The sequence below is a fragment of the Methanohalophilus sp. WG1-DM genome (genome assembly GCF_004104135.1).
Lineage (GTDB): Archaea > Halobacteriota > Methanosarcinia > Methanosarcinales > Methanosarcinaceae > Methanohalophilus > Methanohalophilus euhalobius.
Map to the genome: position 1 here is coordinate 1 of NZ_RRBA01000007.1, position 57,296 is coordinate 57,296.

General features: G+C 43.6%; 60 protein-coding genes, 2 tRNA genes and 1 CRISPR repeat array (1 of these 63 running past the window's edge). Of the genes, 21 read left to right on the plus strand and 41 right to left on the minus strand.

Annotation, left to right across the window (positions count from 1 at the left end; genetic code table 11):
• Positions 1–77: 77 nt before the first annotated feature.
• Entirely contained in the window at positions 78–629 is a 552-nt protein-coding gene (locus CI957_RS06040; RefSeq protein ID WP_128754462.1) for a hypothetical protein, read from the minus strand.
• Between the two features lie 230 nt (positions 630–859).
• On the opposite strand from CI957_RS06040, the gene CI957_RS06045 reads away from it, so the two are divergent.
• Entirely contained in the window at positions 860–2,038 is a 1,179-nt protein-coding gene (locus tag CI957_RS06045) for a bifunctional 5,6,7,8-tetrahydromethanopterin hydro-lyase/3-hexulose-6-phosphate synthase (protein ID WP_128754463.1), read from the plus strand.
• Between the two features lie 10 nt (positions 2,039–2,048).
• Positions 2,049–2,717 carry a triose-phosphate isomerase gene (gene tpiA, locus CI957_RS06050; RefSeq protein WP_096712331.1) on the plus strand — a complete coding sequence of 223 codons (669 nt, stop codon included), beginning with the start codon at positions 2,049–2,051 and terminating at the stop codon, positions 2,715–2,717.
• On the opposite strand, the gene CI957_RS06055 is transcribed toward tpiA, so the two are convergent.
• Genes CI957_RS06055 through CI957_RS06080 form a run of 6 tightly spaced genes read right to left on the minus strand, consistent with a single transcriptional unit; the run spans position 2,714 to position 7,849 of the window.
• Positions 2,714–3,037 carry a hypothetical protein gene (locus tag CI957_RS06055; protein WP_096712330.1) on the minus strand — a complete coding sequence of 108 codons (324 nt, stop codon included), beginning with the start codon at positions 3,035–3,037 and terminating at the stop codon, positions 2,714–2,716. The genes tpiA and CI957_RS06055 overlap by 4 nt on opposite strands.
• A 57-nt stretch (positions 3,038–3,094) precedes the next feature.
• Complete coding sequence (locus CI957_RS06060; protein ID WP_128754464.1) at positions 3,095–4,402, minus strand: prephenate dehydrogenase; 1,308 nt, start codon at positions 4,400–4,402, stop codon at positions 3,095–3,097.
• Entirely contained in the window at positions 4,399–5,205 is an 807-nt protein-coding gene (locus tag CI957_RS06065; protein WP_128754465.1) for a shikimate dehydrogenase, read from the minus strand. The genes CI957_RS06060 and CI957_RS06065 overlap by 4 nt, the downstream gene beginning before the upstream one ends.
• Positions 5,202–5,897 carry a type I 3-dehydroquinate dehydratase gene (gene aroD, locus CI957_RS06070; RefSeq protein WP_164909046.1) on the minus strand — a complete coding sequence of 232 codons (696 nt, stop codon included), beginning with the start codon at positions 5,895–5,897 and terminating at the stop codon, positions 5,202–5,204. The genes CI957_RS06065 and aroD overlap by 4 nt, the downstream gene beginning before the upstream one ends.
• Before the next feature lie 2 nt (positions 5,898–5,899).
• Entirely contained in the window at positions 5,900–7,042 is a 1,143-nt protein-coding gene (locus CI957_RS06075) for a 3-dehydroquinate synthase II (protein WP_128754467.1), read from the minus strand.
• A gap of 9 nt (positions 7,043–7,051) precedes the next feature.
• The gene (locus CI957_RS06080) at positions 7,052–7,849 is read right to left on the minus strand and encodes a 2-amino-3,7-dideoxy-D-threo-hept-6-ulosonate synthase (RefSeq protein WP_128754468.1); all 798 of its coding nucleotides are present in this window, start codon (positions 7,847–7,849) and stop codon (positions 7,052–7,054) included.
• Between the two features lie 157 nt (positions 7,850–8,006).
• Between CI957_RS06080 and CI957_RS06085 the strand changes: the two genes are divergently transcribed.
• The gene (locus tag CI957_RS06085) at positions 8,007–8,582 is read left to right on the plus strand and encodes a GMP synthase subunit A (protein WP_096712324.1); all 576 of its coding nucleotides are present in this window, start codon (positions 8,007–8,009) and stop codon (positions 8,580–8,582) included.
• Positions 8,583–8,598: 16 nt separating this feature from the next.
• Here CI957_RS06085 and CI957_RS06090 read toward each other — a convergent pair whose 3' ends face one another.
• Genes CI957_RS06090 through CI957_RS06100 form a run of 3 tightly spaced genes read right to left on the minus strand, consistent with a single transcriptional unit; the run spans position 8,599 to position 10,249 of the window.
• Positions 8,599–9,426, minus strand: a complete 828-nt coding sequence (locus CI957_RS06090) for a TIM barrel protein (RefSeq protein ID WP_128754469.1) — start codon at positions 9,424–9,426, stop codon at positions 8,599–8,601.
• 1 nt (position 9,427) lies between these two features.
• On the minus strand, positions 9,428–9,757 hold the full coding sequence (locus tag CI957_RS06095; RefSeq protein WP_105460415.1) for a hypothetical protein: 330 nt from the start codon (positions 9,755–9,757) through the stop codon (positions 9,428–9,430).
• Positions 9,758–9,781: 24 nt separating this feature from the next.
• Positions 9,782–10,249 carry a phosphopantetheine adenylyltransferase gene (locus CI957_RS06100; protein WP_128754470.1) on the minus strand — a complete coding sequence of 156 codons (468 nt, stop codon included), beginning with the start codon at positions 10,247–10,249 and terminating at the stop codon, positions 9,782–9,784.
• 92 nt (positions 10,250–10,341) lie between these two features.
• Between CI957_RS06100 and CI957_RS06105 the strand changes: the two genes are divergently transcribed.
• The 4 genes from CI957_RS06105 (at position 10,342) to CI957_RS06120 (ending at position 13,936) form a co-directional block, all read left to right on the plus strand.
• On the plus strand, positions 10,342–10,782 hold the full coding sequence (locus CI957_RS06105; protein WP_096712320.1) for a MarR family winged helix-turn-helix transcriptional regulator: 441 nt from the start codon (positions 10,342–10,344) through the stop codon (positions 10,780–10,782).
• Positions 10,779–12,137, plus strand: a complete 1,359-nt coding sequence (locus CI957_RS06110) for an MATE family efflux transporter (RefSeq protein WP_096712319.1) — start codon at positions 10,779–10,781, stop codon at positions 12,135–12,137. The genes CI957_RS06105 and CI957_RS06110 overlap by 4 nt, the downstream gene beginning before the upstream one ends.
• Before the next feature lie 104 nt (positions 12,138–12,241).
• Positions 12,242–13,219 (plus strand): DNA repair and recombination protein RadA, encoded by a 978-nt coding sequence (gene radA / locus CI957_RS06115; protein ID WP_096712318.1) that lies wholly within the window; start codon positions 12,242–12,244, stop codon positions 13,217–13,219.
• A gap of 36 nt (positions 13,220–13,255) precedes the next feature.
• Positions 13,256–13,936, plus strand: a complete 681-nt coding sequence (locus tag CI957_RS06120; RefSeq protein WP_096712317.1) for a phosphoglycolate phosphatase — start codon at positions 13,256–13,258, stop codon at positions 13,934–13,936.
• Between the two features lie 68 nt (positions 13,937–14,004).
• On the opposite strand, the gene CI957_RS06125 is transcribed toward CI957_RS06120, so the two are convergent.
• A complete protein-coding gene (locus CI957_RS06125; protein ID WP_096712316.1) occupies positions 14,005–14,262 on the minus strand; it encodes a PRC-barrel domain-containing protein in 258 nt (85 codons plus the stop codon).
• Positions 14,263–14,278: 16 nt separating this feature from the next.
• Positions 14,279–16,510 (minus strand): CDC48 family AAA ATPase, encoded by a 2,232-nt coding sequence (locus CI957_RS06130; RefSeq protein WP_128754471.1) that lies wholly within the window; start codon positions 16,508–16,510, stop codon positions 14,279–14,281.
• A gap of 176 nt (positions 16,511–16,686) precedes the next feature.
• Between CI957_RS06130 and CI957_RS06135 the strand changes: the two genes are divergently transcribed.
• Positions 16,687–16,890: a TRAM domain-containing protein gene (locus tag CI957_RS06135; protein WP_233564679.1), complete on the plus strand. Its 204-nt coding sequence runs from the start codon at positions 16,687–16,689 to the stop codon at positions 16,888–16,890.
• Positions 16,891–17,046: 156 nt separating this feature from the next.
• On the opposite strand, the gene CI957_RS06140 is transcribed toward CI957_RS06135, so the two are convergent.
• Complete coding sequence (locus tag CI957_RS06140) at positions 17,047–17,226, minus strand: MM0924 family protein (RefSeq protein WP_096712313.1); 180 nt, start codon at positions 17,224–17,226, stop codon at positions 17,047–17,049.
• Positions 17,227–17,506: 280 nt separating this feature from the next.
• On the opposite strand from CI957_RS06140, the gene CI957_RS06145 reads away from it, so the two are divergent.
• Complete coding sequence (locus CI957_RS06145) at positions 17,507–18,445, plus strand: phosphatase PAP2 family protein (RefSeq protein WP_164909047.1); 939 nt, start codon at positions 17,507–17,509, stop codon at positions 18,443–18,445.
• 5 nt (positions 18,446–18,450) lie between these two features.
• On the opposite strand, the gene CI957_RS06150 is transcribed toward CI957_RS06145, so the two are convergent.
• The 3 genes from CI957_RS06150 to nikR form a co-directional block, all read right to left on the minus strand.
• Positions 18,451–19,479 (minus strand): flippase-like domain-containing protein, encoded by a 1,029-nt coding sequence (locus tag CI957_RS06150; RefSeq protein ID WP_128754473.1) that lies wholly within the window; start codon positions 19,477–19,479, stop codon positions 18,451–18,453.
• A gap of 94 nt (positions 19,480–19,573) precedes the next feature.
• On the minus strand, positions 19,574–20,710 hold the full coding sequence (locus CI957_RS06155) for a UDP-N-acetylglucosamine--N-acetylmuramyl-(pentapeptide) pyrophosphoryl-undecaprenol N-acetylglucosamine transferase (protein WP_128754474.1): 1,137 nt from the start codon (positions 20,708–20,710) through the stop codon (positions 19,574–19,576).
• 50 nt (positions 20,711–20,760) lie between these two features.
• Positions 20,761–21,183, minus strand: coding sequence for a nickel-responsive transcriptional regulator NikR (nikR, locus tag CI957_RS06160; RefSeq protein WP_072358752.1), 423 nt, complete (start codon positions 21,181–21,183; stop codon positions 20,761–20,763).
• Positions 21,184–21,319: 136 nt separating this feature from the next.
• Here nikR and purC point away from each other — a divergent pair, with 136 nt between their 5' ends.
• Complete coding sequence (gene purC, locus CI957_RS06165) at positions 21,320–22,051, plus strand: phosphoribosylaminoimidazolesuccinocarboxamide synthase (RefSeq protein ID WP_128754506.1); 732 nt, start codon at positions 21,320–21,322, stop codon at positions 22,049–22,051.
• 158 nt (positions 22,052–22,209) lie between these two features.
• Here purC and CI957_RS06170 read toward each other — a convergent pair whose 3' ends face one another.
• From CI957_RS06170 to yciH, 3 genes are all read right to left on the minus strand, one after another.
• The gene (locus CI957_RS06170) at positions 22,210–23,427 is read right to left on the minus strand and encodes an Nre family DNA repair protein (protein ID WP_128754475.1); all 1,218 of its coding nucleotides are present in this window, start codon (positions 23,425–23,427) and stop codon (positions 22,210–22,212) included.
• Positions 23,424–23,783 (minus strand): transcriptional regulator, encoded by a 360-nt coding sequence (locus tag CI957_RS06175; protein ID WP_072358759.1) that lies wholly within the window; start codon positions 23,781–23,783, stop codon positions 23,424–23,426. The genes CI957_RS06170 and CI957_RS06175 overlap by 4 nt, the downstream gene beginning before the upstream one ends.
• A 177-nt stretch (positions 23,784–23,960) precedes the next feature.
• A complete protein-coding gene (gene yciH, locus CI957_RS06180; protein WP_013036737.1) occupies positions 23,961–24,269 on the minus strand; it encodes a stress response translation initiation inhibitor YciH in 309 nt (102 codons plus the stop codon).
• Positions 24,270–24,346: 77 nt separating this feature from the next.
• Here yciH and CI957_RS06185 point away from each other — a divergent pair, with 77 nt between their 5' ends.
• Together CI957_RS06185 and purL are read left to right on the plus strand one after the other, a co-directional pair.
• Positions 24,347–24,679 carry a DUF192 domain-containing protein gene (locus tag CI957_RS06185; protein WP_096712306.1) on the plus strand — a complete coding sequence of 111 codons (333 nt, stop codon included), beginning with the start codon at positions 24,347–24,349 and terminating at the stop codon, positions 24,677–24,679.
• 87 nt (positions 24,680–24,766) lie between these two features.
• The gene (gene purL / locus CI957_RS06190; RefSeq protein WP_128754476.1) at positions 24,767–26,911 is read left to right on the plus strand and encodes a phosphoribosylformylglycinamidine synthase subunit PurL; all 2,145 of its coding nucleotides are present in this window, start codon (positions 24,767–24,769) and stop codon (positions 26,909–26,911) included.
• A gap of 2 nt (positions 26,912–26,913) precedes the next feature.
• Here the strand turns inward: purL and CI957_RS06195 are convergent, their stop codons facing one another.
• Together CI957_RS06195 and CI957_RS10635 are read right to left on the minus strand one after the other, a co-directional pair.
• On the minus strand, positions 26,914–28,092 hold the full coding sequence (locus CI957_RS06195; protein WP_096712304.1) for an aminotransferase class V-fold PLP-dependent enzyme: 1,179 nt from the start codon (positions 28,090–28,092) through the stop codon (positions 26,914–26,916).
• 41 nt (positions 28,093–28,133) lie between these two features.
• The gene (locus tag CI957_RS10635) at positions 28,134–28,286 is read right to left on the minus strand and encodes a hypothetical protein (RefSeq protein WP_164909048.1); all 153 of its coding nucleotides are present in this window, start codon (positions 28,284–28,286) and stop codon (positions 28,134–28,136) included.
• Between the two features lie 284 nt (positions 28,287–28,570).
• Here CI957_RS10635 and CI957_RS06200 point away from each other — a divergent pair, with 284 nt between their 5' ends.
• Positions 28,571–29,851, plus strand: a complete 1,281-nt coding sequence (locus CI957_RS06200; RefSeq protein WP_128754477.1) for a YcaO-related McrA-glycine thioamidation protein — start codon at positions 28,571–28,573, stop codon at positions 29,849–29,851.
• Positions 29,848–30,495, plus strand: a complete 648-nt coding sequence (locus tag CI957_RS06205; protein WP_128754478.1) for a TfuA-related McrA-glycine thioamidation protein — start codon at positions 29,848–29,850, stop codon at positions 30,493–30,495. The genes CI957_RS06200 and CI957_RS06205 overlap by 4 nt, the downstream gene beginning before the upstream one ends.
• Before the next feature lie 3 nt (positions 30,496–30,498).
• Here the strand turns inward: CI957_RS06205 and CI957_RS06210 are convergent, their stop codons facing one another.
• From CI957_RS06210 to CI957_RS06295, 18 genes are all read right to left on the minus strand, one after another.
• On the minus strand, positions 30,499–30,918 hold the full coding sequence (locus CI957_RS06210) for a metal-dependent transcriptional regulator (protein ID WP_096712301.1): 420 nt from the start codon (positions 30,916–30,918) through the stop codon (positions 30,499–30,501).
• A 46-nt stretch (positions 30,919–30,964) separates the two neighbouring features.
• Positions 30,965–32,260 carry an MgtC/SapB family protein gene (locus CI957_RS06215; RefSeq protein ID WP_128754479.1) on the minus strand — a complete coding sequence of 432 codons (1,296 nt, stop codon included), beginning with the start codon at positions 32,258–32,260 and terminating at the stop codon, positions 30,965–30,967.
• Positions 32,261–32,297: 37 nt separating this feature from the next.
• Positions 32,298–32,582 (minus strand): ferritin family protein, encoded by a 285-nt coding sequence (locus tag CI957_RS06220; RefSeq protein ID WP_096712299.1) that lies wholly within the window; start codon positions 32,580–32,582, stop codon positions 32,298–32,300.
• A gap of 57 nt (positions 32,583–32,639) precedes the next feature.
• Entirely contained in the window at positions 32,640–33,296 is a 657-nt protein-coding gene (locus CI957_RS06225; RefSeq protein WP_128754480.1) for an MBL fold metallo-hydrolase, read from the minus strand.
• A gap of 2 nt (positions 33,297–33,298) precedes the next feature.
• Positions 33,299–33,871, minus strand: coding sequence for a DUF1847 domain-containing protein (locus tag CI957_RS06230; protein ID WP_128754481.1), 573 nt, complete (start codon positions 33,869–33,871; stop codon positions 33,299–33,301).
• Complete coding sequence (locus CI957_RS06235) at positions 33,868–34,731, minus strand: ATP-binding protein (RefSeq protein WP_128754482.1); 864 nt, start codon at positions 34,729–34,731, stop codon at positions 33,868–33,870. Before CI957_RS06235 ends, CI957_RS06230 begins: the two co-directional genes overlap by 4 nt.
• Positions 34,728–35,552 carry an ATP-binding protein gene (locus CI957_RS06240; protein ID WP_128754507.1) on the minus strand — a complete coding sequence of 275 codons (825 nt, stop codon included), beginning with the start codon at positions 35,550–35,552 and terminating at the stop codon, positions 34,728–34,730. Before CI957_RS06240 ends, CI957_RS06235 begins: the two co-directional genes overlap by 4 nt.
• Before the next feature lie 10 nt (positions 35,553–35,562).
• Entirely contained in the window at positions 35,563–35,925 is a 363-nt protein-coding gene (locus CI957_RS06245) for a NifB/NifX family molybdenum-iron cluster-binding protein (protein WP_128754483.1), read from the minus strand.
• On the minus strand, positions 35,922–36,314 hold the full coding sequence (locus CI957_RS06250; RefSeq protein WP_128754484.1) for a NifB/NifX family molybdenum-iron cluster-binding protein: 393 nt from the start codon (positions 36,312–36,314) through the stop codon (positions 35,922–35,924). The genes CI957_RS06245 and CI957_RS06250 overlap by 4 nt, the downstream gene beginning before the upstream one ends.
• A gap of 211 nt (positions 36,315–36,525) precedes the next feature.
• The gene (mtbA, locus tag CI957_RS06255) at positions 36,526–37,554 is read right to left on the minus strand and encodes a methylcobamide:CoM methyltransferase MtbA (protein WP_096712294.1); all 1,029 of its coding nucleotides are present in this window, start codon (positions 37,552–37,554) and stop codon (positions 36,526–36,528) included.
• Positions 37,555–37,694: 140 nt separating this feature from the next.
• Complete coding sequence (gene pylD / locus CI957_RS06260; RefSeq protein WP_128754485.1) at positions 37,695–38,474, minus strand: 3-methylornithyl-N6-L-lysine dehydrogenase PylD; 780 nt, start codon at positions 38,472–38,474, stop codon at positions 37,695–37,697.
• A gap of 13 nt (positions 38,475–38,487) precedes the next feature.
• Complete coding sequence (gene pylC, locus CI957_RS06265) at positions 38,488–39,570, minus strand: 3-methylornithine--L-lysine ligase PylC (protein WP_128754486.1); 1,083 nt, start codon at positions 39,568–39,570, stop codon at positions 38,488–38,490.
• Position 39,571: 1 nt separating this feature from the next.
• Positions 39,572–40,624, minus strand: a complete 1,053-nt coding sequence (gene pylB, locus CI957_RS06270; RefSeq protein WP_394342261.1) for a methylornithine synthase PylB — start codon at positions 40,622–40,624, stop codon at positions 39,572–39,574.
• Positions 40,625–40,629: 5 nt separating this feature from the next.
• On the minus strand, positions 40,630–41,844 hold the full coding sequence (gene pylSc / locus CI957_RS06275) for a pyrrolysine--tRNA(Pyl) ligase large subunit (RefSeq protein WP_128754488.1): 1,215 nt from the start codon (positions 41,842–41,844) through the stop codon (positions 40,630–40,632).
• A gap of 292 nt (positions 41,845–42,136) precedes the next feature.
• Positions 42,137–43,375 (minus strand): ABC transporter permease, encoded by a 1,239-nt coding sequence (locus CI957_RS06280; protein WP_128754489.1) that lies wholly within the window; start codon positions 43,373–43,375, stop codon positions 42,137–42,139.
• Positions 43,372–44,709, minus strand: a complete 1,338-nt coding sequence (locus CI957_RS06285; protein ID WP_123151370.1) for a COG1361 S-layer family protein — start codon at positions 44,707–44,709, stop codon at positions 43,372–43,374. Before CI957_RS06285 ends, CI957_RS06280 begins: the two co-directional genes overlap by 4 nt.
• An 18-nt stretch (positions 44,710–44,727) precedes the next feature.
• Positions 44,728–45,468, minus strand: a complete 741-nt coding sequence (locus CI957_RS06290; RefSeq protein WP_206631047.1) for an ABC transporter ATP-binding protein — start codon at positions 45,466–45,468, stop codon at positions 44,728–44,730.
• A gap of 813 nt (positions 45,469–46,281) precedes the next feature.
• A tRNA-Ala gene (locus CI957_RS06295) sits at positions 46,282–46,355 on the minus strand.
• A gap of 166 nt (positions 46,356–46,521) precedes the next feature.
• On the opposite strand from CI957_RS06295, the gene CI957_RS06300 reads away from it, so the two are divergent.
• The 4 genes from CI957_RS06300 to CI957_RS06320 all read left to right on the plus strand — a co-directional run bounded on the left by CI957_RS06300 (position 46,522) and on the right by CI957_RS06320 (position 48,886).
• Positions 46,522–46,598, plus strand: a tRNA-Ile gene (locus CI957_RS06300).
• A 160-nt stretch (positions 46,599–46,758) separates the two neighbouring features.
• On the plus strand, positions 46,759–47,136 hold the full coding sequence (locus CI957_RS06305) for a transcriptional regulator (protein WP_128754490.1): 378 nt from the start codon (positions 46,759–46,761) through the stop codon (positions 47,134–47,136).
• Positions 47,137–47,428: 292 nt separating this feature from the next.
• The gene (locus CI957_RS06315; RefSeq protein ID WP_128754491.1) at positions 47,429–48,670 is read left to right on the plus strand and encodes a 3-isopropylmalate dehydratase large subunit; all 1,242 of its coding nucleotides are present in this window, start codon (positions 47,429–47,431) and stop codon (positions 48,668–48,670) included.
• Between the two features lie 9 nt (positions 48,671–48,679).
• Positions 48,680–48,886: a hypothetical protein gene (locus tag CI957_RS06320; protein ID WP_128754492.1), complete on the plus strand. Its 207-nt coding sequence runs from the start codon at positions 48,680–48,682 to the stop codon at positions 48,884–48,886.
• A gap of 2 nt (positions 48,887–48,888) precedes the next feature.
• Here CI957_RS06320 and CI957_RS06325 read toward each other — a convergent pair whose 3' ends face one another.
• Entirely contained in the window at positions 48,889–49,329 is a 441-nt protein-coding gene (locus CI957_RS06325) for a universal stress protein (protein WP_128754493.1), read from the minus strand.
• Positions 49,330–49,733: 404 nt separating this feature from the next.
• On the opposite strand from CI957_RS06325, the gene CI957_RS06330 reads away from it, so the two are divergent.
• From CI957_RS06330 to CI957_RS06340, 3 genes are all read left to right on the plus strand, one after another.
• Positions 49,734–50,987: an NAD(P)/FAD-dependent oxidoreductase gene (locus tag CI957_RS06330; RefSeq protein ID WP_241645962.1), complete on the plus strand. Its 1,254-nt coding sequence runs from the start codon at positions 49,734–49,736 to the stop codon at positions 50,985–50,987.
• Between the two features lie 10 nt (positions 50,988–50,997).
• Complete coding sequence (locus tag CI957_RS06335; protein WP_096713069.1) at positions 50,998–51,363, plus strand: DUF1641 domain-containing protein; 366 nt, start codon at positions 50,998–51,000, stop codon at positions 51,361–51,363.
• A gap of 105 nt (positions 51,364–51,468) precedes the next feature.
• A complete protein-coding gene (locus CI957_RS06340) occupies positions 51,469–52,068 on the plus strand; it encodes a GNAT family N-acetyltransferase (protein ID WP_128754494.1) in 600 nt (199 codons plus the stop codon).
• Between the two features lie 87 nt (positions 52,069–52,155).
• On the opposite strand, the gene CI957_RS06345 is transcribed toward CI957_RS06340, so the two are convergent.
• The gene (locus tag CI957_RS06345) at positions 52,156–52,665 is read right to left on the minus strand and encodes a cupin domain-containing protein (protein ID WP_128754495.1); all 510 of its coding nucleotides are present in this window, start codon (positions 52,663–52,665) and stop codon (positions 52,156–52,158) included.
• A gap of 28 nt (positions 52,666–52,693) precedes the next feature.
• Positions 52,694–57,296: a CRISPR direct-repeat array (repeat unit 37 nt; unit sequence GTTTCAATCCTTGTTTTAGTGGATATTGAATTTTGAC); it runs 1,386 nt beyond the window's last position.

The window sequence follows — 57,296 nt, forward strand, 5'->3', positions numbered from 1 at the left end:
AACATTGAACACAAAACACGGGATTACAGGTATATCCTGGAATCTCAGGGGTGCTTGTCAGCCACCCGGACGAATGCTTAATTGACATTCAAGCCCCTTCCGTCAGGGAGGGGTAGTTGACGTGGGTATACAAATATTACCTCTTTATACATACTGCTTCCAAGGTCGAAAATAAAGAGTGCTGACAGGCTTCCTGCAAGATGGTCTGTGGAGACGGCAAGTAGTGAACATGCAAAAAGGTATAGATATCCTTTGTTTTTGGAAAAAAAGGATATTTTGTTTTCTATTCTGGTAAAAGTAAGGAAAAATACAATAGATAATACATGTAACCAGGGATAATAAAAAACCTCTCTTCCCACTCCTGTTGCGAACCAGATGGCGATTAATAGGCATGGGAGAATGATTGCTCTCTTTTTCTTCCCTGTTATTGCCAATCCAGCTACAAGGGAGGCACTTGCAATAAATAGCGGGCTTATGAGATAAAATGGGTTATTGAGCAACATATCAACATGCACTATACGGTGGACTGAAATAGCTGCAAGGGATACAATGGCTCCATATACCGGGCCAAGAAGCAGTCCGTTCAGTGTGCCGAAAATCAGTGTGGAACTAATTTTCACATTCTCCATTCCTAAAACTCCCTGTATGTCAGGAAACCAGATGGCAAAATATGTTGCAACAAAAGCGACTAACAGATGCAATTTTCTTATTTTTTTGTCTCCCGATATCATGGAATAGGTTTTCCGCAGCACATATCACTATCAGTTGCACAAAAAATAAATAATTATGTATATACGGTTCGAGTTCATTTCATCAGAAATCATATATACGTTCATTCCAATCTAGCAGCTGATCGAGCATGATGTTAATTGGAGAAGCACTTATTGGCGAGGAACCCGAACTCGCACATATTGATCTTATGATCGGTGATAAGGAAGGACCTGTTGGGCAGGCCTTTGCTACCGGTATGACTCAGTTATCCGCAGGACATACTCCCCTGCTTTCTGTGATCAGGCCGAACCTACCCACAAAACCTTCGACCCTCATCGTTCCCAAGGTAACGGTAAAGAATATGGACCAGGCATCCCAGATATTTGGTCCTGCACAGGCAGCTGTTTCAAAAGCGGTTGCAGATGCCGTGGAAGAAGGAATTGTACCCAAAGAAAAAGCTGACGATCTTGTGATCGTGGCCAGCGTATTCATACACCCTCAGGCTTTGGATTACAACCGCATCTACAGGTATAATTACGGTGCGACCAAACTTGCACTGAAAAGAGCAATGGAGAATTTCCCTGCCATAGACACTGTACTGGATGAAAAAGACAAAGGTTCCCATGCAGTTATGGGATTCAAAGTTTCCAGACTATGGGACCCTCCATACCTGCAGGTAGCACTGGATAATCCGAATCTGGAAGCAGTGCTCAACGTTGTAAGACAACTGCCAAAGAGTGACCACCTCATCCTTGAAGCAGGCACTCCTCTGATAAAACGTTACGGTGTGGATGTAATCACCAAACTGCGTGAAGTCAAACCTGATGCTTTCATCGTGGCTGACCTGAAGACACTGGATACCGGTAACCTTGAGGCACGTATGGTGGCAGATGCCACAGCTGATGCAATTGTGGTTTCCGCCCTTGCACCGGTGCCAACTCTTGAAAAGGCAATCTCAGAGGCCCACAAGACAGGTATTTATGCTGTAATGGACACACTCAATCATCCTGATCCTATGGATGTACTGGAAAAACTCGATGAGCTTCCTGATGTTGTGGAACTTCACCGCGCCATAGATGTAGAGGATACCGCTTATGCCTGGGGTAGTATTGAGGCTATCAAGGAACTGTCCCCGAAGATCCTTGTGGCAGTTGCCGGTGGTGTACGTGTGCATACGATACCTGATGCTCTCAAGGCAGGAGCCGATATCCTTGTTGTCGGACGTGCAATTACAAATTCCAGGGAAATACGCCAGTCTGCAGAACAGTTCGTCGAAGGCCTGAACAAACCCGAGATAGACCAGTTCAGAGTAATGACTGATTTCTGAGGAGATTCCCATGGACTCGCCCCTTATAGTTGTGAACTTCAAAACCTATTCACAGAGTACAGGTGAGGCAGCAGTAAAAATTGCTGCTGCCTGCAGGGATGTAGCCGCAGATGCGGGAGTGACCATTGGGGTTGCTCCCCAGCTTTGTGACATCTACAGGGTTTCTTCTCAGGTGGATATACCTGTCTATGCCCAGCATGTGGATGGTGTTTCCCCGGGTAGCAATACCGGCCATGTAATGGCCTCCTGTGTACAACAGGCAGGGGCGGTGGGTTGTCTTATCAATCATTCCGAACGCAGGCTCAAACTGGCGGATATTGAAGCATCGGTACGTGCAGCCCGGGCAGAAGGCATTACCACGATTGTGTGCACCAATAACATTCCCACAACAGCAGCAGCCGCAGCTTTGAATCCGGAATATGTTGCAGTGGAACCTCCCGAGCTCATTGGCACGGGTGTACCGGTCTCCCAGGCTGATCCGGAGGTAGTGAGGGGGTCGGTTGAGGCTGTAAAAAGAATAAATCCTGATGTTCAGATTTTGTGTGGGGCGGGTATTTCCCGGGGAGAAGACCTCACCGCCGCAATGGATCTTGGTTCTGTAGGCGTTTTGCTTGCATCAGGTATAGTAAAGGCAGAAGATCCCAGATCAGCCCTTGAAGATCTTGTCAGCCAGCTTTAAAAACCCAGTTGCCACCATGCAATAAACATAAGCAAGGTGGCGATTCCTAATTTTAATCCCATTGAAAGTTCTATGTTGAAATGCCTGATAATCATATTTGATATCCCGATAGGTGGCGGGGATATGAGCAGGGCTGCAATAAAGAGGGCAATGCCTGGAATATAGTTATTATCAACAATTATCAGGTATAATCCCAGGAGTCCCAGATATATGCCAAGTCCTGATATCAGGATCAGTCCCATTTTGTAAAACCTGAGATATTCGGTAATATCTTTGCCGAAAGCAGCTTTCACTCCGCTTTTTTGTGTTTGTTTTTTCAACCTATCACCCTGCTATATCTTCGATTGGATATGTGGCTGCTGGCATAAATAATTGCTTTAATTGCGCAGGCTACATCCCATACCTTCCAATAATTCTTCCATATCCCTTTGTATTTCGCAGGCATCCAGATCGCCGCGTATGTTCAAACGGAAGGTTGCACTAGGACCCATTTTGTGGAGATACGTATCGATTGTTTCGACTTTTACCCCATCTATGTGACAATCCAGGATTTGTTGTATCGTAAAAGGTCTGGCAGAACGGGGAATGAAAACAGAGATGTCGCGCAGAGTTGGTTTGAGTTTATTCTCTTTCCAGTGATTCAATTCATCTGCTGACAGGGTCCTTATGTTACCTATTTTGAGTTGCAGTTCCCTTTTCCCTTCTTTAAGGGTTACATTATGCGAAGTAACCTTTTTAATAATTCCAACATGTATATTTCTGGAATATATGTGCAAAAGTCCCCTCTCTTGACCTGTGGAGTGTACGAGTTCCTCGAATTCGGCTACCTTGCTGTTTATGAGTTTGTCCGAGCGACGTAAAGCAGAGGCCGTGTCGCCAAAATGTAGGGCTGCGGCTTTCATTTCTTCACAGAATTGTCCTGTGTCATGGGAACGTACCATTGAAGAAAAATGTCTGCATTGATCTATAAACACGTCATGTACGTGGATAACTTCAGGATTCTCCATCTGGATGAGGGCATAAAGTTCGGGGTTTTGCCCCAGAATACGTCCCACAAAATCCAGCATTATATCATATACCGGACTCATAAAACGCCGGGAACCTTTCACATCAAAATCCAGCGTCTGCATGGTTGCGCCAATGGTAATATAGGCAAAATGGGTGAGTCCCTGCACAATGGATACAAAATGGTCATGTTCATCGGGAGTTATGATTTCTATATTCGCCTCTTCTTCACTTAAGAGGTTGAATATATGGTCAAACCATTGATCACATCTGCCTTCTACGGGGGTGAGTATAAAGGTCTGGCCCTGCAGGGAGGGAATAGAAGGACCAAACATTGGATGGGTCCCCAGAAATTCTACATTTTCAGGAACATATTTTTTCATGGCCTCAACAGGTTTTTTCTTCAATGATGTCAGGTCCATGAGCAAACTCCCCTTTTTCATTTTAGGGGCAGTCTGTGCTATAATGGTAGGTGTTATGTTGATTGGTACTGAAATTATCACAATGTCACATATCGGGATCACAATCTCAGGCTCAGCTGTAAAATGCACACCCAGTCTTTCGGCAACTTCCACTTTTCCACTGCGGCCACTTATCCATACTTCATAACCACGTTTTTTGAAAAAGGTTGCAAACCACTGACCCATTTCCCCCGTACCACCGATAATGAGTATTTTCAATCCAGGCCCTCCAGTACGGCCTTGCGCATGACTTCCACCGGTGGTTTTTGGCCGGTCCATATCCTAAAAGCTTCGGCACCCTGGTGGACAAGCATTGCAACCCCGTTGATAGGTTTGGCGCCTGCAAGTTCTGCTTGATGCAGCAGTTTTGTTTGCAGGGGATTATAAACTATGTCAAAAACAGCCAGATCCGGATGCAGGCTATCCCGATTGGCAATGGTTGCATCAATATGTGGATGCATTCCCACGGACGTGGCATTGATCAGTATGTCACTGTCTTGCAACAGTCCTTTTAGGTCCTCTATTCCTGCATGACTACAACCGACATCCTCTGCAAGAGCTTCTGCCTTTTCAGGGGTACGGTTTGCAATTGTTACACAAGCTCCCTTTTCTGCGAAATGAAAGGCAATTGCACGGGCGGCACCCCCGGCACCGACAAGAACGACGTTAGAGGATTTTATTCCCACTCCTGCTTCCCGCAGAGCCAATTCAGCTCCCAGCCCATCTGTGTTGTGGCCACGTATCCCATCATTGAAGGATACAGTATTGACAGCCCCTATCCTGCGGGCCAGTGTATCAGGGTTTGTAAATTCTAATGCTTTTTCTTTATGGGGCACAGTGATATTGAGGCCGCCAAAACCCATTGCCTGTGCTCCCTGAATGGCGTCTTTGAGATTTTTTTTCATTACCCTGAATGCATGGTATTCACAATCCATTTTCAGTTTCCTGAACGCTGCATTGTGCATTGCCGGGGAGAGGGAATGTTCGATAGGGTCTCCCAGTACACCGAATACCTTTTTCATACAATAGTCTCCAGGGCCTTTTTAAGCTGGTCTATTCTGATCTGTCCCGGAGCGACCGGTTTTTCCACGCAGCCGTAGGTCAGTAATGAACCGTATCTGCAGGCAATAACCCTGCTGTGACGTCCCAAATCCCCCATAGCAATAACACAAACTTCTCCCCTTGCCTGCAATGCAGCATGGAAAAGTTCCAGTATATCTTCGGGTTTTTGAGGCATGACGGCGAGTTTGGCTATATCGGCTCCCTTATCCGTGCATTCGTTGAGAATAGCAACCATCTCTTTTAGAGGAGGTGTGGTCTCAAAGAAATGGGAGGACATAATTACCTTTGTTCCCTGTGATTTTGCCTCCTCTACCATACGGTTTCGAAGGCAATCGGTACTTTTGCGCTCGATATCGATCATATCCACATAAGGAATCAAATCTTCCAGCAGGGTCATTCTTTGCTCTTCTTGTCCCTGCCAGTTGCCGCCTTCGGAATGTGCACGATTGGTTGCAATACGAGGTAATTCACCCTGTGAATCCAGCAAGTCGAACAATTTCTTTGCCTGCACAGCCTCTTTTTGTTCAAGCAAATCCAGCCTGATTTCCAGAATATCCGCACCAAGCACTTTGGCGATGCGTGCCTGTAAAAGAGGGTCGCTGTCAATGGATGCGACAATTTTTACATCTTTGTCGGGGACAAAATCTGTCATGTTCATTTCTCTATGATTGTTTCCTGGACTTTCATCCCGAAATGCCTGCCAGTATCTTCCATATGCACCAGGACCTCGTCCCCTTCCTTCAGAGAGGCTATGGATACCGGTTTTCCATTGCTTGAAACCAGTTTTATTGTTTCTGCATTCTGGAGGATATTTTTCACTGTATTGCCGTCTTTGGATTGGGCTTCCACAAGCATCAGGGGGCGGCGTTCGATCTTAACCCTGCCCACAATTCCCTTACGCTGCTGGCCTTCTGAATTGACAATCGTTACTTCGTCTCCTGCTTCCAGCTCGGACAGGTATCTTGTTTTATCCCCGATCTTAACATAAGCATGAACTGCTCCGGCATTTACCCTGAATGGCCTGGATGCTACATAGGGACTTTCTTCGGATTCAGAATGTACAAGGAACATTCCGGAGGATTGGGAGCCCACAAGCATACCTTCCCCTCTTTCCATCAGGTTACAGGTATCCACGCAAACCCTGTCACCCATTCCGACAGGCTCTATTTTGGTGATGGTGGCAGGTACAAGATCAATTCCCTCTACACCTGCTTCTTCTGCAAGTTTTACGGTTTCCTTCAGGGTATCGGGATTTGCGGTATCCAGCAGGACGCCATCGGACCCATGCTCCATGGTCTCCAGGGCAAGTTTAACCTCATCGGCGTCTCTGACACCGGATATTATACTCACTTCTTTTTCCTGGAGTTGTGCTATGAGGTTTTCCAGAGGGATGACTTTCCAGTCTGTACCGATAGCGATCAGGTAATCACATTCAGTTCCTATTGCAGCGGCAAATTTCTCATATTTCTTGTCCTGGATTACCACCAGGGCAGCGATACTCTTTTTCTGGCGTCTCAATGTTGCCAGCTGTTCAAAATCCCGGGAGTTGCTCATGTCCACAGGTAATGGAAGTGTCCCGTCGCCTTCTCCACCGCGACCGATAACTATTATGTCTGCGGCAGTATCCGCATTATCGGTAAATGCAGCAATTTTGATGTCTCCGAGTTCTTTTGTTTTATCTACATCCTCTGCCTCTACCAGAACACAGTCGGCACCTGATTCCAGGCCGCCTGTTATACGCTCCTTCTTCTCTTCCCAGTCGCCTTCGTCGGCACGTATCCATACCTGCTTTTTCATTTTGTATCCTCACTGAAGTTGCTTGAGGGCTTCATCCACGGTTTTATTCTTGTGTGCGATCTCTGTGATCGCCCGGGTCATCCGGGTGGGGCTTGGGTGCTGGAACACATTTCTGCCAATAGCAACACCGCGAGCACCTGCATCCATTGCTTCACGAATCATTTCCAGGAATTCCCTGTCAGTGTTGGTCTTTGGTCCCCCTGCAATTACTACGGGCACAGGGCAGCCTTCTACGACCCTGGAGAAACTTTCAATATCTCCGGTGTAGACGGTTTTAATCACGTCAGCTCCAAGTTCAGCTCCTACGCGAGCAGCGTGGGCTACCATCTGTGGATCCCTCGGGTTTGTGACTTTTCTGCCCCGGGGGTACATCATCGCAATCAGGGGTATGCCCCAATAGTCACACTGTCTACCTATGTGACCCAGTATCTTAAGTTGTTCGGATTCGGTTTCCGATCCCACGTTGATGTGTACGGATACGGCATCTGCTCCCATGCGGGATGCTTCCTCTACAGTACAGACCAGCACTTTGTCATTGGGATCGGGTCCCAGTGAAGTTGATGCACTCATATGGAGTATCAGTCCTACATCATGGCCATATCCTCTATGACCGTGCAGGATCATGCCTTTTTGCATAAGTACTGCATTGGCTCCTCCTTCAGCAACGCTATTTATGGAATCTGCTATGTTGATCAATCCCTTTATTGGTCCATCTGTAATTCCGTGGTCCATAGGTATGATAACCATATTTCTGCTGTCTCTGTCCATGATTCTTTCAATTCGAATTTGTTTTCCTATTTCTGGCATATTACCTCTCCGCAAGTATCGTGTTAGCATGTGACATGGTATCATCCAACTCTATTTATAATTTTCCCTTTTTCTTTTCTATAAGGGTTTGCGTATACAAAAAAAGTTAACATTTTGCCGGAATAAGCTTATATATGCAGTTCTCCTTCTGGCAGATATGGAAGAGTTGAGAATCCTTGTGATCAATAATCACGGACAATTCTGTCACCTTATTCACAGGACCGTAAGGGATCTTGATATGGATACAAGTATTGTTCCCAACACAACTCCGGTTGAGGAGGTCATTGCTGAAAAACCGGATGGATTGATCTTTAGTGGCGGTCCTTCTCTGGAAAGAGGAGGTCTATGTGAAGAATACGCAAAAGAACTGGATATTCCTATTCTTGGTATATGCCTGGGTCACCAGCTTATCGCACATGCCTACGGCGGGTCCACAGGAGCCGGCAGCCATGGAGGATATGCTGCCGTGGATGTAGAGGTTGTGGAGGAGGATGATATTCTAAAAAGGCTCGGTCCCCGTATTTCTACCTGGGCTTCACATGGGGATGAGGTTACAGAACTACCGCCGGGTTTTGTGAAACTTGCCCGCTCTGAGATATGCGCAATCGAAGCTATGAAACATCCAGACAAACCGCTATACGGTGTCCAGTGGCACCCTGAGGTTGCACATACGGACAAAGGCGAGGAATTATTCAGGAATTTCTTCGAGGTCTGTGCAAATTATAATAAGTAAAGGTCCCGCCAGGTCTTTACTTATTTTCATAAGTCTTCTGTAGCAGCAGGGCATCCTCTTCCAGATTTGGACTCTCACATATAACAAGCCCCTGCACCCTGAAGTCCTTCAATGCTTGCATGAGTTCTGAATAATTCAGGTCTGATTCCTCGAGCACAAGATGGTTTTTTTCTCCTTTGTCGGTATACTCGATTCCTGAAATATGCATGTGCATATTTTTCAGGCCTTCTTTGCCCAGGTATTCCTCGACCTTTTCCAGCACTGCACTGAATTCTGCATAACTGTTTTCCTCACCCTTTGAGCGGGCGTGCAAATGGGCAAAATCGATGCACGGCATGACGCCTTCAATACTTGCTGAAAGCGCAAGGGTTTCTTCCAGGTTGCCAAACTGGCTGGGTTTACCCGTGGTTTCCGGACGCAGGATAGCATTGATTCCCTCATCTTCCAGTTTGCCTGCAAGTTCTTCCAGCAGGCTCTCCACTTTTGAAAAAACGGTGTTCCCATTTTGTTCATGGTAATAGGCTGAATGGAATACTATTGACCTGGCTCCACAGATATTGCCTATATAGGCAGAATCATAGATGCGTTTGATACTGGCCTGGACCTTTTCTTCTTCCTTTGAATTCAGGTTTATGTAGTAGGGTGCATGTACACTCAGGGAAATTCCTGCTTTGCGGGCTGTATCTGCGATTTTTTCCGCAGTGGGCTCTTTCATCCGTACTCCCCGCACAAATTCCAGTTCCATGCACCCTAGTCCGAGCTCTTTTACCCGTCGGATACCTCCTTGACTTCCCCTGCCTTTTGCACTAAGGGGTGTGCCGGCGGTTCCAATAAGAAGGGCCAATTCAGATCATCCCCAACTTGTCCTTGAGTTCTTCCAGTTTTTCGGGTGAAAATCCTTCAAGAACGCTGAAAAAAGAATCCATGTCCTCATCTTCCAGTCCCCTGACATCCTCTTTTCCTTCAATTGCAAGGTCTGCCAGGTATTCCACATCTGTGCGGTCCAGTTTTTCCAGACGATTGCGGAAATCTTCTCCTGATTCGGCAAAACGATGGGAAATCGGCCTGAGAATAAATGGATAGGGATGTCCCATCTGTGAAATATTGTTTCCGCCGGCTTCGGGGGCAAGTTTGTTAAAAATGTTCATGTCTCTGTCTGTAAATTCTCGTCCCATGCAGGAAAATAAGAGATTTTTCCTTTAAAACTTTCCTCTCAGATGGCCATGTATATCGATCTCGCCATTTGAGATCCGGGTTGATGATATGGGTTTTTCATCTTCTGCCATAACGTAGTCGATTTTGACAATTTCAAGTTGCTCTTTTCCATCCTCCCTGCGGAGTTTGTTTATTTTTTCAGCAACAGCGTATGTTTCCGGGGAAACCACAATATATCTGTAGTCACCATTGACGGTGGTGCCAAAAGGGTCTTCCAGTTTTTGGATCTGGTAATTTTTATCAGGAATATCAAGGCTGGCAATATAATCTTCAAGCTGGTTGCGACGGGTGGCATAGGAGGGAATGTTCCTGTCCTTCTGTCCTGCCATCGAGTCGGATGTGAGGCCAATGTCAAGTAAATCTCCCGCCGCGATTTCAAAAGCCCTGCGAAGAAGTTTACGATGGCCATCATGGAGGTATTCGAAGGTGCCTCCCACAGCAGTTTTTGGCATAGTTTGTGTGAGGGTTTCCCGGTTGATAAATATTTGTAAATATTAGTTGCATACGCAACAAATATATAATCCCTTTTCCCTCATAGCAGCCAATGAATCAAGATGATCATCTACATAGTCTGGGTGCAATGGTTGCTTGTCTCCATCAGCACAACCTGCGTTATCTATCAAGGGAACTGGAAAAATACGGAATTGGTGGAGGACAGTTTAGGTTTTTGCTTGCTCTGTATCATCTTGAAGGTATTCGTCCTGACGATTTGTCCCGGCTGCTGATGGTCAACAGGGCCACTACCACAAGGGCTTTGCAAAGATTGGAGGATGCAGGTTATGTCCTCCGAACCCCTGATCCTCTGGATAGGCGTGCACTGAAAGTGAACCTCACCGAAAAAGGGCATCGTATGCATCAATTTATACAACAACTTTCAAAGCAGAGAAGTGAGAGCATGCTTGCAGGCTTTTCCCCTGAGGAAAAGGCACAACTCAGGAAATTAATGGAAAAAGCTATTTCCAATTGCAGAGAGGAATGCAAATGAAGGCACAAAGTATTGCTCTTGGTTCGGAAAATATTGGCAAACTCCTTTTCAGGCTCTCTGCACCGGCCGCAGTTGGTATGGTTGTTATGGGGCTGTACAATATAGTGGATACGATTTTCGTCGGTCGTGCTCTTGGTTCTGAAAGTGTCCAGGGTATTGGTGGTATTGCTGTCAGTTTCCCTGTTATGATGATAGCAATGGCTATTTCCCTGGCGATCGGTCTGGGTGGCTCTTCCATAATTTCCCGTCGGCTGGGTAGCGATGATCTGGAAGGTGCGGAACATACCTTTGGTAATATTGTCGGTCTGTCTCTTTCGCTGGGGTTTCTGGTCCTTATCTTCGGTTCAATTTTTATTGTTCCCATTCTCAAAGCCTTCGGAGCAACACCGACGATATTGCCTTTTGCCAGGGATTATTTACAAATTATACTTTATGGTACTCCTTTAATCACGTTTGCCCAGGCTATCAATAATGTGGTGAGGTCTGAAGGCAATGCTAAAGTCGCTATGTATACAATGCTTATAGGAGCCGGCTTTAACATATTACTTGATCCCATCCTGATATTTGGTCTTGACATGGGTATCAAGGGGGCTGCGGCTGCAACTGTCATCTCCCAGTCTGTCACAACAATATTTCTGATACATTATTTCCTGTCGGGTAAAAGTAGCCTGCAATTCCATGCGGGTTTTATGAGACTGGATAAGGGCATAATCCGCGAAATGGTTGCAATCGGAGCATCCCCTTTTGCACGTAATTCTTCCACTAGTGCTATAGTGCTTGTTGTGAATAATATCCTGGCATTGTATGGTGGGGATGTCTCTATTGCAATTTATGGTATCTTTAACCGCATGCTTATGTTTTCCCTTATGCCGATGATAGGGCTGCTGCAGGGCATGCAACCGATAGTTGGATTTAATTATGGGGCACATAACTTCAAGAGGGTAAGAGAAACGTTGCGCATCTCTATAATGAGTTCATCTGTGATTGCAGTAGCAGCTTTTTTACTGCTGTTCTTTCTCGGAGCTAACCTTTTTTCGATATTCACAACAGATGCAACTCTTATAGAGGAAGGCACTGGTGCTACGAAGATCATGGTCCTTGCTGTCCCCCTGCTTGGTATCCAGTTTGTGAGTGGTGGTATGTATCAGGCACTGGGTAAGGCACGGCCATCTTTCATTCTTTCAACAGCCAGGCAGGTGTTCTTACTTCCCCTTGTACTCGTTTTGCCCTGGTTTTTTGATACTACCGGTGTGTGGATGGCATTCCCGATTTCGGATCTTCTGGCAGTTCTGCTTGCAGTGTATATGTTCATGAAAGAATACAGGTTACTTGAAAGGAGATCATCGGGTTTCTGAATACTTTCAATTCGCTTTGACTACATATAAATACGTTCAGCAAGATAGCATCATGAGTACAGTGTACAAGAGGGAAAACCAGTGCACCTAAAGGAGTATCAGATATGAGTGAAATTTTGCTTGAAGAACTTGATCATGTAGGGCCGGCAACAGCCCAGAAATTGAATGATGCGGGGTATAACAGTGTGGAAGCAGTTGCAGTCGCTTCCCCCTCAGAACTTGTGGCAACTGCCGAGATTGGTGAATCCACAGCTGCCAAGATCATAAGTGCTGCCCGCAGTGCAGCCGATATAGGTGGTTTTGAAACAGGGGATTTCGTGATGCAGAGGCGTATGGAAGTGGGCAAACTCCGCACGGGTTGTGAAGAATTCGATGAATTGATGGGTGGTGGGATAGAGACCCAATCAATCACCGAGATGTATGGGGAATTTGGTTCGGGTAAGACCCAGATAGCCCATCAGCTGGCGGTTAATACGCAGTTGCCAAGGGATATGGGCGGACTTGACGGTTCAGTCATAATTATAGACACAGAGAATACTTTCCGTCCTGAACGTATTGAGCAGATGGTTGCGGGTCTTTCACAAAAATTAGAACAGGATTTTGATCCTGCCGAGTTCTTGAAGAATATACATGTTGCAAGGGCTTACAATTCCAATCATCAGATCCTTCTGGTCGATGCAGCAATGGAAATGGCCAATAATCTCAAAAATACGGATAAACCGGTCAGGTTGGTTATTGTGGATTCCTTAACAGCTCACTTCAGGGCCGAGTATGTGGGCAGGGGTACACTGGCTGACAGGCAGCAAAAACTGAACAAACATCTGCATGATCTGCAACGTTTCGGGGACCTGAATAATGCATCAGTGATAGTTACCAATCAGGTAATGTCAAAACCGGATGCATTCTTTGGGGATCCTACACGTCCGATTGGCGGCCACATTCTGGGCCATACTGCCACATTCAGGCTCTATATACGCAAATCCAAAGGTGATAAAAGGATCGTGAAACTCGTGGATTCGCCTTGCCTGCCTGATGGAGAAGCGGTTGCATGTATTACCACCGATGGCCTTTGTGATGCCTGAGAATAGTTATTTTATCAAACGTGCCTATTGTCCATAATGAAATTTAAAGCACTTGCAATAGATATTGACGGTACGATCACCTATAGTGATCGCCGTCTTCATTTTTTGGCAGCAGAACATCTGAGGGATCTGGGTATTCCAGTAGTTCTTGCCACGGGAAATGTACTCTGCTATGCTGCAGCAACTTCCAAGCTTATAGGACTTGGAGGTAAAGTTATTTCTGAAAACGGTGGGGTAATTTCCACAGGATTCGATACTAAACCTCACATTTCCGAGAGCATGGAGGAATGTGAAAAAGCGTTTTCCTATCTTTCCAGTCGTTTTGATCTGATTCGACTTGATGGTGACCTGAGAAAAACAGAAATTGCCCTGAGGCGCAATGTCAATGCAGGTGATTTACAAGCAAGTCTTGAAGGGGCAGGTTTTTCTATAGAAGTTATTGATACCCAGTTTGCCCTGCATATAAAAAGCAAAAAGGTCAATAAGGGTACGGGACTGGCAAAAATGGCATCCCTTATGGGACTGGATGTTTCTGATTTTATTGCAATAGGTGACTCTGTAAATGACCGGGAAATGCTTGAGCTAGCAGGTTACGGAATAGCGGTAGCCAATGCAGACTCCGGCCTTAAATTGATTGCAGACACTGTGACCTCCACATCCTTCGGGGGAGGTACAGTGGAGGCTCTTGAGATATTACGTCGAAAAAGTTTCTTTTAACTTATTGAGCGAGAAGTCTCCCTCCTCAAATTAATGTGACAAAGTCACATTAATTAGGAAGGGGTAGTTCACTCCAGACTGGTGGCTATCTGTTTATCCACAACAATATAATCCTTGATTGAGCGGACTGCTTTGAAGGGTATCTTCAAAAACTGGCCGTCGGTAACATATTTAGATGTGTCAAGCCCGATGTCAGGTTTGACCATCAGGTCTTCAAGTTTGCCAGTTTTGACTTCCATTACTATATTGTCGAGTATACCAATTTCTGCTCCGTCTGTTGTCATGACCTGCTTGTTGGATAGGTTTTTTGCAAATACCTTTGGCATTTTCATAACCTCCTTTTCAAATATATCCCGTAAATGACCCTGCGTCTGTCTTGCGGATTGATCCGCCCTTTAATTTTTCTTGAACCCGGTTGTAGAAGTCTATCATGTCTTCATTGACCGTTGGCTTTACTTTTTCCATAGCTGAAAGGAAATGTCTTTTGCTTACCTTTTCATTATCGAAATTTTCTCTCAGGGATAACATTGCTGCTTCCCTGCATATGGACTCTATATCTGATCCAACATAGCCTTCAGTCATTGTGGCAAGTTCCTTTATGTCAACATCGCTATCCAGGGGTATGCCCTTTGTATGTATCTGGAATATTTTTTCCCTGCCATCTGCGAGTGTGGCTCCTACCATTACAAGCCTGTCAAATCTTCCTGATCGCAGTAATGCTGGATCAATAAGGTCCGGTCTGTTGGTGGCTGCAATGACAACTACTTCATTCAGCGGTTCAAGTCCATCAATCTCTGTAAGCATCTGATTGACAACCTGTTCGGAAACCCTGCTGCCCACATCACTGCCACCCTGTCTTGTCGAAGATATAGCATCGATCTCGTCAAAGAAGATTATACAGGGTGCAACCTGTCGTGCTTTTTTGAACGTGTCCCGAATTGCTTTTTCAGATTCTCCTACGTATTTGGACAATATCTGGGGTCCTTTGACACTGATGAAATTGGCATTAGCTTCGTTTGCTACAGCTTTGGCAAGCAGGGTTTTACCTGTTCCCGGCGGGCCATACAATAGTATTCCTGTAGGAGGCTTAATCCCCATCTGGCTGATTTTATCGGGCCACTTAAGCGGCCACTCGACTGCTTCGCTGATATCCTGTCTGGCCAGGTCCAGCCCGCCAACATCATCCCATCCCACAGACGGTATTTCGACCATAACTTCCCTCAATGCCGAGGGCTCAATCTCCTTCAGGGCTTCCTCGAAGTCATCGGGCGTGACTTCCAGTTTATCGAGTATTTCCTGTGGAATTTCCTCTTCATCGAGATTGATGTCGGGAAGCAATCTCCTCAGTGCCCTCATGGAGGCTTCCTGTACAAGAGCTAATAGATCGGCTCCCACAAAACCCTGGGTATATTCTGCCAGGTGTTCAAAATATTCTTCATCGATATTTTCGTTAAGTGGCATTCCACGAGTGTGGATTTGAAGTATTTCGAGCCTGTCTTCACTATCCGGAACACCTATTTCGATTTCCCTGTCAAATCTGCCAGGGCGGCGCAGGGCCGGGTCAATAGAATCAAGCCTGTTTGTGGCTGCAATTACAACTACCTGTTTACGTTCATCCATTCCGTCCATCAGGGTGAGAAGCTGGGCTACAACCCTTCTTTCTACTTCTCCGGTAACGTCTTCCCTTTTAGGGGCAATGGAATCTACTTCGTCAACAAATATTATTGAAGGGGCATTCTCCGCAGCCTCATCAAATATTTTTCGCAGTCTTTCCTCACTTTCCCCGTAATATTTTCCCATTATTTCCGGGCCGGCAATGTTGATGAAATAGGCATTAGATTCGCTGGCAACTGCCCTTGCTATCAGGGTTTTCCCTGTGCCGGGTGGTCCATAGAGAATAACACCTTTTGGTGGGTCTATATTAAGACGCAGGAAGAGCTCGTGATGTTTCAACGGAAGTTCTATCATTTCACGTACCCGTTGAATTTCAGTTCTAAGCCCGCCGATATCCTCGTAGTTGATACCTCTGGCAGCTCCCTCATAACCCACTACAGGTTTCTGCTGGAGCTGGATCTCAGTATTTTCACTGATGATAAGTATGCCATCGGATGGCTCGGTTTCAACAGCTATTAGGGGAATGGCCTGACTACCCGGGGTAGTTTGCCCCATGGAACTGATTATAGGAATAATGTCACCTTTTACAAGGGGACGTTTCAGGATATTATGTTTGATAACGGCACTTGTATTGTCACCAAACTCCATGACGATTCCCTCCGGAGGTGCAAGGAGTACTTTCTCCGCAGGTATTGGCTCTGCCTTACTGAGTGTTATCCTTTCACCAATCCCCACTTCTGCATTCTGTCGTGTATAACCATCTATACGGGCAATTCCCTGTCCCCAATCCTGCCTGTCAGCACGCCATACTTTTGCTGTAGTTTGGCGCTTTCCTTCGATGAGGACAATGTCTCCGGGGGAAAGCTGCAGGCTCAGGAGGGTACTCGGATCAAGTCGTATTATTCCCCTGCCAAAATCGATAGGATGCGCTTTTTCCACTTTTATTTGTAACTCTTCCATTTAGTTCATCCCGAAAATATGTTGTACTGATATATCTATCTTATTAAATTCCCAAATGATATATATTTATGGTACTGCCCCTGTTTTTCCTTCTTGCAAAGGTTTGATATAGGGGAAGTGTGTTTATTAATTTGTGCCTTCTAGAAAGGCCAATTTAAATAAGGATGTGTATTAGTTTGTTCGAACGTGTTGAATCAAGTGCTCCGGTAGAAGCTGGAGAAACCTACGATGTTGTGATTGAAGATATTGCCAAGAAAGGCGATGGAATTGCCCGTGTTGACGGTTTTGTCATTTTTGTACCCGAAACAGAAGTGGGAGATGAACTTTCAATAAAAGTAACCAAAGTCCTTTCGAAATTCGCTTTTGGAGAAGTAGTCTGAAATTTCTATTTCTCAAACCGACAGGTAAATCCCTGTCATCTATTTTTTACCCTGTCTTAATCAAAGTAATGTTTCAGTGTTTTGCCTTTTTTAGCAAACCAATAGAGTTGCATATTTTATTCCATAAAAAAGTACAGGCATGAGCCTGCTTGTAGTTCACTTTTCTTCCCAAATAGCTATGATTTTGTCGATGGCTATATGGGTGTATTTGTTGTCTTTACGTATTGTAAGCACACCGTCTGCACATGCCTCAACGGTTCCTTTAAAGGTATCCGGTTCGCCACAATAGATATCAAGTTCGGTTCCAAGGTAATGTTCCACTATGAAAGATTGCATGAATTGACCTCCTCTTTGACAATTTATCTATGTTTTGAAAGTTAATATTTTTTGCGGGTTAAAGGCTAGTTCTTCCCTATATTATTGGTTATCTTTTGAAATATGGACTTTATGGCCAGATACCTAAAATATATATGCAAGTCTCTGCATATTGAAACCCGGTAGGTCGGATATGTATTCTTTCACCCAGCTTTTGCTCTCTGAGATTATATCCAGCTTCAGCGGGCAATGGTTATCCCAATATATAATGACAATCGTAATGATTCCATTATTATTTCTTATGGTTACTGTTGGGTATGTTTTTTTTGTGCCTGTCGAGAACAGGCGTCCTGAATTCAGCAGTATGAAAGGATTTTTCCATTTTGTGGTGGATGTTGCTATTTATGCCATCCCCATGCTAATTGTTTTTGCACTTGTGCATATGCAAACAACTGCTGCCACATTACTTGGAATCCCGGCAAACCAGAATTATGCTCGCTATATCATGATCCTGGAAGGTAATACAGTAAGCCTGCTCCAGGAAATAGCGACTCCTCTGTTAACTTATGTAAGCGGTTTTTTTTATCTTTTAATGTTTCCTTTCTTAATGGTATTCACATTCCTGCTTTTGGTTTACCTGCAAAGGCACAAAGCCATCCAGGAATTTGTGGTGGCGTTCATCCTGATTTATATGCTGGCATTTCCGTTCTACGTACTGTTCCCTGTTCATGTGACCGGTTATACTCTTTCAGGTGTCAGTCCGCTTCTTTATAATTTGAGCCCTCTCATAGCCGAAGGTGTGCGTATTGTGGATCCTGAACTCAATAATTGTTTCCCGAGCCTCCACGCGGCTCTTTCGGTAATGGCTATGATAATGGTACTGCATAATGTAAAATCCCGCAGATATCAGGCCTTTGCCGTTATTACCACAGCAACAATTCTTTTTACAATTCTCTATCTGGGGATCCACTGGCTGAGCGACCTTGTAGGAGGTACCTTGCTTGCGATTGTGTGTTGTCTAATTGCTTTTCGCTACAGTGAGAATTTATTTGCAATCTATCGCTGGGTTGTGGCCATGGTCGCCTGGAAATTAAAAGGGCCGGCACTTCCATGTGTGGGGTGTAACAGGCGTATATATTTTGATTCCTTTATGCAATGTGGTCATTGCGGCATTGAATATGACATCAAAGGGCGCATGTTTTCATTATTAAAACGATTCAGAAAACGCTTTTCAGAATAATGGAATTATTTTAGAAGTTCATCGACTTCAACTGTATCCTTGAGTATCTTGAAGCTCATAAACCCGCCGACAAGCAGATTCAGGTAGAATGTCAATGCTCTCCATGCCACCACAAGGATTCCCAGCATATAAGTGGGCACGAAAACTGAAAAAAGCGTGGTTGCCCCAATTTCCGCCACTCCGCTGGAACCTGGTGTTGCGGGTATGATAATCACGATCATCAGCAAAACCTGGGCTGCATAAACAATGATTGCCGAAGGGTACTGGTTTAGGCCCATAAGGAGTACGGGCAACATGGAAAATTCAGTGAACCAGAATACAAATGTAAATAATATCCCTGCCAGCAGCCCCAATCTTCCTTCTTTCAAAAAGAAAAAGATACTGTAATGGAATTCTTCTAATTCAGTATCCACTTTCTCAGATATTTTACAGAAGATGTGTTTTTTATCGTCTCCAAAGAGCCTGCTGCATTTATTTACTACCCACTGGAGAAATCTGCGTGTGTAATGGGGTTTCCAGATTGCATACAGAAGTATTGCAAGTATGAAAAATAGGAATAATTGACCAAACGTAAGTAAACTGTCAAGTTTGCCGTCTCCAAGTACTTCTCCAAAGAGGGATAGCGCAAAGGGTGCGGCTGTCAATATTATTATGGCATCCAGCACCCTTTCGCCAAGTACGACTGCAGTGGCACTTCCTACAGGCATCCGGTCACTCTGAAGCAGATGTATCCTCAATGGCTCTCCTCCTACAGAGGAAGGGGTCATTGCTGCAAGAAAAGAGCTTGATATGACAATTTCACATGCCTTCTTGATCTCAAGGTTGTATCCCAGGGCTCCAGCCATTATTTTAGTTCGCATACCCCATATAGCAAATGCCAGTAAATGAAGGCCAGCAGCTGCAACAAGGTAAAGGGGGCGGATATTGTGAAGACTCTCCGTAGTTTTAGGGTCGATTGTGTAAACGAATACCCCTATTATTGTTATAATACTGATTATTGAAGAAATAGCAAGCCATTTTGCGAACTTATTCATCCTGTGCACCTGGTATTTTTTGCTGGATGCTATGCTGGTAACGATTTTTATAAATCAGCATGCAGAGGCTATTCTCTAGATGTAGATCAGACATTTATAATCTTTGGTATGCTATATCTTCGAGTATTTTTCTTAAATTTTCAGGTCCATTTATTTCTCTGGCAAGTTTTTTCATTTGTTCGGTTTTATCCCTGTACTTGCCGTTTACGGCTTCTCTGACAGATTCGAGTATTTCAGAAGCTGAAGCCTTATAATCCATCTGCTTTCCACACCCTTTAGCTTCAAGTCCCTCTGCATTATTTTGCTGTTCACTATGCCCCCTGTCAGGGAATGACAATATTGGCACACCATAGGAAAGAGCCTCCATCATTGTTGTATGGCCGCCTGGGGCAATTGCCAGGTCGCAGCTTTTAAGATAGGGGAACTGGTCGGGAATAAATGGTAGAAGTTCTGCATTATCAGGAAGGGGGGGTAGCTCTTCTTTATCAAGACCCGGGCCTGAGAGTAGTGTATAGTTGATAGTGCTGTCCATACTTGCAGCTTCGATTATTCTGCGGAAAATAGGTGCCCTGTAACCAAAACCACCTATAAGGGAAAGGACATGAGGTCTGGGCAGCTCCTGTGCTATAACATCTTCATAATTTCTGGCGGGCAGAGGGCCCGTGTATTCCACTTTTGAAGTAGATTCATCTTCAAAGTTGAGGTTTAGAGCACAGATAGTATTGGGTTGTGGATAATCGGGTATGATTGTCCTATCCACGCGTTTGAAAATTCCGTTGTAGAATTCTTTTGCAATTTTCCCCAGGCCCTGGAACAAATAATTCTCCTGAAAGAATATTTCCATATTGGATTGATTAACCATCAATGCAACAGGTATCTTTCTCCTCAGGGCTGCTATAGTTCCAAGGTAATAACTGTCTGAAAGAATTACATCCGGTTTTTCTTCATCAACAAGCCTTTGAACATTGAACAGGCCGGGTACCTGTCCCAACTTGATACTTTCCTTTATGGATTTTCCCAGGTTAAGAGAACCTTTCTCTCCCACAAGTCGAATTTCGGGAGGGATCTCTTTTACATTCATTCCATGCTCGGCCAGAAACTGTGCGGAATAGCCATAAGCACCACAGGTCACTTCATGTCCTGCTCTGGATAATTCCCTGCCGGCCGCAAGGCACCTACCTGTATGGCCAAGCCCCTCTCCGCAAACAAATATGAGTATCTTGAGTGACATATTTATGGATTATTCTTTTTTACTGATATATGCTCAATTAATGTTATTCTTCACAATTTTTCCGCAGGTGGTGTTGTATTGAGTTTGACATACTTGACACCTTTCAGGGAAATGAGATTTTCGTCAAGTTTCTTTATTTTCTCCCCGTCCCCGTCAAAGATTATGATTTCCATACAGTTCTCAGGGTCAAGATGTATATGGATTGAAGTTTTAATAAGGTCTGTGTAGCCATGTTGTGCGTCTGCAATGGCATTGGATAACCCTCTTTTTGTATGATCATAGATAAGGGTTATAGTACCAACTCTTCTGCCACTGATATCGCCCATCCATTCATGATAATTTATATAACTTCGAATAGCATCCCTTATTCCTTCAGACCGGGATGAGTAACCACGCTGCTCTATAATGGAATCAAACTTTTCCAGCAGGTTATTGGGCAGGGAAACTCCGATTCGCATAAGTTCTTGTTCCATGTTATCACCTTTATTTCAATTGTTCTGCGTATTAATAATATTTTGTGTTACTTTAAGTTGCTATATATTATACTATGTGTAAACGGTGTGATAGATTTATATTGGATTTTGTGTATCTACTATGGAAGGAGATTGCATGATGTCTGATATCCAGATCAAGGAAGAGCTATACTCAGGAAAGGCCAAGACCATCTATACAACGAATGATCCGGAAGTACTTGTATCCCATTTCAGGGACAGTCTTACCGCTTTTGATGGCAAGAAGAAAAGTGAAGCTGAGAAAAAGGGATATTATAATGCCCAGATATCTCGCAAGTTGTTCGAGATGCTTGAGGATGAGGGTATAAATACCCATTATCTTGGGATGTTTGACGATGAACGGATGCTTGTCGAAAAAGTGGAAATTATTCCTATTGAGGTGATTCCACGCAACATAGCTGCAGGTTCTATCACCCGGAAATATCCTTTCAATGAAGGGGACGAATTCAAAGAAGCCGTGCTTGTAATGGATTATAAGAGCGATGAATATGGGGATCCCATGCTGAACGAGGACATAGCCCTTGCCCTTGGGATAGCCACAAGTGAGGATATTGCAAAAATCCGTGAACTTGCTCTGAATATCAATTCCATTCTCAAAACGTACATGGAAAACCAGGGCCTTTTACTCGTTGATTTCAAACTTGAGTTTGGTTGGGCAAACGGTGAAATTGTGCTTGCCGATGAAATATCCTGTGATACCTGTCGCTTTTGGGATGCGGGTACTCGTGAATCCCTGGATAAGGATGTATTCAGGTTTAACAAGGGTGATGTTTCCGGAACCTATGAAAAATTGGCGCGCCGCCTTGTCCCTGAAATATTTGAAAATTGAACTGTAAATATTATTGATGGCAGGCTGTTGGATGAATTTTTCAGTCCTGTCTGGTATGTAAGCGGTTGTCTTCATCAATTCAGTCAAATGTCAGGCACAGCTGCATCCCATTTTTCTTTTCTAATTCACTTTTATTGCTGCATGCCGGCTGTGGATGCTTATGGCAAAAACCTTGAGAGCGTTGTTTGCTCCTTTACATAAGGCAGAAGCTCTGATTTTTCTCTCCATTGGTAGAAAGGCGTATTGATGCGTGTCTTCATATCCATCAGTGCTTCTTCCAGGGTTTCAAAGAAAGCCGGCTCTGTTGAAAGAGCATTGCGTGCTGCTTCTCTGACAACCCATACTCCCAGGGGCGCCCAGTAATCAGGAGTAATCTCCCTGATTGCAAATACTGCAGCCTGCTTTCTTATGCTCTCAAGTTTTTCCAGAACCGGCAGACGGGCTGCATAATACCCTCCTGCCAGGGTTGAGTATCCTTTCTTCCCGCAAGTTCCTTCCATGTCCTGTCCAATCCAGGCTTTGTCTGCAGACCACACCGTACGTGCCATCCACAACTCCAGCAGTTCAAAAGAATAACTCCTGGGTATCAACAGTATTTCAAAATGGTTTCCAAGGCTACCTCCGCTGTATAGTTGTATGTCCTTTATTTCGGGGTAATCCAGTAAACCCTTTGCCAGCTCTTTGCCCACCATATCATCTGTGGCGGTAATTGCCCAGCGTGTGGGGACAAGTTTTCTTTCCTGCCCGAGCAAACCGATGGAAAGAAGCCGGGTTATATGTTCACAGCCAATATCATGGTCATAAAGCTCCAGGGCAGCATCTGTGGCTTTTACATCGGTATCATAGGTCAGGTAGTCAACTTTATCAGGGACCTTCGGGTTTTCTGCGATATCAAAACGTTCCATTTTCCCGGCCGGTCCCATCGGTGTGAGTACACCATCGAATTTTTGGGCAGGCTTTAAAGGTTTGCTGAGCAACACTTCTGTGTCCACGGGTTTGCGGGAAAGTGCCATTTCCTGGGCTTTTTCTATCAGGCGGCTTTTTTCAAATTGTTTTACTTTGACAGTGGTGTTAGCCCGTACCAGCTGGCACCTTTTTTGTATGATATCATCTATTCCCATGCCAAGTAGTGCATGTGGGTCCTCCAGCTGTGCAGCGTCCTCACTTTCCATTAAAGGAGGTATCATGGGTCCGGCACTTACTTCGGGATAGCCATACCTACCAACAAATACAGCAGGAGGAGATGCTCCAAAAATAGTTTTTTCCCCTTGCTTTTGAGGGGAATGTTTAGTGGTGGCCCTGAACTTTTCAAGTATGGGACACCGCGCTATTCCACAAAGTCCTTTCCCTTTACATTCAATACACCGGTTTTTCAATCATCTTCACCGCACAGGATACAATATCCTACTTCTGGTGCATTCTTGTAAAGCCAGCCGGACTTCTGGACATGTTTGCATACTTCACACATACGTTTTACTTTTTGCTTGGGGGTTAGGCCATCCGTTGCAAGACAGAAGGCAAATTTACGGATTTCCTCATTTGTATTTTCAGAAAATCCTACTTCTGCACCTCTTTTCTCACTGACGTACTGAGATACGGCGGCTCTTGACAGGCCCAATAGGTTGGCCACCTGTTGCTGTGTGCACTTATGTTCATTCATAAGCTCACGTGCAAGTACGGCTCTGATGGCTGGCAATACCCTTTGCACCATTATTTCACAGGTAGGTTTCATTTAATGGTATCCTCTATGTTAGTTTTATTCAGATGACACTAATCCCTCTCTTTACTGCAGGAAAAGGTGCTATATGTAATTGAAAAAGCCGGCTCAAAAAAGATTTTGTGTTTCTTCCTTTTGCCGGGACAGATGTTTTTCGGATTTCTGTCATTTAATTAGTCATTGAAAAAAGTTTTAATTCTTGATCTGATCGGGAGAAAACCCTTTCTGGACCAGAACGTCTTTCATCCTTCCAAGATGATTGCCCTGCAACTCTACGGCATTGCCACGTACTGTACCACCGCAGGCGAATTTTGATTTGAGGTATGTTGAAAGTTCATGGAGATCAATTTCATTGGCATCAAAACCTTCTACCACTGTAACTTCTTTTCCATACCTTCGCCTGTTTACCTTTACGGTTATTCTCTGTTGCTCTTTGGCCACTTCTTCGCAGATACACAATTCTTTTGGCAATCCGCAAACAGAGCACATTTCTGAACTCATCTTCTGGTTTTTCCTCCGAAAATTTAGTATTATGTTGTCTGTATAATTTATATACAGACAAATAGAAGTTAAATGCGATGCTATTAAAAGCTAATGGTAAAATGGTTGCAAGAGACGTTGAAATGGCTGATACGTTACTGAAAAGAACGATGGGTCTGATGTTCAGGCTGAATATCCCACAGGATTATGCTATGTTTTTTTCTATAAACAAACCCTGCAAGTTTTCCATACATATGCTTTTTGTTCCTTTCTCCCTGGATGTTTTTTTCCTCGATTCAAATTATCGTATAACACAAATTGAATCCCTGCATCCGTGGCTGGGTTTTGCCCGCGCAGAAAATGCAACCCGCTATATGGTAGAAATGGCTGCAGGTTCCGTGGAGAAGTATGGACTTGAGGTAGGGCAGTAGATGTCCCTGGAAAATACCCATACATAAGAAATGTTTATTTACATGCCTATTTATGGGTACATCATTCCAATTTAATGAGGTTCTCACATGCTACCTGAAGATGACCTGAAGATCATTGTAGAAAAAATGGGACGGCAGCCGAATAATGTGGAGCAGGGTTGTTTTCTCAATCTCTGGAGTGAACATTGCTCCTATCGCTCCAGTGCCCCACTGCTTAAGAGTTTTACAACTACCGGTGACCGTGTAATCATAGGTCCTGGTGATGATGCTGCAATTGTGCGGTTTGGTGACGGCTGGGTACTTGCCCTGGGTATGGAAAGCCATAATCATCCGTCCTATGTCGATCCCTACAATGGTTCGGCTACAGGCGTGGGAGGCATTGTCCGTGATATTATCTCCATGGGTGCCCGTCCAATTGCCCTTATGGACCCGCTCTATTTCGGCCCCCTGAACACTCCTAAGAATCTGTATCTGTTCGAGCATATTATCGAAGGTATCGGAGGGTATGGTAACTGTATAGGTGTGCCGGTTGTCAGGGGTGAGGCATTTTTTGATGAACGCTACAGTGGCAATCCTCTGGTGAATGTTGTATGTGTGGGGCTTGCCCGTCAAGATCAGCTTGTAACTGCCACGGCACAAAAGGCAGGTAATAAGATCGTACTTATTGGCTCCACTACCGGCCGTGATGGTCTGGGGGGCGCCTCTTTTGCTTCCAGGGACCTGTCCGAAAGTGCCGAGGCAGAGGACCGGCCCAGTATCCAGATAGGTGATCCGTTTACTGAAAAACTCCTGATTGAACTCTCTCTTGAAGCGGTTGCAGAAGGTGTCGTAAAATCCTGCCGTGACTTAGGAGCTGCCGGCCTTGCAGGTGCTTCTTCAGAAATGGCTTCCAAAGGCGGTCTGGGTATCCATATACTTGCAGACAGTGTGCCCCAGAGAGAGGCCGGGATGAATGCCTTTGAGATTTTGATTGCAGAATCCCAGGAGCGTATTCTTTTCGAGGTGGAACCTGAAAATGTGGACTATATGCTCCAGCTTGCCGAAAAATATGACCTCAACGGTGCTGTCATTGGCGAATTGACCGAGAGGCCTTATTTTACAGTTGAATTTGAAGGTAATACTGAGACGGATATTCCAATTCATCTTTTAACAGAAGGTGCGCCAACCTTTGAGCGCCCTTCCGCACCCTTTGCAGTCAAAAAAGACCCTGTGCCGGCTGCAACAGGGGACCTGAAACAGGCAGTTCTTGATGTACTTGCATCCCACAATGTGGCTTCAAAGGACTGGATATATTGCCAGTATGATCATGAGGTCCAGATACGGACAGTAGCCAGACCCGGAGGAGATTCTGCTATCCAGCGGATTGTCGGTGACAGGGGGATAGCTCTTTCATGTGGCTGCAATCCCAGACATACCTATCTTGACCCTTACGAAGGAGGGAAGGGAACCCTTGCTGAAAATGCAATGAATCTTGCTGTAAAGGGCGGTCGTGGCCTGGCCCTGGTGGATTGCCTGAACTTCGGCAATCCTGAAAAGCCTGATATCTACTGGCAATTCAAGTACACCATAAATGGACTGGCTGATGCAGCACGTGACCTTTCCATTCCGGTGGTAGGGGGTAATGTCTCTCTGTACAACGAGAGTGAGGAGCATCATACTGCAATCCTGCCAACTCCTGCAATAGGTGTTGTGGGAGAAGTGGAGAATATTTCTGCGGTCCCATCCTCGGAATTTACAGGGATAGGCCAGTCTGTCATCCTTGTGGGAACCACAAAAGCAGAACTGGGTGGTTCGCAATACTATAATCTAAGGGGTAGTCCAAATGCAGGCAATGTCCCGCAAGTGCCGGCTGATATGGCGGCAATAGTTGAATCCCTGATCACAACAATCAGGGCCGGTAAAGTCGCTGCTTCTCACGATGTTTCACAGGGTGGGCTTGCAGCTGCTCTCTGTGAGATGTGCGGGAATGTGGGTGTTGAAGTGAACCTCTCTGAGATTGCAGGGGATATGTCAGCAGAAGAATTCCTCTTTTCCGAATCCCATGGCAGGGCTCTGCTTGCAACAGATGACCCGGATGTCGTCTCTGCACAGCTTGGCAATATCCCGCATGTTGTAATCGGTACTACCGGTGGTGGTAGTGTGAGGATTACAGTAAACAATGAGCACATTGAAGTAGATCTGGATGAGATAAGGGATTCCCGTGCTTCATTAACCCGATTGATGATGAAATAAAATCAGGCCAGGGTGGTTATCTGTTCAACGGTTTCCACCAGGGCATCGACTTCTTCTTCGGTGTTATACAGGGCAAAAGATGCCCGCACCGTTCCTTTCAGTTTCATGAAATCAATCCCCGGCATGGCACAGTGGTAACCGCTGCGCAGACATATCTGCCGGGTTTCATCCAGTATCATTGCTACATCATGGGGATTAAGTCCCCGGACATTGAAAGGCACCACAGCACCCCTGTTATCCGGGCCGTATACTTCCACTCCTTCTATTTGTGCAAGTCTGTATGCGGCATTTTTTGCAAGTTGTCTTTCATGTTTCTCGATGTCGCTGACACCTATTTCCTGGACATATTTCACAGCCCTGCCCAGTCCGATTCCTCCCGGGATGTTGGGTGTCCCGGCTTCAAACCTGGCAGGTGTTTCTTCCAGTTCGTAGCCTGTGGTGGTAACTGATCTTACTGCTCCTCCTCCTACATTGAGGGGCTTGATTGAATCCGGTTCTTTAATGTATGCCACACCGGTTCCCTGGGGGCCCAGCAAGCCTTTATGTCCGGGGGCAACGAAAAAATCGCAATCCATCTGTTTGAGGTTCACCGGCATGTGCCCTGCGGATTGAGAACCATCTATCAAACAGAGATTATCGTGGTCCCGGGCAAGTTTGCACATGTTATCCGCATCCTGTATGGAACCAAAGGAATTGGATATGTGGGTAACTGCCAAAAGACGTGTGGAAGGGCGAATGTGCTGCTCCAGGGCTTCCACGGCCACATGGCCTTCATTGTCCGGTTCCACAATGGTAAGTTCAACTCCCCTTTCCCTGAGTTCCATCCAGGGAAGCAGGTCTGAGTGGTGTTCCACCAGGGTGGTTACTATGTGGTCACCTTCCTGCCAGTCTATGCCCCGGGCTATCAGATTAAGGCCTTCGGTTGCATTCTTGGTAAAAATGGTATTTTCTGCCGGGCAGTTCAGCAAATCAGCTATTGTTTCTCTGGCATCTTCAAAATGATCAGTTGTCTGGCGGGCCAGGTGATGGGCTCCCCTGCCGTGGTTTGCCGCATACTTGAAGAAATAATCTTCCATGGCCCTTACCGCCTGCACCGGGGTCTGGGTGGTGGCAGCATTGTCCAGATATATGTTATCCTTTAATACGGGAAAATCTGCACGTATATTCTCGACGTCATACATGCAGGCAAGTTATGGATAAAGAGTAAAATAGGTTTTGCAGCTTATTTGGCCTGCATCCCGCCTACCATAAAGTGGTAGAGTTCTTCATCATCTTCATTGAGTTTGCCTTCTGTATGTCCTCTGACTACTGAATGGCATTTTCCCTTCTTGTCTTCACATCTCAGAATATCATGTTTTTTCATTATAGTTGTCATATGGTATAACCTCCTGTCTTCTTCAATTTCAATACTCTGCTGCCATACATGACCCCTCAGGCATCAACAGCATAATTAGAATATTAAACAGTTACATAAGTGTTCTTTCTATATATATTTGTTTGTTGATTATTTTTTGTCGGGTTATGGAAATGCATTACATTGGTGATACAATTCTCACTTTTCCTTACATTTACCAATAACTTAGCTTAATTGCAACGTAATCGGTCCTTACGATACCTGTTATCGTAAGGATTATTAGCGATGCAGGAGACTTCCCTTCCATGCCTACCATAAACATTGATCCTTCTGTAAAGTATGAGGGAGATAGCCAGAGGGTGCTGGATGGTGAAGCCACCCTGAAAAAAGCCAGTGCCGGCCTGGATACAATTGGTGTGACCCGTATTGCCAATATTACTGATCTTGATCGGCTGGGTATCCCGGTGTTTTCAGGCATCCGCCCCACAGCTGCTGATGGTGCCATCTCCGTTTATTCAGGTAAAGGAGTGAACCCGCAGCAGGCCCGCATCTCCACGATTATGGAATGCTACGAACGCTGTCTTGCAGAGCGCAACGGGGTGAATGCAGACATTGACGAAAACGTAGCTGCTGATGAATTCATGGCTACTCTGGAAGAAGCCGCCTCCGAGCACGACATGATCCATCCTGAAGAATTCCTGATGCCCCAACCCCTTGATTCTTCTTCATTGATAGAATGGACAGAAGGGTTTGATCTGCTTTCAGGAAAAGAGGTCTATGTGCCCTCCAATTCTGTTTATCATCCCTATGATGCTCCGGGCATGTCTGCCCATCTTTTCCGCAGCAATACCAATGGACTTGCATCGGGTAATGTGATGGAAGAAGCCATACTGCATGGTTTGCTGGAAGTAATTGAAAGGGATGCTTTGAGTATGGCCGAGTTCAACCGCAATCCGGGAATGGAACTTGTGCTAACGGAAGAAGACGGGCAGGCCTACGAGATGCTCAAAGCCTTCAGGGACAGTGGTGTGGATATTCGCCTCTGGGTTTTGCTACATGACACTCCTGTCACAACAGTGGTCGCTGCTACGGATGACGTACAGCTGAAAGATCCGGCCCTGCTGGTAATGGGGGCAGGATCTCATTTAAGACCAGAGATTGCTGTTATGCGTGCTATTACCGAGGCTGCACAGTCTCGTGTTGTCCAGATACACGGGGCACGTGAGGATACAATCCGGGAGGACCTGGTCCGTAAGATTGGTTATGAACGTATGAGAAGGATGAACATTTACTGGTATGAGGAAGGTGTGGATAAGATATCCCTTGCAGATATGCAGGACATTTCCTCCCCGACACCTGCAGGAAACATCAATACCGTTCTGTCCCATCTGGAAAAGATTGCTCGCAATGCTGTTGTTGTGGATTTGAGTCGCAGTTCAATCAATATACCTGTAGTCAGGGTAATAATTCCCGGATTTGAGCAATACACTCTTGATCGTGAAAGGGTTGGTAAAAGGATACGGCTGGTAGGCAAAAGAAAAGGTGCTGAAAAAGAAAAACCCTGGAAACGCAGGCCGAAAGTATGAAAACAATAGTTTTTGCCGGCACCAGTATAGGCCTTGAGGAAGCAGGAAAACTCAGTGGTGCAACCGTCCACGGCCCGGTTAAGCGCGGGGATGTTACACAGGCTGTAAAACAGGGTTATGATTTGATTGGTATCATTGACGGTATTTTTTTCCACAGGGCTGCAGTTGGTCACAGGGAAATACTGGAGGCCCTGCGCAAGAATGTAACAATAGTTGGCGGGTGTAGCATGGGAGCTTTGCGTGCATCCGAAATGGATCGCCACGGCATGATAGGTGTAGGTAAAATCTATGAATGGTATCGTGATGGTGTTATTGAAGATGATGATGAAGTGGCGGTTGCAACAAACCCTGATACCTATGAGTCCATTTCTGCTCCGCTTGTGAATATCCGATGTACCTTCCTCTCTGCTATGAATGAGGGCATTATTTCCTCTGTTCAGGAAGCTTTCCTGCTGGATATTGCAAAAGCTACCCATTATTCTCTAAGGAGTTATTACGGCATAATAAAAAGTGCCCGGGACAAAGGAATGCTGGATGAACAGACTGCCGCATGTCTACTTGGTTTCTGCCGTGACACTGAAGTGGATATCAAAAGAAAAGACGCTCTGGCGGTCCTTTACAGAATAAAGGAGTTGAATCTTTAAATTTTATACGTCACAGTGGGGGTGCTCTATTTTGCCACACACTCCCATTGTCGGATGGCCCATGGTACTGCATATGGTATCGATAGCATGCAGGGAGACAAAGCTTTCAAAACGGTTTACCTCGCTGCAGGCTTCTTCGGGTGAGAGGCCATAGTTTTTGAGCATAAGGCTTAATATCCTGTGTCTGCGAATCAGAAAAGCAGCATAATCTTTCCCTTTTTCTGTAAGTTTCACGCCACGATAAGGTACATGGTTGACATATCCCTCCTCTGCAAGTTCGTTGATTGTTTTGGTTGTTGTAGAGGGGTCTACCTTAAGGTGGGCTGAAAGTTCATTGGTGCGTACGTTTTCTTTTCTCTGATGAATATATTTGAGATATTCTATTTTACGCGGGGAAAGCTCCAGCCCTGTTATCTTTTCCATGGTGGGAGTTTAATTAAAAATATATTTAAGTCTTATGAGGTTTTGCTCAGAAGATAGGTTTAATATCTGCATAAATCCATACAACAAGCCCGACAATTCCCACAATAGATAGCATTATCAATGTCATACGGGCTCTTTTTTCAAGTTCCAATGCACCTGCAATCCGAATGTAGGTGATTTTGTTGAGTGTGCTCACAATACCGGCAATGACTGCGGTCTCACCAGCCAGCATGTACGAAATTTCTCCCTTCACTGCAAGGGATGCCATCGAAGCTGTTACTGCCGAACTGCTGGCCACACCTCCCAGCGCAGTTACATATGTGCCATACGTTCCCGCGTATTCGTTGGCAAAGGTTGCAAAAAGCTGTAATACCAGAAAGATCGCTCCAAAACGCAGTGCAGGCTTTAAGGCAAAGGGTGAGCCAATGTCAAGCGCTCCTTCCATTTTCTTTGATATATTCTTGTTTTTCCAAAAAATCCCTATTACTACCAGTATCATCAATAATTGCGGAGGTAGCATATACAGTGTAGTTTTACCTGAATTATCTACAATCAGGGCAATTACCAGATTACTAATGAACATGGAAAGGTTGGACAAAAGGATCCCGATGTAAAAAGCATTTACAAGCCCGGATTTTTTCTTTGCTATCGATGCCAGGGCAGCAGTGGTGGCTTCACTGCTCACAAATCCTCCCAACAATCCAGAATAGGGTACGCCTCCACCTGCTCCGAAGCGTTTGAGAGAAATGTAACTGATAAATCCGATAAACATCACAAGTACAACAATAAGAATTGTGGCTTTAAGGTCCACAATGCCCCATAGTTCTTCATCAGGTACCAGGGGATACAGGATGAAGGCCACAGCAAGGAACTGCAGGCTGTTCAGGATATCTTCATTGGAAAGATTTTGGGCAAAAGAATGGAGCGGGCGTTTTTCAATAGTCAGAAAAGTTATTGCAACTCCACCGGCAATAGCAAACAGATAATTATCGGTCGCGACCAGTATTCCCAGTAGGAAGGTGCAGAATAAAGACAGGGCACTTGTCATGCCCAGTTTGCCCCGCATTGTGTAGGTACGGTATATCAGGGCAATACTACATGCTATTATCAAAAAGGCTGCAGCAATTATAATATCATTACCGATTGCTTTCCCTGCAATTGTTGCCAGCATGCCTGTGACAGCAGCCAGAGAATATGTACGCACACCTGCAAAAACCGGATGTTCTGCTCTTCGATGTTCTCTTTCTATTCCGATGATAATACCTATCATCAGGGAGAGGATGAGTTTTTCCAGATAATCAAATAAAAAAGGATCAAGCCCGATGGTGGGTATAATTTCCATCACTCCACCTCCGGATTGCTAAAGTCTTTAAGATCCTTTATTTAAGGACTTCTTCTTCAACTTCTTTTCTGCCTGCTTCCAGTTCATCTTCTTGTTCATTATCGTATTCAAGCAGCATGGTCTGGAATTCTCCCACATGGGTCTTTTCTTCCTTTGCAATGTCTAGCAGCACTGCCCGGATCTCCTCGCTGGAAGTAAGTTCGGCCATCTGTTCATAGAGGTTGATAGCATCAAGTTCGGCTATAATGCCAGCTCTTAAGATTTCCTTATCTATGTTCTCATCCTCTACAGCATCAAGGTCAATTGGTATCTTTGATAACATATGTATCCTCCGATTAAACATTATAGAAATCTTAGAATATAGTTCTTGCTGTATTTGTCATATGTCTACGGAGTATCCTGCATAAATGTATGCAAAATTTGCCGGATATTTGCGTCTGATCTCCTCCTGGTGGGATGTGCAGTGTCCGGCTGCTATGTATGAAAGTTGGCCCAATTTGGCCATATCATTGAAATCGTGTAGGCCTCCGAGTACACCTGTGACATGACCCATTTTGGCAGCGCTGTCAATTATTTCCCCTAATCCCGGATGGGCACATCCGGTTATAATATACAATTCATCTCCAGATTGCAGTATAAGGGATTGTTCCTTTATACCGCTTCCCAGTTGACCGGTGGTAAAACCCCCCCTGCAGACCTGCTCAGGTCCTGTAACTTCGACAAGATGGGCACATCTGGCTATCTCCATTTTGAGATTTGGGGAGAATGCCCGGGGCACATACACTTCCAGGGCATCTGAATTATGTAATATTGCAGACAGCCCTCCTATATGATCCCAGTGCTGGTGGGAGAGGATAAGTATGTCTATGTCTGAGGGTTTAATTCCCACTTTTTTTAGGTTTTCCAGCAGGGCGGGTCCGTTCCAACCCGTATCAAAAAGAAGTGTAGTGTCCTCCTGTTGAATCAGACAGGCAAACCCCCATCCTGCATGAAAATCTTCAGCTGCATTATTATCATAAACAACGGTAAGTTCCATATTCAATCCTCAAGCTTGAATTTTTTGCGCAGGTAATAGCCGGAATAGATTGCACCAGCGGGATTATGTGCAAGCACCCTGTCCTTGACAATCAGGGTGGTTACCGGGGCTTCGCTGTGGCGGGTAAATATAATGTCATGGCCCATGCAGAGACCAACGATGATATTCAACTCGGTTTGTTTTTTGGCAAGTAAGAAGGCCTGTCCCTTCGGGTTACAGGTAACCTCAAATTTTTCGGGATGGATCTTTTCAAGCTCATACTTTTCCTTTGGGATACCACAGACCTTGCAGCAGACAGAATAAACCTCGAAATCCTTTTTCAGGATCCGGGTGATGGTTGCGGCTTCATTGGCCAGTCCGATACAAAAAGCAATTCCCAGTTTCTGGTAACCCATTTGTTTGGCAAACAGGATAAGCTCTTCCAGCCGGGTTTTTTGCATATAATGTTGCCCTTCGATAGCAGCTGCAACCTGCATACAATCGAGGTCTTCACCGGTATATTCGATATCCTCTGCAACACCGCTGCAATCTTTCCCGTTGCGACATTCCTTCTCCTGACAGGTTGCACATTTCATGATTGCATCTCTTCTTTTACTTCTTCCCATACTTCTATGATGCATTTTGCAAAAGAATTGTCGGTATATTCCACAATTGTTTTTCCCTCCACCATTGCCTCGGTAGGGGTTGTATCATAGGGGATTTCGCCTGCAATTTTAATCCCTTTCTGAGTGCAGAATTTTTCTATTTCTCTTCTTTTGTTATCGTTTATATCGGATTTGTTTATACAAACCAGAGATGGTATCTCGAAGTGTTCTGTCACTTCCATCACTCTTTTAAGATCATGTATCCCGGCGACGGTGGGTTCGGTGACTACAAGGGCAATATCCACACCTGTAAGGGCTGCAATTACTGAACAACCGGTACCCGGTGGTCCATCTATAATTATTGTGTCACAATTATTCTTTGGGCCTACCTCTTCTGCAATTTCCCGAACGAGTGTGACAAGTTTCCCTCCGGCTTCTTCCCCTATTCCAAGTTTGGCATGGATGAGTGGTCCGAACCGGGTTTTAGATTCATAGGCTTCTCCGCATTTATTATATACCATTGTCACTGCATCGGCAGGGCAGACATACTCGCAGACTCCGCAACCTTCACATATGTACGGATTGATTTCGAAAGTTTCCTTTATTGCCCCGAACCTGCAATGTTCAATACATATCCCGCATCCAGTGCACTGTTCAGGGTGTATGACTGCGGTAGGTAATGCGGTAAAATCATAGGTTTTTATTATTTCAGGTTGCAGCAGCAGGTGCATGTTGGCAGCGTCGACATCACAGTCTGCAATGGTGGCATTTTCCGCAAGAGCTGCAAAGGCAGAGGTGAGGGTGGTTTTGCCGGTGCCTCCTTTGCCACTGATTACTGTGAGTTGTTTCATCTAACTGCCTCCTTTATGGTTTCAAACATCTGCAGGAATTTTTCTTTCCACTGCGGCATAGTTTCAACAAAAGGTATGCCTTCTGAATAAGCTTCAGCTATTCTGCGGTCATAGGGAATTTCCATTATTATTGGTAGACCGGTTTGATGGCAATATTCTTCAACACCACCATCTCCTACTCCTGCACGGTTGATTACCACTCCCGCAGGAATTTTCATTTCCCGGACAACTTCCGCTGCCAGTTTCAGGTCATTGAGTCCAAAAGGTGTGGGTTCGGTAACAAGGATGCAATAGTCAGTATCTTCAACGGTTGTGATCATAGGACAGGCGGTTCCCGGCGGAGCGTCCATTATTACTGTATTTTCGCCTGCATAGGTCTTGAGTTCTTTTATCAGGGGTGATGCCATTGCTTCTCCTATATTCAGAAGTCCTGTATGGAACTGTCCTGAAAGGGACCGCTCTATGTTCCCTATGCTGCGTCCTGTTTCACTGATAGCATCATTGGGACAGACGAGGCTACATCCTCCACAACCATGACAGAGATCGGAAAAGACCATCACTTTTTGTGGTAGTGCTGCAAGCGCATTGTAATTGCAAAAATCAGCACATTTGCCACAATGTTCGCATTTTTGCTCATCGATTACGGGAACTGGTATCGTAACCTCTTTTACTTTTTTAAGGTCATTGTGTAAAAACAGATTGGAATTTGGCTCCTCCACATCACAGTCAAGGAGGCTGGTTTTTGGAACAGAAAGGAAGAAATTAACAGCAACTGTTGTTTTCCCGGTTCCTCCCTTTCCGCTTGCCACAGTTATTTTCATGTTTGGTGTTTCAGTGGTGATCATGTCCACTGCAGGAGTTGTTTGCACCAGCTTGCTCGAGCCTCTCATTTTTCCAGTCTTCTATGGCATCCCTGACTTTCCCCTGTGCTCCCACGAAAACTTTGATGCCGAACTGGTCGAACATCTGGACGGCTTTCCACCCCAGGCCTCCACAGAGCATGGTTTCAACGCCTTCATTTGTGAGTAATTCGGGAGGCAATCCAACACCGCCCATATGCTCACTGGTATTCTCCAGAACATCTACTTTGCCGGTCTCACTGTCGTATATTGTGTAATAAGGGACTTTACCAAAGTGCGGGCCTACGGGTGAATCTATTCCACTGTTCTCGGTTGCCGGTATGCATACTTTCATTTTCTTCCCCCTCTGCCCTGTCCGCGACCCATGCCAGCATGTGCCCTGGCAGTTGGACCGGATACTTTTTCCAGAGTTCCTTTATTATACTGTTCAATTCCTTCTTTTACCGATACACCGGAAGTGGTTACGACTTCGATCCCTGCTGTGGAAAGGACTTCATAGGCATTAGGTCCCACATTACCGGTGATCAAAACATCTGCCTGCATTTTTGCGACTTCCTGGGCAGCCTGTATTCCGGCACCCCCGGTAGCACCTGCTGCAGGGTTCTCTACTGCTTCAAATTCTCCGTTCTCGGTGTCGGCAATTATGAAATAAGGAGCTCTGCCAAAACGGGGCTCAATATCTGAATCAGGTTCATTGCTTTTTGATGTTATGCAGATTTTCATTGTTATTCCTCTTTTTACGGTATTTAGCACATAATGGAGGAAGTATATATAACTTTCTCAAAACCATATTATAGAAAATCTCTTATGCTATATTTATTAAGCCAATGATAGCCAGTGAGATACTGCAAATATAAATACTGCAGTAAGCATTCCAAGCCTGTAAAAATCAAATTAATTTAGAAATTATAAAAAAAGAGATAAAGAACTGGACTTAGTATGTCCAGTTCTTTGCTGCTTCTATCATTGCCTGAAGGTTCTGGGTGGGAGTCTTGCTCACAATACCGCAACCCGGTGCGAGAAGCTGTACTCCTGCATCGAGAACTTTCTTGGATTCTTCCTTTACACCTTCGACATTGTCTTCGCCCTGGTTCCAGAGAACACTTACTGGGTCTAGGTTACCTACTATGAGGGCCTTGTCCACATTCTCAACTGCTGCTGCAGGGTCGACATTCTGGTCTACACTGAGTGCATCTACGCCGCAGGTTTCCATGATCGCAAGTCCGTTTGTTGTGTCTCCGCAGATGTGGAGGATGGATGGTATACCTTTCTCGTGGAGTGCTTCAACAATCTTCTGGTGGAATGGAACTACGAAAGTCTTGTAGAAGTCAGCACCAATAAGCTGGTAACTGGCTGTTGGATCAATGATTGCAAAGGTGTTGGCACCGTTCTCGACCTGCTTGAGGGCGTACTGTGTGCAGAACTCAGTGGTGAATTCCATGAGTTTGAGGCCAAATTCCTGGTCGGTCATGATGTTCATGAACCAGGAGTCACCATTAAGGTGCTGTGCGAGGGAGAATGGTCCGATCATACTGCCGATGATTGGAAGTTCGTCGCCGTATTTGTCTGCGAGGATCTTGACTGCCTTACATACGTTGCCGATCCTGCCGTCTTCGATGTTGTAACCTTCGAATTGTTCGAGGTCTTCGGCCTTGCTGACAACGTGGCTGATAACGGATGGCTGCTGTTCCTTGGTACTTGGCTTGATTCCGCATCCGAAAAATTCTGCTTCTGCTGTGATGTCGAAAGGAACACGTACTGCTTCAAATCCTATGACTGTGTGGCCTGCTTCTGCCAGTGCTGCCATTTTTACAGGATCTTCGTGAGCTTCTGGCCAGTAAGCATCTACTGCATCCATCTGTTCTACTGTTCCTGTCTGGGTGGCACAGATAGCAGGCATTCTGTCTACTTCTTCACCTGCAAATACGCGTGCTAATCTCTCTTTGGGTGTATATTCAACCATAACCTTTACTCCTTAAAACTTATTTTTATTCTAAAAGGTAATCTGGCTACGCATTTAGCATATATATATCTTTTCATGTTCAAATGTTCATGAAAAAAGCGCTATCAATATACTTGTTTTGCTCTTGAGGGCTCTCTACTTTACATTACCGCGTAAAGCATCGAAGCCACGCCAATCGTCAGAGGTTCCATTACCAAGTCGATTTCGTTCCTTTCCCCAATGTCTTCAGGTAATCCACAGGGAATTCCCGGTGTGGATATGAGGCATCTTTCTGCTACCATGCCTTCAGAGATTGTATTGGGGTTTGGTGTAGCTTCCAGGACCATGGAGAACTTGTGTTCTTCTTCGGGATCATAGGGTATGATGCCTAGTTCCTTGCGAGCCTTTTCCATAGTTTCCCGGTCGGGGTCATAGGCATACACATCGAAATTCCTTTTTACAAGATGTTGTGCTCCGGCATAACCCACTCTTCCCAGGCCGATTACAAGTATATCTTTTGAGTCAGCATATTTGTAACGGGAGGCGATTTCAGCGTAAACCACTCCGGTGCATACATGATTGGTTGCAATTTTGCCGTTTCTCATATTATGTGCAATAAAAATATGGTCATCTGCCATAAGTATTATATCGGCATCACTGGAAACAGCTTCATAGTAGCCGGTAACGTCAGGATGCTCGGTTATGGCACCATCAAGGCCGAAATATTCGGTTATTGTAAGCAGGGATGACGAAAAATTGGTAATGATCCCATTGCCGGAAGTTATAGGCACAATCCCTACTTTTTCTCCGTCAAGAGTGGTGCTGTATATTTCTTTGCATATATCAGCAATGTCCATTCCGGTTGCTTTTTTGATAGTATTGTTATTGTACTCAAGCTGTTTTGTGAGTCCTTCCAGATCTTGTGGTGTAAGTAGTGCCATATTTATCCTCCTTTTACTGCTTAATATCGGATTTGATAAGTTGAATTGCTTTTTTTCTTTTGTCACACATCTCATGCCGGGTAGTGCCAGTGCATATCAGGGTATAGGTTGGTTTTTCCCCACTGCATTTGAATATTTCCAACCCGTTTGATTCATGGAATAGCCGGTAGTCATCACCGCCTGAAAGCACATGTTCTCCAACAGGGATAAGTTTTCCATCAGATGCCATCAGGTGCTCATAGTTACATTGTTTGCCAACAGGTAGAGGTTTGTTTTCCCTTATATTTCCTGCAATAGTTTCCATTAGCCATTCAAGCAGGTTTACACCACTACTGTGATATACTACGGTAGGTGTCTGGCTGGGAAACCGTGCATCAATCTCAATAACCCGGATTCCTTCTGGGGAGAGTATTGCTTCCACATCCATGATTCCTTTGAGGCACAGATTGCTGGCCAGCAGGTGTGTTATTTCCCTGAAATTTACATCCGTCTCCATCGGGGTGACCCGGTGGCAATCATGTTCCTGGTCAATATGGACCTGTGTCTGCTGACCGATCATGAAATTGTTCCCGTCACCCACCACTTCCAGTGAAACTACCGGTCCGGGTACATATTCTTCAATGACCATCGAATCATCAATGTCTGCCAGTTCACTTTCGTTGTCAATTATGCGCGCGCCCCTACTGCTGCTCATGCATGGGGGTTTCACAAAATAAGGAGGGGATTGGGGTTTATCTGAAGGGATGGGTATGTCGATCGATTTGAAATATTCCCTTGAACGCTTTTTGTGCATGCTGGTATCATAAGCGGCAAAATCGAAAAGAAGAGGGCAATGTAGTTCTGGTTCTATTTTTTTCAAAAAGAGAAGGGTGCCAGGGTTTTCATTTGTCGGAATTATAGCATTTGAGTGGCGGGATAATTCGATGAGCCTTTCCGGCTTTTCTGTAATATCAAAGCAAAAATGCTTGTCCACACTATTACGTATCAGAGGCTTGTTTTTCCTGTCGATCAGATGTACCTGTATCCCGGATTTCCTGGCAAGATAAGCCACCTCGAAGCCCTGCAACTTGCCCCCAATCAGACATATCGTTTTCATTCTACCTTCCTACTATCTGATTGAAATCTTCCTGTTTTGCCGGTTCCATCCCCATACTTTGAAGTTTCTCTACGACACTCCATGCATCACGATTGCGTTCTGTCAGTTCTCTGTCATAGTTAACCACACCTTCCAGAGTGGAGCCGGAAGGGATTATGGATGTCACAACGTTTGCTCCTGCATCCAGCCGGTAAACCATACCTTCCATGCCTTCAAGGTCAAGGGATGCAGGGATTAATCTATCCGGGAACATGAGTCTCAGAATCGATATGATTTTTAGTTCTGATTTGCTGCTTCCCGGTTCTCGGCCTTCCAGTGGCGTGCCTTCCTGGGGCACAAATGTCATTACACGGACCATATCGGGGTTTGATTTGCGCAGGCCTTTGAGGGATATGAGGGTTGATTCGGCTTCTGTTTCGATTTCTGTGAGAATTCCGTCTTCGACACAGTAACCAATTTCTTTTGCATCCTGGCGGCAGTTTATTCTCTGGTCGTATACCTGGCCTACCCTGAGATTGTTGTATAATTCCTGGTCATAGGTTTCCTGGTACAATGCCAGGAAATTGGCCCCGTTATCATACATCTGCTTGAGAGTATCTTTTCCCACGACTCCGGGGGAGACCATGATAGGCAGGCCCAGTTTGTCCTTAACTTTGCGCACAGCACTGACCAGTCTTTCTGGATGGTCGTGATAATAAGGATCCTCTCCCATTGTCAGGTCTACCATGTGGATTGGATCATTTTCAAGTGCCTCGCAGACCTTTTCGATCTCATCGGGAGTGAGCCTGTAGCGGTGGATATTGTTCTTACAATTATAATAGCAAAAGGAACACTGATTCTTACAATATGTTGAAAAATACACAAAACTGTACAGGAATACCTTGTTTCCAAAAAAGTTATCACGGACCATGCGTGCCACATGGAACAACTTCTGCATCTCTTCTTCATCCTCTATGGCCAGCAGGTCTCTTATCTCCTGGTCCTTGAGCTGGTATTCTTTATTTATTGAGGATGCAAACTTGTCCAGCTGTTCATTGTCCATGTTTTCAAACAAATTATTCACCTGAGATTGGTTGTAATTCCATTATAGTATGATATAGACCTGCTTGAACGCTTGATGTTTGTGTACTTGTGCTTTACCTTGAGCAATCTTTCAAGTCCCATTCCTGCACCCATCCAGGGTTTGTTCACTCCCCAGTCGAGGTCCTGTGGAATGGGTCCCACAACGGCTGAAGATATTTCCATGTCTGCGTGCATTATGTCAATTGTATTTCCATACACCATGCAATTATCCGCGATTACCTCATAATCGATTTTCAGATATTTTAGCAATTCATCAATAATTTTCAGCAGATTTTCTCTTGTGCATCCCGAGCCCATCTGGCAAAAATTAATCATTGTAAACTCTTCAAGATGCTCCTTGCCGTCGGATTCCTTCCTGTAGCAGGTGCCTATCTCGAATATCTTGAGGGGGTCGGGCATTATGTTATCAAAATTGTGCAGGTAATTGTATAATCCCGGGGCAAGCATGGGCCGCAGACATGTGTTATTATCCACCCGGAATATCTGTTTGTAGAGGGGATCCTCTTCTGTGATTCCCATTCTTTCAATGAATTTAGCCGGGATCATGATTGAAGTGCGTACTTCCATGAACCCCTTTTCTATTAAAAAGAGGGAAATATCCCTTTCAAGCTGGGCCAGCTGATGTCTGCGGTCCTTCTCATACATATGACGCAGATCTTGCTTTCTCTTTTTGACAAGTTCTGTCTCCAGCTCCTTGAAGGGCGGGAGTTCTTTTACTGAACTAAAGTCATCTGCAGGGCTAAGCAGTGTTGTAATTCTTTTTTTCTGGGCAGGCGTGTAATCCGGTTTTACAGGCTTTTCTTTTTTTGTCTCTGCAACAGGCGGCATTTCATTTGCCTTGCTGGAAACAGCTTTAACCACTGCTGCCTCTGGAGGTTTGTTCTTTTTTGTTTTTGAAGCTGTGACAACGCGTGCCTGGCTTCCCCTGCCGAAATCTTTTGTGACAAAACGAGTAATACGCTCATCGGAAAGTTTGCAGTTTTTGCATGCTTTGCGATATTTATTGTTGCGTAGCGCCCTTGCAGAGCGACTTCTTCTGGAATTACGTACTGTAAAGCGGCTTCCGCAGTCAGTAGTGATATGAATATGGTTCCTCGACACCTCAAAGTTCTTTACACCATGAAGTAACCCATTCCTTGAGAGCCACACTCCGTTGGTGTCTATAAGTAAATCTAGTGGTTTCCTTTCCATAGGGGATTGCTCCGGCTATAGGGGCGACTTCTGATATCTACATTTGCTGAGGCGTCTAATTTTGCAACATATCCAGACCGTCACTTTCTATTTTACTGGCGGAAACCCCGGGAATCTAACCCGGCTGAATGGATCTAGAGTCCATTTGATCTACCTGATCAGGTTTCCACATGATAATCTGCTTTATTTCTTAGAATTTGTATTTAAATTTATGGGTGTGTGATGGGAATAACAGTGCCTAACAATGCCTAATAAATATATGAAGCTCTGCGCCTCATATATACCAAAGACTTCATTCATACCTGAGGGCATCTACTGGTTTCATTCTCGATGCATTATAAGCAGGAACCACTCCCGATATGATACCTACAAACACTGCAATGCCGATTCCCATTCCTATAAGATCGGGAGCTACTGCCATACCCATGGAAGATCTCATCATAGATATTCCAAGCATCGGCATGAGTGCTGTAAGTACAAAGCTCAGCAGGATACCAAGCACCCCACCAACAAAGCCTACCAGTGCGGAATTAATCAAAAATATCATCATAATATCCCTGTTCTTAGCGCCTATGGCTTTCATGGTACCTATATCCTTAGTTCTCTCCATCACAGACGTAAACATGGTGTTTGCAATTCCCACAGAACCTACCAAAAGGGAAACTCCCGCTATGGCTCCCAGAAACATAGTAATTGAATCCATTATCTCAGTTGCAGTATCTGCCATTGAAAGGGAATAAGAAACACTGAAATCTCTATCATCCTCATTTGCGATATGACGGGATATCATAAGCTTTTCTTCGATAGTATTGACTATTGTTTCTACATGTTTGGTATCAGAGGCTTTGACTATAATTGTATCATAGACATCTTCTTCAGCATCATCTATTATATCCACGGCTGAATCTATTGGCATTATGATCGAATTGTCACTTTCACCTTCATCCAGCACACCCACGACCCTGAAGTTTTTGCCTTCAATTGTAAGTGCACGGTTAAGACCTATCTCCTGATCAAATATTTGGTGAGCTACACCGTAGCCTATAACTACAACATTATTATCCGCAGCTTCAAGTAGCCTGCCGGATTCCATGTCATAGGTTACAGTATATTGCCAGACCTGCGAATCAACACCTGTTACGGAAAGTTCCGCCGTCTCCCCCATAAAATAAACATCCATATCTCTTCCATAGACCTGACCATAGATGTAGTCGATGTTTTCAATTAACTTCATCGCGCGTATATCCCTATCAGTAAGCTCTGCATCAGAAGAAAAGGAGCCACCCATGCCCCCCGGTCTCGGTGGTCCTCCACCCGAAGAAGCTTTCGTATATCCCGGAGTTACCTGGATTGTTGTGAGATCCATGTCTGCAAATTGTCCTTCCATCTCTGCAGACATGCTGTCACTTAGTGCCATAATCGTAACAACAGAACCCACACCGATAACAATACCTATTATAGTAAGCCAGCTTCTGAGCTTGCTGTGTATTAAAATATTCAAAGCAAGTTTGAAACAGGTACTTAGTCTCATTCTTTATCCTTTCCCAAGATCTTGCCTTTTAGCATTCTCAGCTGTACCCCGATGGGTTCACAATTACCTTCTTTCTCCATTTTTTTCTTTCTGTAAAATACAAGACCACCAGCAATAAGAATCAGGGCAACAGCATACAGATAAGTATTACTTCCTGTTTGACCCGGTCCCTTAGACCCTGCTGTGCCCATAGTACCTGAAGTAAGGTCTTCAATTTGAACTGCCTTTTCAACAGAAAGCCTCTGACCGGTGGTATCAGTATATTCTATGAGAACCAGAAGTTCATTGGCAGAGTCTCCTTGCTGCTGCATAGCTTCACCGTCTTCTGCTGTCACTTCGGCATCTGAAGCCATTGCACCTGTCCTGGATATGGAGAAGGAAGTAACAGTATAGTCACCCTTTTCAAGGTTACCAACAATCGATGAACTGCTTCCTGTAGTTACAAAGTTATCCTGTTTAGGTATCGAGAGTTTTACAGAATAGGCTTCATTATTACCGATATTTGCAAGAGAAAGGGAAACCTCCCCTCCGTCACTCTCGGAATAACTCAGATCAAAATCTGTTTTTCCGCCTACGAAGATACCCGCTTTGGTCTGTATGGTGGAATTATCACCATCATAATCTTGGAATTGCAGTGTAATATCAAGCTGATATAATCCGGGATCGGCATTTACATCAGCCATCACAGAATATGACACATTGGCAGATTCACCCACGCCTAAATATTTAATATACTTGCTTGTTGATGAGTATACAGGTAATACAACTCCTGTCGGTTCTTTCCAGGAAAATTCCATGTTTTTAATCGGTGCATCACCTGTATTTGTAATAACAAATTCAAGAGGTTCCACAGTTGCAAGATCTATATTTGACTCACTTATCGTCACAACCTGGGCATATTCCTTACCTTGAATGTCGATATTTATAGGTGTTCTTTTTCTTGCATCGCTTCCGCTATCCTTTACTACCACATCAATATCATAGGTGTCTTCTGCAACATCAGGGTCAACTTTTAGGATGAACTTGAGAATGGTTCCGTCTTCCTCATCCTGCCGGGCTTCCAGAAAAGAGATTCTTTTTGTCAGGGATTGTCCCGATATACTTGTAAAAGGATACTCCGGGTCCAATGAAACTACTATATCTGAAAGGTCTTCATCTCCTACATTCTGGATACTCAGGGAGAGTTCTACTGTCTCACCTGGTCTTGCAGGAGCCGGGCTCTGGGTTACTTTATCTACCTCAATACCACTAATGCTTGCAGAAATATCTGCTGAAGCAGTTACCGGTAAGATTAACAGTATCAATAAAAACGAAAAGTATGCCAACTTATTCATTAAAAACCACATCGTCTTTTACTTATTATTTCTTATCTCTATTCTTTCAATTGTTCCATCCAGAATATGGACAACACGATCTGCATATTCCGCAAGCTCCGGGTCATGTGTGATCATAATTATTGTCTTGGACTCTTTTTTATGCAATTCACTCAAAAAATCAAGGATATAAGTACCGGTTGTACTGTCCAGATTGCCGGTGGGCTCATCTGCAAGAATTACCATCGGATCCACCGCCAGAGACCTTGCTATTGCAACTCTCTGCCTTTGCCCACCTGATAACTGAGAAGGCAAATTGTATTTTTTATCAGAGAGATTTACAATTTCAAGCAGTTCTTCTGCTTTTTTCCATGAATAATCAGCATTCTCTTCCTGAAACTCAAGAGGAAGCATAACATTTTCAATAACATTCAATATAGGAATGAGATTGAATTGTTGAAAAATAAAACCGATCAATTGCCCCCTGATCTGTGCAAGCTCCGATTCCTGCATTTTAGATATGTCTTTACCGTTTAACTGTACGATTCCTTTATTTGGCAGATCCAGACATCCCAACAGATTCATTATTGTACTTTTACCACTGCCGCTTGGACCCAGAATTACAACAAATTCTCCTGTTTGAATCTCCAAATCAATATTTTTCAATGCTGCAAATTCGGTATCTCCCATCTGGTAGATTTTCCATACTCCACTTAGATGCATGAGAGAAGCGGATTGAACCGGGTGTGTTACTGGATAAGTTCCTTTGCTTTCTTCCATAATTCACCTCACAAAAAATACAACAATCACTTCCAGATGAAACAAATGAGGCGAAAACTTTCATCTGGAGTGATTGTTGGGTGGTGTATTTGCCTGTCTTCTCTAAGACCAGGCAATCTCATATGAACAGTCATAAATATAAACATACTTATTTTAAAAGATCAGAAAAGGGTATTTATGAAATAATGAAGGTTTATTAAGCAATTAAAGACAAAATAGAAGATTTTAAATCACTTTAAAACTTATCTGAGGCATGATAATGATTTAATAAGGCAAAGGCACTATAATACATATAACTTATATCTGGAATTACCGGGAATATTTGATATGAAAAGAGCATCATTAATTTCATTCCAAAATAAAAATGATAATGTATTAGTGGAAGTTAGAGGAAAGGGTTTCTACAGAACCGTTTTTTAATTCCTTTTTGAATTTGTTTCTTCTCATTTTTTTAATGATTCGTTTAAGTGGAAGTTCATCTTTTACCAATAAGGCAGCAAAAATCAAATAAGTTTGATTGTGAACCCAAATCTCCACTTTCGTCAACAAACATATGCAACAGGTGAAGAAGGAAATAAATAACAAAATATTTAGTCTTTGTCGGCCTGTGTCAATGTGTGGGGCGGGACGTAAAAGACCATTTCAGTCTACAGAAAGGGCATACATAGGGCCACTATGGTCTTTAAATCCTTACAGATAAAATTTACTCGTTAACTGAAAGAACTTTTTGTATGGGTTTCTATGTGGGCCTACTTCTAATAAAGATTATAGTAAAAAAACATTGAACATTTAAAATTTTCTAAAATATTTAAGTGGACCGGTCGGGATTCGAACCCGAGGCCTCTACCATGCCAAGGTAGCGATCTTCCGAGCTGATCTACCGGCCCACATTTGCAATTCACAGTTGCAATCATTACTAATAAACCTATCGGCATTATTCGAACTCCTTTCATTGCATTTTACCGATTTTTGGCCAAATCAGGGGTTGGCCGAAACCTTAAAGTATAAGGGTGTGTATTTGAGTGGTTGCGCGATGACAAATCGTGTTCCAATGGGCCCGTAGCTTAGCTTGGTGGAGCGCACGGCTGATAACCGTGAGGTCCTGCGTTCGAATCGCAGCGGGCCCACCATCATATCTGTTTTTGCACAATCGTGTTTTCTATTGAGCAACTGGTAGTTTCCGTACTTCCATAACTTTATATATTGAATGGATAATATAAATATTAAGTACATATATGCATATTATATACTCTGGTGAACGTCCCATTCAAATTATTTATCGGTGTTTCCATGGAAGAAGATGACCTATTTTCAATGAATGAAAATCAAAGAGAAATTGCAAAGCTGCTAAGGAGGCTACACCTTTCAAAACCGGTTGCAAGGACACTTGCCTGTCTTTCATGTGGTGAAGAAGTTTCCTCTCGGAAAATAGAATCAATGTCACAGCTAAGGCAGCCGGAAGTGAGCATTGCTATGAATTTCCTCTTGAAGAAAAAAGGCTGGGTTGAGTATGAGGAAATTAAACGCAATGAAGGCAAGGGAAGACCTATCAAAGTCTATAAACTTGCAGTACCCATGGAATCCATTATAGAAAGTATAGAACAGGAAATCCTTTCAGAGAACCAGATTCTACTGGATAATATAAATCGCCTCAAAGAATTCTCCTGATTGGCATTTCTTTTTTCATCTGATTTTGCATTAGTTCCCCTTTTTAAAATCGTTATCAGCCTGTTATAGAAAAGGAGTTTGGCGAGGAGTACGATATGGTTCACATGAATATTGCCCAGTTCACGGCCCTGGCGCTGGGTGGCGATCCTCTTAGGGTTTGTGGCTTTCAGACACATTCGGTTGATCTGACTGATTTTCTGGAGAACCTTTGAGTATCGGAAAAGGTTATTGTGCATAACATCTATACAGGGTTAAAACGTATTTTTCTCAAGAATCTCACAGGTGTTTAATTTTGAGTACTATCAGCGAGAAGATATTCAGCCGGGCAGCCGGCAAAAAGGCAAAGGCCAATGATTTTGTGATAGCTGATATTGATTATGCAATGGCCCACGACGGTACCAGCATTCTGGCAGTCCGTTCTTTCCGACAGATGGAAGTTGAAAAGGTATGGGATCCTTCACGTATAGTGATTCCCTTTGATCACCTGGCACCAGCGAATTCCGATACTACGGCAGGTCTGCAAAAGGATATCAGAGGCTGGGTACGTCAGCAGGGCATAAACAATTTCTATGACATTGGCAACGGCATCTGTCATCAGGTGTTGCCTGAGAAGGGTTTTGCAATGCCGGGCAAGTTGATTGTGGGTGCTGATTCCCATTCCTGTACATATGGTGCCTTCGGTGCCTTCGGTACTGGTGTAGGGGCAACGGACATGGCCGAAATATTCGCATCCGGCAAACTCTGGTTCCGTGTACCGGAATCCATTAAGGTTGCAGCTGAAGGAAAAATGGGAGAGAGGGTTTATGCCAAGGACCTCACCCTCAAGATCATCGGTGAGGTGACCGCTTCCGGGGCGACCTACAAAGCGGTTGAATTCTATGGTAATGCCATAGAGGAACTTTCCATGGCAGGCAGGATGACCCTTTCCAATATGGCTATTGAAATGGGTGCCAAGGCGGGTATAGTACCTCCCGATGCAACGACATTTGAATACCTGAAAGACAGGGCAGTCAGTGATTATGAACCTGTTTATTCGGATGAGAATGCAGATTATGTAGCCGAATATCACATTGATGTGAACTCCCTTGAACCGCAGGTTGCCTGTCCCCATGAGGTGGACAACGTTTGTGGTGTGTCAGAAATTGCAGACAAAAAAATCGATCAGGCATTTATCGGTACCTGTACCAATGGCCGGCTGGAGGACCTTGAGGCTGCAGCAGAAGTGCTGAAAGGCAACGAGGCTGCGGTGAGGACAATTGTAATACCGGCTTCCAGGCAGGTTATGAAGGAAGCCGCAAGAAAAGGATTAATAGAGATATTCCTCGATGCAGGCGCTACCATAGGTACTCCGGGATGCGGTCCATGTCTGGGTGGTCACATGGGGGTTATTGGTGAAGGTGAAGTATGTATTTCCACTGCAAACCGTAACTTCCGGGGTCGTATGGGTACAGGTGGCTACATCTATCTTGCTTCACCAGCAACGGTTGCCGCTTCGGCTATAAACGGTGAGATTACCGATCCGCGTAATATATGAGATGGTACAATGGAAGAAATAAACAGGGATAAACTGAAACATTTGCTTGAACATTGGATAGAACACAACGAAAACCATTGTGATAGTTTTGAGAAATGGATTCCCCAGCTTGAGGATGCGGGGTTCCAGCAAGCTGCAGAATATGTTTCTGCTGCCTCTTCTGAAATGGAACAATCAACGGATATGTTGAGAAAAGCACTGGAATCCCTTGAATAACTTCAAGGGATTACCATTACCGCTGTTTTTGCATGTCTGAGGACCTTTTCAGAAACGCTTCCCATAAGATAGCGCTCCAGACCTGTGCGTCCCAGTGAGCCCATAACGATTATATCTATTTCATTTTCTTTTGCAAAATCCAGTATTTCTTCTGCAGGATAACCTGCCAAAAGAGCTGTATCAACAGCTACTCCCTGAGGATTTCCCAGTTCTTCCACATACTGAAGGGCTTGTTGTCCTTCTCTTTTTATGTCTTCGTGGGGGATGTCAAAATTTGTGATTCTTGCTCCATATGGAAGGGTTTTTGATGAAAGTTCTTTCATTACGTATACTGCAAATACCTTTGCTCCATAGATTTTTGCCAGCCCGATTCCTTCTGAAGCTGCCTTTTTGGAGTGTTCAGATCCATCTGTTGCAATTAATATCTTTTTTACATTATTCATTATATCCCCACTACATAATAATGAAGGTAGGTTATATTAACATTTGGAAGGCTACTCATTCATATATCTTCGAATAAAGGTACGTCCAGCACATAACCCAGCAATGCTACAACCAGTGTAGCGGGTGCATAAATAGGAATATTATCGCCCGCCATGTTGAAATATCAGGTTAATTATGGCAACATATACCATTACTGTAGTGATCAACACTATAATCTGGAAAATCCCTTTTTCAGGTGGCATGATTGTTCACTATATCAATATTTGAAATCTGCCTATTCATGATTTGCGGTGCTGTCTGCCTATAGGCATTTTCCTGCAGAGGCGATTAACACCGTTACGGACTTATTTCCTATTTGGGTCACAGTACTTCTAATATTCTTGTTACGATAGCCGTACTTAATTTGATTTATATAGGGCTGGCATCCAATATCAGTACTGTAGTAATATTGCAACAGGCGATTGTCATGAAAGAAAGAGTACTGATACTTGGAGCCGGTTATGCGGGTGCGGTGATTGCAAACACACTGGCCCGTGAGTTCAGGCGTAAAATTGCAAAGGATGAACTTGAAATTACAGTGCTTGACAGGAACGATATGGGAGTTAACCAGGGTGGTTTTACTTTACTGCCCTTTGGGTTATACACCCCTGAGGACCTGGTCAGGCCCAGGAAAGAATCACTGAGTCCCAGGATTCAGAGTCGTTTTGGTGATCAGGGTGAAGTCACGGATATTGACCTGAACAGGCAACAGGTAACGACCAAATCCGGTACAAAGTATTCCTATGATCATCTTGTGATCGCAATGGGTGCAAGACCGGATGCTTCCGGTGTGCAGGGTCTTGAAGATGATCTGAATACATTCTATACATCTATGGATGATGCCCTGGAAGTAGGGGAGCTTATCCGCAATTTCAAAGGTGGCAGGATAGTGGTTTCGGTTTCCAGGATGCCGATACCCTGCCCCGGTGCGCCGGTAAAATTCTCCTTTTTGCTGGAGAGTTACCTGAGAGATATACGCAATATCAGGGATGATGTGCAGCTGACGCTTCTCTGGCCCATGGAACCAATAGGTCCGCCGGAGTTTAACAAACTGGTTACCGGTCGTCTTGAAGAAAAAGGAATCGAGGATATCAGGCAGTTCCAGCTTGGTAAGGTTGATGCTGCAAACAAGATGGTTGAATCTACCGATGGCAGACAGGAAAACTATGACCTGCTTATCACGGTTCCTCCCCACAAACCACAACAGGCTGTACTGGATTCGGGTCTTACAGATGAAAAAGGGTGGATTGCCGCGGATAAAACAACATTACAATATCGTGGTCCTGTCGGGGATAAGGATAATGTGTATGTTGTGGGGGACAATGGTCCGGCCGATATCATGAAAACGGGAATTGGTGCGCACTATCAGGCACAGGTGGTATCCCACAATCTTATCAATACGATCAATGGCAACAATATCAAATCGAAGTACAAGGGTGAGACCGGTTGCCCGATAATTACAGACATGGCCTCTGATGCCCATGCCGGTAGAGCATACATTGCAACCTGGAGTTACAATAACCCGCCCCAATCGTTCGATACCACTCAGCTTGGCTGGTATCTGTACCGGATGTATTACTACCTGCACTGGGACATGAGTATTAAGGCATTGATGTGAGGTGATTGGTATGGCTGAAGATATAGAGAATGTTAATATAGGAATGACACAGGCAGACATCGACGCCTTCCTGGATATTGTCAGGACTGCCCGTATCATGCAGAGTTACTTAAATGATGAGACGGTCCACGGTGTTGCGAATGTGATGACTCCCCTGCTAAAACTGCTCAACGGGGTTGCCAGTACGGATCTTGTGGATGTACTGGAAAGGAGTATGCAGGACCCTGATATGGATCGGGCTTTGATGAACCCGCCAAAGGTGGGGATGTATGGTGCACTTCGTGAGATGGGAGATGAGGATTTCCAGAAAGGGCTGGGGATAGCCATTGAATTCCTGAAAGCTCTTGGCAGGGCTTCGGAGGATATAGGAGACTAATTTCCCGCTCTTTCCTGTTTTCCTCCTTTCTTTTTTCACTTCAATTTTGCTATTCCACCACAACATTTATGCTTGCTGCCTTCCTAATTTCTTTTAAGGTGTTTTATGCATTTAGCCAAAGACAGGGACATCGGCCGTGTGGCCTGTTGCAAGGAGGCTATCGATGCTTCCTGGGCAATCTATGACAGTTTCTCACTGCTGGATTATTTCCATGACTGCGAATTTGCAATGCAGTCCCGCAGATTTTCCTGGGGAGGGGCTGTAGCCTATGCATATGATGCCAGGGATGCTATCTATATATTGCTTCTTTTTTCCCGCCAGCAAAACAGGGGGCACGGCCACATATTGGTCAATTGCATCATTGAGCATGCCCGTTATAAGGGATACAGCCGTGTTTATGTGACTACTTCCTATAGGTCTCCACACCACTACGCTGCAGGTAGGTTCTATGTTTCATGCGGTTTTCGCATGATCGGCTCGGATGAGGAACATATGTATTATGGACTGGATGTCAATGATGTACCTGTATTCCACTGTCCGGATACTTCGACCCCCTCTGCGAATTTTGAATATCGTTTATCAGATTTTTTACTTATTGGAATGGCACTAATGCTTGATACTTTGAACAGGGATAGGGGGGAGCCAAAGGTTGTACAAAAGTTGGGGAAGGTTATTGGGGAAAAAGAAAAAAGATTTTTTAAATAATGGTAAATAATAAAAAATAGGAAAGAGTGACTAATCTTAAAATATCATTATCTTCACGAATTGACTAAGGGACAAACAAGAGGGGTTTTATTCCCTTGTCAATGATTCAATTAACTCCCTGTGCTGGGCAAATCTTTCCAGTAATTCATCTTTCTTATGTAGTGTAAAGTCCTCAAATTCAAAACCCGGTGCAACCGTACATCCCACAAGTGAATAGTCATATTTGGAATTATCACACACTGTTGCACCAAAGACTGAACCTGCAGGGACAATACCCTGTGGTATCTCACCGTTTAATATGTCGTTTCCAAGATGGATTGGTTCATAATCACCATTTGGATGTATCATATGTATGTCAATGGGTGCCCCACTGTAAAAATGCCAGATTTCTTCCTGTTTTATTGTGTGAAGTGCTGAAAATTCGCCTTGTTTTAATAAAAAGTAGATTGCCGTGGAAAACGCATGATCTATAGTAAATCTTTTCGGTAGGTATTGGTGTTTGATGGTTTCCCCGGATCTGTATGTTTCTTTAAAAAACCCACCTTCGGGGTGCTTGCTCATATCAAGGTATTTTATGATTTCATCAGCGTTGTTCATGGTTATCTCCTGAATTGTATTAAGGTACTTTATAACCCTTGTTTTAGTGGATATTGAATTTTGACTAGTTTGAATTCTTCTGTGAAAGTTTTTTCACAGGTTTCAATCCTTGTTTTAGTGGATATTGAATTTTGACATATGCTTACTGTATATGGGTGGTCGTGATGGGCAAAATGTTTCAATCCTTGTTTTAGTGGATATTGAATTTTGACATCTTCCCGAACCATACTAATTTTTTTTGATCTTTTAGTTTCAATCCTTGTTTTAGTGGATATTGAATTTTGACTTTCGGAAACAACCTCTTGTAGCAAATCCTATTGAGGTTTCAATCCTTGTTTTAGTGGATATTGAATTTTGACATAAACCAATAGCCAGCGATACTGTGCATAAGATTTGTTTCAATCCTTGTTTTAGTGGATATTGAATTTTGACCACATAAACGGTGCTATTAACATATTCAGCCACATAGTTTCAATCCTTGTTTTAGTGGATATTGAATTTTGACACGCCATGATGATGCAATGGACGATATAAGAAGAATGTGTTTCAATCCTTGTTTTAGTGGATATTGAATTTTGACAATAGTACCTTACTATCTGTATCACAGGTTCTAAGGTTTCAATCCTTGTTTTAGTGGATATTGAATTTTGACATTGACAAAAACTTTGAACTGGACACATCCAAGATGTTTCAATCCTTGTTTTAGTGGATATTGAATTTTGACATCGTACTTGCCTGATATGCTCCGCTTGCTACTGATATTGTTTCAATCCTTGTTTTAGTGGATATTGAATTTTGACACAATTTAACCCTATTTCCTTTTTTGATATTGATATGTTTCAATCCTTGTTTTAGTGGATATTGAATTTTGACAATAAGAAAATATGCAGAAAAGATATAACAATATGAGTTTCAATCCTTGTTTTAGTGGATATTGAATTTTGACTCCGAAGGGCCGCCCCATGACAATTGATACCTATAAGTTTCAATCCTTGTTTTAGTGGATATTGAATTTTGACCACGGTAATGTCAGGCATTTTGATTTCAGGTAGGGCATTGTTTCAATCCTTGTTTTAGTGGATATTGAATTTTGACAATATGACACAATTACAGCGAGCACATTCACAGCAAGGTTTCAATCCTTGTTTTAGTGGATATTGAATTTTGACAACTTGCATCTGATTGTCCTATTTTTCTATACACATGTTTCAATCCTTGTTTTAGTGGATATTGAATTTTGACGTGCAGGAAAGGCGATCCATAAAATAAAATCAGAGTAGTTTCAATCCTTGTTTTAGTGGATATTGAATTTTGACAATCACCTACAATTTGATACACTCTTATATAACAATAGTTTCAATCCTTGTTTTAGTGGATATTGAATTTTGACTTGCACCCGTATCAGGGTCGAACCCTTCAAGCCTAACAGTTTCAATCCTTGTTTTAGTGGATATTGAATTTTGACTATGAATACGTTGAAGATGGAAACTTCTCAATGTAGTTTCAATCCTTGTTTTAGTGGATATTGAATTTTGACTCAACCACATGGTCCCAGAGAAAGGGAAGATCTCGTTTCAATCCTTGTTTTAGTGGATATTGAATTTTGACCAGACTCGTCAGAGTCACAGAACCCAAAGGCTTCGGTAGTTTCAATCCTTGTTTTAGTGGATATTGAATTTTGACTAGAAGAAGTCTTTCTCAACTCCTTCTCTGCCCGGGGTTTCAATCCTTGTTTTAGTGGATATTGAATTTTGACCTGACTCCACAGGTAGATCGGTTTCTGGAAAGCATGGTTTCAATCCTTGTTTTAGTGGATATTGAATTTTGACTTGATGTGGCCAGAGTCAACAATACCGGCAATACTGGTTTCAATCCTTGTTTTAGTGGATATTGAATTTTGACGTCAACCACATGGTTCCTGAGAAAGGGACGATATCGTTTCAATCCTTGTTTTAGTGGATATTGAATTTTGACGATATACCAATGGGAATGGTGACTGGGTCCCGAAGGGTTTCAATCCTTGTTTTAGTGGATATTGAATTTTGACTTGAATTTTCATGAAGAGCAATCAAAGAAAAGAATAGTTTCAATCCTTGTTTTAGTGGATATTGAATTTTGACTCCAGGACTATATTATTGAGAACCCAGAATACTTGGGTTTCAATCCTTGTTTTAGTGGATATTGAATTTTGACACACAACAGCCAAGTCCTGACCAGCGACAACACTGGTGTTTCAATCCTTGTTTTAGTGGATATTGAATTTTGACGCGAATACCGCCACGCCCGTCATTTCTTTGATTCACAGTTTCAATCCTTGTTTTAGTGGATATTGAATTTTGACACATTACTCATTTTCATCATCCTCCATATACTGTATGTTTCAATCCTTGTTTTAGTGGATATTGAATTTTGACTACATCCAGGGACGCTCTAAATTATACAAAATTTGGGTTTCAATCCTTGTTTTAGTGGATATTGAATTTTGACTTGTCTACTATTGGTTGCAAGGATCTTGTAACTCCGTTTCAATCCTTGTTTTAGTGGATATTGAATTTTGACCCCGGATGATTTATCTACAATGCCTCTTCCTATTTTGTTTCAATCCTTGTTTTAGTGGATATTGAATTTTGACTATTGTGGCAACAACTTGTCCAATACCTCTATTATCAGTTTCAATCCTTGTTTTAGTGGATATTGAATTTTGACTAGAATACCCTGGAATTGTTATACCAGACAACTGTTGTTTCAATCCTTGTTTTAGTGGATATTGAATTTTGACTTTAGATCCTGTATAATATCATTATAAGATTTTTTCTGTTTCAATCCTTGTTTTAGTGGATATTGAATTTTGACTTTAGAGCACCAGATGGTTCTAATATTATATTGGGGTTTCAATCCTTGTTTTAGTGGATATTGAATTTTGACGAAATACTTTATACAGGTAATACAGGATATGATTTAGGTTTCAATCCTTGTTTTAGTGGATATTGAATTTTGACATGTTTCATAAGCATTTATTGCTGATGTACCTATAATGTTTCAATCCTTGTTTTAGTGGATATTGAATTTTGACTGATAAAAGAAGCAAAAGATGTATTGGATGTTCCTTAGTTTCAATCCTTGTTTTAGTGGATATTGAATTTTGACGTCTGACGAATCCAAATATTATTGGAAATCTGAGAATGTTTCAATCCTTGTTTTAGTGGATATTGAATTTTGACAACTTGTAGCGGATTACTGGAGTCCGAGTAGCCTGAGTTTCAATCCTTGTTTTAGTGGATATTGAATTTTGACGAATATACAAGTACAGACGGAGTGACAGTGATAATGTTTCAATCCTTGTTTTAGTGGATATTGAATTTTGACAAATTAGTTGCTTCTTTAGATTCCGATTCCGACAAAGTTTCAATCCTTGTTTTAGTGGATATTGAATTTTGACCATTGGGTACAATGCCGTAGATGCTGAATATCGTGGTTTCAATCCTTGTTTTAGTGGATATTGAATTTTGACATTCTAGTTGTTTTTGCAGAGCAGTTGCTTGTTGGGGTTTCAATCCTTGTTTTAGTGGATATTGAATTTTGACAGGAATATACAAGTACAGACGGAGTGACAGTGATAATGTTTCAATCCTTGTTTTAGTGGATATTGAATTTTGACAATCTGTCTGTATCTGTCTATATGTGTCTGATTATGTGTTTCAATCCTTGTTTTAGTGGATATTGAATTTTGACATAATGCTTTTGCTTATGCAACCTGCGGATAATACTAATGTTTCAATCCTTGTTTTAGTGGATATTGAATTTTGACTCAAACTTTACCACAACCCTACAACTATGTCTAATTGTTTCAATCCTTGTTTTAGTGGATATTGAATTTTGACGAGATTATGAGTTTGTCAAAAGAACTTGACACATTCAGTTTCAATCCTTGTTTTAGTGGATATTGAATTTTGACCATATTGCTGACTTTATCATTAATTTGTTCTGTAATTGGTTTCAATCCTTGTTTTAGTGGATATTGAATTTTGACGCATATATAGAGGAGGCCGAATAAATGCATAACTAGTTTCAATCCTTGTTTTAGTGGATATTGAATTTTGACTGCATCTCATCAATGGTGTCCAATCTGATGAAAGTAGTTTCAATCCTTGTTTTAGTGGATATTGAATTTTGACCACACATCTCCTTAGCCTTCCTTCTACCACATTCTATCTGTTTCAATCCTTGTTTTAGTGGATATTGAATTTTGACTATATCTACACCAAACTCATGCACCCTTGCAATCATGTTTCAATCCTTGTTTTAGTGGATATTGAATTTTGACTTATGCCAAATAGGTACTATAACATGGATAGAGAATTTGTTTCAATCCTTGTTTTAGTGGATATTGAATTTTGACAACGTGTTGGTGTGAAAATTGAGAAAGATGTTAATTGTTTCAATCCTTGTTTTAGTGGATATTGAATTTTGACGATTTTTTTCCTCACTGTTCATGCATGAGGTGGTTAAGTTTCAATCCTTGTTTTAGTGGATATTGAATTTTGACACGTTGGATTTTTAGACATCTCGTCAACTTTTTTATGTTTCAATCCTTGTTTTAGTGGATATTGAATTTTGACAGCTTAATTCCA

Bases quoted from the DNA above. Each gene is read 5' to 3' on its own strand.
- CI957_RS06040 (WP_128754462.1), bottom strand. From the start codon at position 629: ATGGAGAATGTGAAAATTAGTTCCACACTGATTTTCGGCACACTGAAC.
- CI957_RS06045 (WP_128754463.1), top strand. From the start codon at position 860: ATGATGTTAATTGGAGAAGCACTTATTGGCGAGGAACCCGAACTCGCA.
- tpiA (WP_096712331.1), top strand. From the start codon at position 2,049: ATGGACTCGCCCCTTATAGTTGTGAACTTCAAAACCTATTCACAGAGT.
- CI957_RS06065 (WP_128754465.1), bottom strand. From the start codon at position 5,205: ATGAAAAAGGTATTCGGTGTACTGGGAGACCCTATCGAACATTCCCTC.
- aroD (WP_164909046.1), bottom strand. From the start codon at position 5,897: ATGACAGATTTTGTCCCCGACAAAGATGTAAAAATTGTCGCATCCATT.
- CI957_RS06075 (WP_128754467.1), bottom strand. From the start codon at position 7,042: ATGAAAAAGCAGGTATGGATACGTGCCGACGAAGGCGACTGGGAAGAG.
- CI957_RS06080 (WP_128754468.1), bottom strand. From the start codon at position 7,849: ATGCCAGAAATAGGAAAACAAATTCGAATTGAAAGAATCATGGACAGA.
- CI957_RS06085 (WP_096712324.1), top strand. From the start codon at position 8,007: ATGGAAGAGTTGAGAATCCTTGTGATCAATAATCACGGACAATTCTGT.
- CI957_RS06095 (WP_105460415.1), bottom strand. From the start codon at position 9,757: ATGGGACGAGAATTTACAGACAGAGACATGAACATTTTTAACAAACTT.
- CI957_RS06100 (WP_128754470.1), bottom strand. From the start codon at position 10,249: ATGCCAAAAACTGCTGTGGGAGGCACCTTCGAATACCTCCATGATGGC.
- CI957_RS06105 (WP_096712320.1), top strand. From the start codon at position 10,342: ATGAATCAAGATGATCATCTACATAGTCTGGGTGCAATGGTTGCTTGT.
- CI957_RS06110 (WP_096712319.1), top strand. From the start codon at position 10,779: ATGAAGGCACAAAGTATTGCTCTTGGTTCGGAAAATATTGGCAAACTC.
- radA (WP_096712318.1), top strand. From the start codon at position 12,242: ATGAGTGAAATTTTGCTTGAAGAACTTGATCATGTAGGGCCGGCAACA.
- CI957_RS06120 (WP_096712317.1), top strand. From the start codon at position 13,256: ATGAAATTTAAAGCACTTGCAATAGATATTGACGGTACGATCACCTAT.
- CI957_RS06125 (WP_096712316.1), bottom strand. From the start codon at position 14,262: ATGCCAAAGGTATTTGCAAAAAACCTATCCAACAAGCAGGTCATGACA.
- CI957_RS06130 (WP_128754471.1), bottom strand. From the start codon at position 16,510: ATGGAAGAGTTACAAATAAAAGTGGAAAAAGCGCATCCTATCGATTTT.
- CI957_RS06140 (WP_096712313.1), bottom strand. From the start codon at position 17,226: ATGCAATCTTTCATAGTGGAACATTACCTTGGAACCGAACTTGATATC.
- CI957_RS06145 (WP_164909047.1), top strand. From the start codon at position 17,507: ATGGTTACTGTTGGGTATGTTTTTTTTGTGCCTGTCGAGAACAGGCGT.
- CI957_RS06150 (WP_128754473.1), bottom strand. From the start codon at position 19,479: ATGAATAAGTTCGCAAAATGGCTTGCTATTTCTTCAATAATCAGTATT.
- CI957_RS06155 (WP_128754474.1), bottom strand. From the start codon at position 20,710: ATGTCACTCAAGATACTCATATTTGTTTGCGGAGAGGGGCTTGGCCAT.
- nikR (WP_072358752.1), bottom strand. From the start codon at position 21,183: ATGGAACAAGAACTTATGCGAATCGGAGTTTCCCTGCCCAATAACCTG.
- purC (WP_128754506.1), top strand. From the start codon at position 21,320: ATGATGTCTGATATCCAGATCAAGGAAGAGCTATACTCAGGAAAGGCC.
- CI957_RS06175 (WP_072358759.1), bottom strand. From the start codon at position 23,783: ATGAAACCTACCTGTGAAATAATGGTGCAAAGGGTATTGCCAGCCATC.
- yciH (WP_013036737.1), bottom strand. From the start codon at position 24,269: ATGAGTTCAGAAATGTGCTCTGTTTGCGGATTGCCAAAAGAATTGTGT.
- CI957_RS06185 (WP_096712306.1), top strand. From the start codon at position 24,347: ATGCTATTAAAAGCTAATGGTAAAATGGTTGCAAGAGACGTTGAAATG.
- purL (WP_128754476.1), top strand. From the start codon at position 24,767: ATGCTACCTGAAGATGACCTGAAGATCATTGTAGAAAAAATGGGACGG.
- CI957_RS06195 (WP_096712304.1), bottom strand. From the start codon at position 28,092: ATGTATGACGTCGAGAATATACGTGCAGATTTTCCCGTATTAAAGGAT.
- CI957_RS10635 (WP_164909048.1), bottom strand. From the start codon at position 28,286: ATGACAACTATAATGAAAAAACATGATATTCTGAGATGTGAAGACAAG.
- CI957_RS06200 (WP_128754477.1), top strand. From the start codon at position 28,571: ATGCCTACCATAAACATTGATCCTTCTGTAAAGTATGAGGGAGATAGC.
- CI957_RS06205 (WP_128754478.1), top strand. From the start codon at position 29,848: ATGAAAACAATAGTTTTTGCCGGCACCAGTATAGGCCTTGAGGAAGCA.
- CI957_RS06210 (WP_096712301.1), bottom strand. From the start codon at position 30,918: ATGGAAAAGATAACAGGGCTGGAGCTTTCCCCGCGTAAAATAGAATAT.
- CI957_RS06215 (WP_128754479.1), bottom strand. From the start codon at position 32,260: ATGGAAATTATACCCACCATCGGGCTTGATCCTTTTTTATTTGATTAT.
- CI957_RS06220 (WP_096712299.1), bottom strand. From the start codon at position 32,582: ATGTTATCAAAGATACCAATTGACCTTGATGCTGTAGAGGATGAGAAC.
- CI957_RS06225 (WP_128754480.1), bottom strand. From the start codon at position 33,296: ATGGAACTTACCGTTGTTTATGATAATAATGCAGCTGAAGATTTTCAT.
- CI957_RS06230 (WP_128754481.1), bottom strand. From the start codon at position 33,871: ATGAAATGTGCAACCTGTCAGGAGAAGGAATGTCGCAACGGGAAAGAT.
- CI957_RS06235 (WP_128754482.1), bottom strand. From the start codon at position 34,731: ATGAAACAACTCACAGTAATCAGTGGCAAAGGAGGCACCGGCAAAACC.
- CI957_RS06240 (WP_128754507.1), bottom strand. From the start codon at position 35,552: ATGAAAATAACTGTGGCAAGCGGAAAGGGAGGAACCGGGAAAACAACA.
- CI957_RS06245 (WP_128754483.1), bottom strand. From the start codon at position 35,925: ATGAAAGTATGCATACCGGCAACCGAGAACAGTGGAATAGATTCACCC.
- CI957_RS06250 (WP_128754484.1), bottom strand. From the start codon at position 36,314: ATGAAAATCTGCATAACATCAAAAAGCAATGAACCTGATTCAGATATT.
- mtbA (WP_096712294.1), bottom strand. From the start codon at position 37,554: ATGGTTGAATATACACCCAAAGAGAGATTAGCACGCGTATTTGCAGGT.
- pylD (WP_128754485.1), bottom strand. From the start codon at position 38,474: ATGGCACTACTTACACCACAAGATCTGGAAGGACTCACAAAACAGCTT.
- pylC (WP_128754486.1), bottom strand. From the start codon at position 39,570: ATGAAAACGATATGTCTGATTGGGGGCAAGTTGCAGGGCTTCGAGGTG.
- pylSc (WP_128754488.1), bottom strand. From the start codon at position 41,844: ATGGAAAGGAAACCACTAGATTTACTTATAGACACCAACGGAGTGTGG.
- CI957_RS06280 (WP_128754489.1), bottom strand. From the start codon at position 43,375: ATGAGACTAAGTACCTGTTTCAAACTTGCTTTGAATATTTTAATACAC.
- CI957_RS06285 (WP_123151370.1), bottom strand. From the start codon at position 44,709: ATGAATAAGTTGGCATACTTTTCGTTTTTATTGATACTGTTAATCTTA.
- CI957_RS06290 (WP_206631047.1), bottom strand. From the start codon at position 45,468: ATGGAAGAAAGCAAAGGAACTTATCCAGTAACACACCCGGTTCAATCC.
- CI957_RS06305 (WP_128754490.1), top strand. From the start codon at position 46,759: ATGGAAGAAGATGACCTATTTTCAATGAATGAAAATCAAAGAGAAATT.
- CI957_RS06320 (WP_128754492.1), top strand. From the start codon at position 48,680: ATGGAAGAAATAAACAGGGATAAACTGAAACATTTGCTTGAACATTGG.
- CI957_RS06325 (WP_128754493.1), bottom strand. From the start codon at position 49,329: ATGAATAATGTAAAAAAGATATTAATTGCAACAGATGGATCTGAACAC.
- CI957_RS06335 (WP_096713069.1), top strand. From the start codon at position 50,998: ATGGCTGAAGATATAGAGAATGTTAATATAGGAATGACACAGGCAGAC.
- CI957_RS06340 (WP_128754494.1), top strand. From the start codon at position 51,469: ATGCATTTAGCCAAAGACAGGGACATCGGCCGTGTGGCCTGTTGCAAG.
- CI957_RS06345 (WP_128754495.1), bottom strand. From the start codon at position 52,665: ATGAACAACGCTGATGAAATCATAAAATACCTTGATATGAGCAAGCAC.